The organism is Pseudoalteromonas rubra (assembly GCF_001482385.1).
In the GTDB taxonomy this organism is placed as follows: domain Bacteria; phylum Pseudomonadota; class Gammaproteobacteria; order Enterobacterales; family Alteromonadaceae; genus Pseudoalteromonas; species Pseudoalteromonas ardens.
Window position 1 is genome coordinate 3,164,641 of sequence record NZ_CP013611.1, and the last position, 57,671, is coordinate 3,222,311.

48 protein-coding genes, 4 rRNA genes and 3 pseudogenes (2 of these 55 only partly in view) are annotated in these 57,671 nt (G+C 48.4%); 27 read left to right on the plus strand and 28 right to left on the minus strand.

Translation table 11 applies throughout. The features are described 5' to 3' along the window. Positions 1-315, plus strand: partial view of a thiol:disulfide interchange protein DsbA/DsbL gene (locus tag AT705_RS13790; RefSeq protein ID WP_010387104.1) — the end only. 321 nt of this gene lie to the left of the window's left edge; the window shows 315 of its 636 coding nt (coding positions 322-636); its start codon lies off the left edge, out of view; it ends in the stop codon at positions 313-315. Between the two features lie 59 nt (positions 316-374). Here AT705_RS13790 and trmA read toward each other — a convergent pair whose 3' ends face one another. Next, positions 375-1,472 (minus strand): tRNA (uridine(54)-C5)-methyltransferase TrmA, encoded by a 1,098-nt coding sequence (gene trmA, locus AT705_RS13795; protein ID WP_058797008.1) that lies wholly within the window; start codon positions 1,470-1,472, stop codon positions 375-377. 159 nt (positions 1,473-1,631) lie between these two features. On the opposite strand from trmA, the gene AT705_RS13800 reads away from it, so the two are divergent. Together AT705_RS13800 and murI are read left to right on the plus strand one after the other, a co-directional pair. Next, positions 1,632-2,744 (plus strand): DUF5610 domain-containing protein, encoded by a 1,113-nt coding sequence (locus AT705_RS13800; RefSeq protein ID WP_058798004.1) that lies wholly within the window; start codon positions 1,632-1,634, stop codon positions 2,742-2,744. Between the two features lie 97 nt (positions 2,745-2,841). Beyond that, the gene (gene murI / locus AT705_RS13805) at positions 2,842-3,642 is read left to right on the plus strand and encodes a glutamate racemase (RefSeq protein WP_058797009.1); all 801 of its coding nucleotides are present in this window, start codon (positions 2,842-2,844) and stop codon (positions 3,640-3,642) included. Here the strand turns inward: murI and AT705_RS25575 are convergent. The 4 genes and pseudogenes from AT705_RS25575 to AT705_RS13810 form a co-directional block, all read right to left on the minus strand. Further along, positions 3,626-3,739, minus strand: a pseudogene (locus AT705_RS25575) (RNA-binding protein); the annotation flags it as partial. The gene murI and the pseudogene AT705_RS25575 overlap by 17 nt on opposite strands. Before the next feature lie 132 nt (positions 3,740-3,871). Continuing rightward, positions 3,872-3,985 (minus strand): annotated as a pseudogene (locus AT705_RS25580) (RNA-binding protein); the annotation flags it as partial. A 132-nt stretch (positions 3,986-4,117) separates the two neighbouring features. After that, a pseudogene (locus AT705_RS25715) lies at positions 4,118-4,219 on the minus strand (RNA-binding protein); the annotation flags it as partial. Positions 4,220-4,360: 141 nt separating this feature from the next. After that, positions 4,361-4,837, minus strand: coding sequence for an RNA recognition motif domain-containing protein (locus AT705_RS13810; protein ID WP_058797010.1), 477 nt, complete (start codon positions 4,835-4,837; stop codon positions 4,361-4,363). Between the two features lie 569 nt (positions 4,838-5,406). Between AT705_RS13810 and AT705_RS13815 the strand changes: the two genes are divergently transcribed. The 6 genes from AT705_RS13815 to AT705_RS13840 all read left to right on the plus strand — a co-directional run bounded on the left by AT705_RS13815 (position 5,407) and on the right by AT705_RS13840 (position 12,931). Beyond that, positions 5,407-6,939 (plus strand): 16S ribosomal RNA (locus tag AT705_RS13815). 269 nt (positions 6,940-7,208) lie between these two features. Continuing rightward, positions 7,209-10,088, plus strand: a 23S ribosomal RNA gene (locus AT705_RS13820). Between the two features lie 90 nt (positions 10,089-10,178). Continuing rightward, a 5S ribosomal RNA gene (gene rrf, locus AT705_RS13825) occupies positions 10,179-10,293 on the plus strand. A gap of 43 nt (positions 10,294-10,336) precedes the next feature. After that, a 5S ribosomal RNA gene (gene rrf / locus AT705_RS13830) occupies positions 10,337-10,451 on the plus strand. The 16S, 23S and 5S rRNA genes sit together here, the layout of an rRNA operon. A gap of 333 nt (positions 10,452-10,784) precedes the next feature. After that, positions 10,785-11,399, plus strand: coding sequence for a trimeric intracellular cation channel family protein (locus AT705_RS13835; RefSeq protein WP_058797011.1), 615 nt, complete (start codon positions 10,785-10,787; stop codon positions 11,397-11,399). Positions 11,400-11,413: 14 nt separating this feature from the next. After that, a complete protein-coding gene (locus AT705_RS13840; RefSeq protein ID WP_058797012.1) occupies positions 11,414-12,931 on the plus strand; it encodes a YifB family Mg chelatase-like AAA ATPase in 1,518 nt (505 codons plus the stop codon). Positions 12,932-12,939: 8 nt separating this feature from the next. On the opposite strand, the gene AT705_RS13845 is transcribed toward AT705_RS13840, so the two are convergent. The 3 genes from AT705_RS13845 to AT705_RS13855 all read right to left on the minus strand — a co-directional run bounded on the left by AT705_RS13845 (position 12,940) and on the right by AT705_RS13855 (position 17,606). Next, complete coding sequence (locus AT705_RS13845) at positions 12,940-13,644, minus strand: response regulator transcription factor (RefSeq protein ID WP_058797013.1); 705 nt, start codon at positions 13,642-13,644, stop codon at positions 12,940-12,942. 210 nt (positions 13,645-13,854) lie between these two features. After that, positions 13,855-16,308 carry an alpha/beta hydrolase family protein gene (locus tag AT705_RS13850; protein ID WP_058797014.1) on the minus strand — a complete coding sequence of 818 codons (2,454 nt, stop codon included), beginning with the start codon at positions 16,306-16,308 and terminating at the stop codon, positions 13,855-13,857. Between the two features lie 89 nt (positions 16,309-16,397). Then, the gene (locus AT705_RS13855) at positions 16,398-17,606 is read right to left on the minus strand and encodes an EAL domain-containing response regulator (protein WP_058797015.1); all 1,209 of its coding nucleotides are present in this window, start codon (positions 17,604-17,606) and stop codon (positions 16,398-16,400) included. A gap of 185 nt (positions 17,607-17,791) precedes the next feature. On the opposite strand from AT705_RS13855, the gene AT705_RS13860 reads away from it, so the two are divergent. Beyond that, positions 17,792-18,805, plus strand: coding sequence for a site-2 protease family protein (locus AT705_RS13860; protein WP_058797016.1), 1,014 nt, complete (start codon positions 17,792-17,794; stop codon positions 18,803-18,805). A 40-nt stretch (positions 18,806-18,845) separates the two neighbouring features. On the opposite strand, the gene AT705_RS13865 is transcribed toward AT705_RS13860, so the two are convergent. After that, a complete protein-coding gene (locus AT705_RS13865) occupies positions 18,846-20,159 on the minus strand; it encodes a short-chain fatty acid transporter (protein ID WP_058797017.1) in 1,314 nt (437 codons plus the stop codon). A gap of 239 nt (positions 20,160-20,398) precedes the next feature. Here AT705_RS13865 and AT705_RS13870 point away from each other — a divergent pair, with 239 nt between their 5' ends. Beyond that, positions 20,399-20,623: a hypothetical protein gene (locus AT705_RS13870; protein WP_010386680.1), complete on the plus strand. Its 225-nt coding sequence runs from the start codon at positions 20,399-20,401 to the stop codon at positions 20,621-20,623. Here the strand turns inward: AT705_RS13870 and AT705_RS13875 are convergent. Next, the gene (locus tag AT705_RS13875) at positions 20,615-21,520 is read right to left on the minus strand and encodes an AEC family transporter (protein WP_058797018.1); all 906 of its coding nucleotides are present in this window, start codon (positions 21,518-21,520) and stop codon (positions 20,615-20,617) included. The two genes, AT705_RS13870 and AT705_RS13875, sit on opposite strands and share 9 nt — an antisense overlap. A gap of 135 nt (positions 21,521-21,655) precedes the next feature. Between AT705_RS13875 and AT705_RS13880 the strand changes: the two genes are divergently transcribed. Beyond that, entirely contained in the window at positions 21,656-22,030 is a 375-nt protein-coding gene (locus tag AT705_RS13880) for a YacL family protein (RefSeq protein WP_049866088.1), read from the plus strand. 8 nt (positions 22,031-22,038) lie between these two features. Here the strand turns inward: AT705_RS13880 and AT705_RS13885 are convergent, their stop codons facing one another. Further along, a complete protein-coding gene (locus AT705_RS13885; RefSeq protein ID WP_058797019.1) occupies positions 22,039-22,743 on the minus strand; it encodes a 2OG-Fe(II) oxygenase in 705 nt (234 codons plus the stop codon). A gap of 29 nt (positions 22,744-22,772) precedes the next feature. On the opposite strand from AT705_RS13885, the gene AT705_RS13890 reads away from it, so the two are divergent. Next, on the plus strand, positions 22,773-23,162 hold the full coding sequence (locus AT705_RS13890) for an acyl-CoA thioesterase (RefSeq protein ID WP_058797020.1): 390 nt from the start codon (positions 22,773-22,775) through the stop codon (positions 23,160-23,162). Positions 23,163-23,183: 21 nt separating this feature from the next. Here AT705_RS13890 and AT705_RS13895 read toward each other — a convergent pair whose 3' ends face one another. Continuing rightward, a complete protein-coding gene (locus tag AT705_RS13895; protein WP_058797021.1) occupies positions 23,184-24,254 on the minus strand; it encodes a hypothetical protein in 1,071 nt (356 codons plus the stop codon). A 64-nt stretch (positions 24,255-24,318) separates the two neighbouring features. Then, entirely contained in the window at positions 24,319-27,138 is a 2,820-nt protein-coding gene (gene uvrA, locus AT705_RS13900) for an excinuclease ABC subunit UvrA (RefSeq protein WP_058797022.1), read from the minus strand. 124 nt (positions 27,139-27,262) lie between these two features. On the opposite strand from uvrA, the gene AT705_RS13905 reads away from it, so the two are divergent. From AT705_RS13905 to ssb, 3 genes are all read left to right on the plus strand, one after another. Next, positions 27,263-28,015, plus strand: coding sequence for a substrate-binding periplasmic protein (locus AT705_RS13905; protein ID WP_058797023.1), 753 nt, complete (start codon positions 27,263-27,265; stop codon positions 28,013-28,015). A gap of 97 nt (positions 28,016-28,112) precedes the next feature. After that, positions 28,113-29,480 (plus strand): MFS transporter, encoded by a 1,368-nt coding sequence (locus AT705_RS13910; protein ID WP_058797024.1) that lies wholly within the window; start codon positions 28,113-28,115, stop codon positions 29,478-29,480. A gap of 27 nt (positions 29,481-29,507) precedes the next feature. Continuing rightward, positions 29,508-30,203 (plus strand): single-stranded DNA-binding protein, encoded by a 696-nt coding sequence (gene ssb / locus AT705_RS13915; protein WP_058797025.1) that lies wholly within the window; start codon positions 29,508-29,510, stop codon positions 30,201-30,203. Between the two features lie 100 nt (positions 30,204-30,303). Here ssb and AT705_RS13920 read toward each other — a convergent pair whose 3' ends face one another. From AT705_RS13920 to AT705_RS13930, 3 genes are read right to left on the minus strand one after another with little or no spacing between them, the layout of a single operon-like run. Then, on the minus strand, positions 30,304-31,542 hold the full coding sequence (locus tag AT705_RS13920; RefSeq protein ID WP_058797026.1) for a serine hydrolase domain-containing protein: 1,239 nt from the start codon (positions 31,540-31,542) through the stop codon (positions 30,304-30,306). A gap of 22 nt (positions 31,543-31,564) precedes the next feature. Next, entirely contained in the window at positions 31,565-32,299 is a 735-nt protein-coding gene (locus AT705_RS13925; protein ID WP_058797027.1) for a hypothetical protein, read from the minus strand. Beyond that, positions 32,296-32,646 (minus strand): PadR family transcriptional regulator, encoded by a 351-nt coding sequence (locus AT705_RS13930; protein ID WP_058797028.1) that lies wholly within the window; start codon positions 32,644-32,646, stop codon positions 32,296-32,298. The genes AT705_RS13925 and AT705_RS13930 overlap by 4 nt, the downstream gene beginning before the upstream one ends. A gap of 344 nt (positions 32,647-32,990) precedes the next feature. On the opposite strand from AT705_RS13930, the gene AT705_RS13935 reads away from it, so the two are divergent. Then, positions 32,991-34,628, plus strand: coding sequence for an EAL domain-containing protein (locus AT705_RS13935; protein ID WP_058797029.1), 1,638 nt, complete (start codon positions 32,991-32,993; stop codon positions 34,626-34,628). Between the two features lie 22 nt (positions 34,629-34,650). Here the strand turns inward: AT705_RS13935 and AT705_RS13940 are convergent, their stop codons facing one another. Then, complete coding sequence (locus AT705_RS13940) at positions 34,651-35,553, minus strand: 1-aminocyclopropane-1-carboxylate deaminase/D-cysteine desulfhydrase (protein WP_058797030.1); 903 nt, start codon at positions 35,551-35,553, stop codon at positions 34,651-34,653. Between the two features lie 211 nt (positions 35,554-35,764). On the opposite strand from AT705_RS13940, the gene AT705_RS13945 reads away from it, so the two are divergent. The 9 genes from AT705_RS13945 (at position 35,765) to tldD (ending at position 48,617) form a co-directional block, all read left to right on the plus strand. Next, complete coding sequence (locus AT705_RS13945; RefSeq protein ID WP_058797031.1) at positions 35,765-37,795, plus strand: SUMF1/EgtB/PvdO family nonheme iron enzyme; 2,031 nt, start codon at positions 35,765-35,767, stop codon at positions 37,793-37,795. 140 nt (positions 37,796-37,935) lie between these two features. Continuing rightward, positions 37,936-38,979: a rod shape-determining protein gene (locus AT705_RS13950; protein ID WP_010386656.1), complete on the plus strand. Its 1,044-nt coding sequence runs from the start codon at positions 37,936-37,938 to the stop codon at positions 38,977-38,979. Beyond that, positions 38,979-39,818, plus strand: a complete 840-nt coding sequence (gene mreC, locus AT705_RS13955; RefSeq protein ID WP_010386655.1) for a rod shape-determining protein MreC — start codon at positions 38,979-38,981, stop codon at positions 39,816-39,818. The genes AT705_RS13950 and mreC overlap by 1 nt, the downstream gene beginning before the upstream one ends. Beyond that, on the plus strand, positions 39,815-40,291 hold the full coding sequence (gene mreD / locus AT705_RS13960) for a rod shape-determining protein MreD (protein ID WP_010386653.1): 477 nt from the start codon (positions 39,815-39,817) through the stop codon (positions 40,289-40,291). The genes mreC and mreD overlap by 4 nt, the downstream gene beginning before the upstream one ends. Continuing rightward, positions 40,291-40,869, plus strand: coding sequence for a Maf family protein (locus tag AT705_RS13965; RefSeq protein WP_058797032.1), 579 nt, complete (start codon positions 40,291-40,293; stop codon positions 40,867-40,869). The genes mreD and AT705_RS13965 overlap by 1 nt, the downstream gene beginning before the upstream one ends. Beyond that, positions 40,862-42,334: a ribonuclease G gene (rng, locus tag AT705_RS13970; RefSeq protein WP_058797033.1), complete on the plus strand. Its 1,473-nt coding sequence runs from the start codon at positions 40,862-40,864 to the stop codon at positions 42,332-42,334. Before AT705_RS13965 ends, rng begins: the two co-directional genes overlap by 8 nt. A gap of 46 nt (positions 42,335-42,380) precedes the next feature. Beyond that, positions 42,381-46,349, plus strand: coding sequence for a YhdP family protein (locus AT705_RS13975; RefSeq protein ID WP_167551990.1), 3,969 nt, complete (start codon positions 42,381-42,383; stop codon positions 46,347-46,349). Continuing rightward, positions 46,346-47,170 (plus strand): carbon-nitrogen hydrolase family protein, encoded by an 825-nt coding sequence (locus AT705_RS13980; RefSeq protein WP_058797035.1) that lies wholly within the window; start codon positions 46,346-46,348, stop codon positions 47,168-47,170. The genes AT705_RS13975 and AT705_RS13980 overlap by 4 nt, the downstream gene beginning before the upstream one ends. After that, positions 47,163-48,617: a metalloprotease TldD gene (gene tldD, locus AT705_RS13985; RefSeq protein ID WP_058797036.1), complete on the plus strand. Its 1,455-nt coding sequence runs from the start codon at positions 47,163-47,165 to the stop codon at positions 48,615-48,617. The genes AT705_RS13980 and tldD overlap by 8 nt, the downstream gene beginning before the upstream one ends. A gap of 62 nt (positions 48,618-48,679) precedes the next feature. Here tldD and yjgA read toward each other — a convergent pair whose 3' ends face one another. After that, a complete protein-coding gene (gene yjgA, locus AT705_RS13990; protein WP_058797037.1) occupies positions 48,680-49,201 on the minus strand; it encodes a ribosome biogenesis factor YjgA in 522 nt (173 codons plus the stop codon). Positions 49,202-49,381: 180 nt separating this feature from the next. On the opposite strand from yjgA, the gene pmbA reads away from it, so the two are divergent. Beyond that, on the plus strand, positions 49,382-50,728 hold the full coding sequence (gene pmbA, locus AT705_RS13995; protein WP_058797038.1) for a metalloprotease PmbA: 1,347 nt from the start codon (positions 49,382-49,384) through the stop codon (positions 50,726-50,728). 25 nt (positions 50,729-50,753) lie between these two features. Here pmbA and mgtE read toward each other — a convergent pair whose 3' ends face one another. From mgtE to kdsC, 10 genes are all read right to left on the minus strand, one after another. After that, positions 50,754-52,112 carry a magnesium transporter gene (mgtE, locus tag AT705_RS14000; RefSeq protein WP_058797039.1) on the minus strand — a complete coding sequence of 453 codons (1,359 nt, stop codon included), beginning with the start codon at positions 52,110-52,112 and terminating at the stop codon, positions 50,754-50,756. A 177-nt stretch (positions 52,113-52,289) separates the two neighbouring features. Then, positions 52,290-52,568, minus strand: a complete 279-nt coding sequence (locus AT705_RS14005; protein WP_049862875.1) for an HPr family phosphocarrier protein — start codon at positions 52,566-52,568, stop codon at positions 52,290-52,292. Continuing rightward, the gene (gene rapZ, locus AT705_RS14010; protein ID WP_010386634.1) at positions 52,565-53,410 is read right to left on the minus strand and encodes an RNase adapter RapZ; all 846 of its coding nucleotides are present in this window, start codon (positions 53,408-53,410) and stop codon (positions 52,565-52,567) included. The genes AT705_RS14005 and rapZ overlap by 4 nt, the downstream gene beginning before the upstream one ends. A 12-nt stretch (positions 53,411-53,422) precedes the next feature. Continuing rightward, entirely contained in the window at positions 53,423-53,878 is a 456-nt protein-coding gene (locus AT705_RS14015; RefSeq protein WP_058797040.1) for a PTS sugar transporter subunit IIA, read from the minus strand. A gap of 2 nt (positions 53,879-53,880) precedes the next feature. Then, positions 53,881-54,168, minus strand: coding sequence for a ribosome hibernation promoting factor (gene hpf / locus AT705_RS14020; RefSeq protein WP_010386630.1), 288 nt, complete (start codon positions 54,166-54,168; stop codon positions 53,881-53,883). A 25-nt stretch (positions 54,169-54,193) separates the two neighbouring features. Continuing rightward, positions 54,194-55,702 (minus strand): RNA polymerase factor sigma-54, encoded by a 1,509-nt coding sequence (locus AT705_RS14025; RefSeq protein ID WP_058797041.1) that lies wholly within the window; start codon positions 55,700-55,702, stop codon positions 54,194-54,196. 44 nt (positions 55,703-55,746) lie between these two features. Continuing rightward, positions 55,747-56,472 carry an LPS export ABC transporter ATP-binding protein gene (lptB, locus tag AT705_RS14030; protein ID WP_010386628.1) on the minus strand — a complete coding sequence of 242 codons (726 nt, stop codon included), beginning with the start codon at positions 56,470-56,472 and terminating at the stop codon, positions 55,747-55,749. After that, entirely contained in the window at positions 56,469-57,008 is a 540-nt protein-coding gene (gene lptA / locus AT705_RS14035; RefSeq protein WP_058797042.1) for a lipopolysaccharide transport periplasmic protein LptA, read from the minus strand. Before lptA ends, lptB begins: the two co-directional genes overlap by 4 nt. Then, entirely contained in the window at positions 56,998-57,552 is a 555-nt protein-coding gene (gene lptC / locus AT705_RS14040; protein WP_058797043.1) for an LPS export ABC transporter periplasmic protein LptC, read from the minus strand. The genes lptA and lptC overlap by 11 nt, the downstream gene beginning before the upstream one ends. Next, positions 57,549-57,671, minus strand: partial view of a 3-deoxy-manno-octulosonate-8-phosphatase KdsC gene (gene kdsC / locus AT705_RS14045; protein ID WP_058797044.1) — the 3' portion only. 429 nt of this gene lie beyond the right edge of the window; the window shows 123 of its 552 coding nt (coding positions 430-552); the start codon falls outside the window, past its right edge; it ends in the stop codon at positions 57,549-57,551. The genes lptC and kdsC overlap by 4 nt, the downstream gene beginning before the upstream one ends.

Consider the following 57,671-nt stretch of genomic DNA (forward strand, 5'->3'; position numbering starts at 1 on the left):
ATTGTATCGGCCATGTTTGCACATTTGCACGGCAAGCGCGGTAAGTTCAATGAAGTAGCGGACATCAAAGATCTGTTTGTTGCACAGGGCGTGTCTGCCGAGAAGTTTGACAAGCTGTATAAGAGTTTCTCAGTTCGCACAAAAGCGAAGAAAATGAAACGTGCGCAAGAGCAAATGCAGGACAAAGGTGCATTGAGTGGTGTACCGACGTTTATCGTCAATGGTAAATACAAACTGATCTTGTCGCGAGAGTCGGGTGTGACTTCACCGGATGACATTGCCGCATTGATTAATTATCTGGCAAAAAAATCTTAATTTGCCAGAATGAAAAAACCCGCGATGGACGCGGGTTTTTTTATGTCTTACATTCGCATTTACTTTCTGGTTAGAAAGACACCCGATTCAACATGGTGGGTGTAAGGGAATTGATCGAAGATAGCGATACGCGACACCTGATGCGTTTCACACAGCAATTCCAAATCACGTTCCAGCGTATCCGGGTTGCAGGAAATATAGATGATGTTGTCGTATTGGCTGACCAGTTTACAGGTTAATTCATCCATGCCTGCGCGCGGAGGATCTACCAGAATGGTCTGGCAGTTGTAACTGTGTAGATCTATCCCCTTGAGGCGAGAGAACTGTTTTTCGCCCTTCATCGCTGCTGTAAATTCTTCACTCGACATACGAATGATATCAAGGTTATCTACCTTATTGGCTGCGATATTGTATTGCGCTGAGTGTACAGAAGACTTAGAAATTTCTGTGGCCAATACCCGATTAAATTGACCCGCCAGGGCGATGGAAAAGTTGCCATTGCCACAATACAGTTCAAGTAAGTCGTTTTGCAGTGGTGCGCACAAGTCTTGTGCCCAGGCCAGCATCTTTTCGTTTACTGCAGCATTGGGTTGAGTAAAGCTGTTTTCGACTTGTTGATAGGTGTACTGCCTGTCATTAACAGTCAGCCGTTCAGTCACAAAGTCATCACCAAATACCACTTTTTGTTTTCTGGCTCGGCCGATAAAGTCGACTTTATAGCTCTGCTGTAGCTCGTGACGCAGCGCTTGCATAGCTTCTTGCCAGGCATCGTCCAGTGCTTTGTGATAAAGCAGGCTGATCAGTACTTCTCCACTGAGTGTGGTGAGATAGTCAATCTGAAACAGCTTACGGCGCAGGATCTCGTTGTGACGTAGTTTATTCATCATCACTTGCATCATTTCATTGACCAGAGGCGCACCTGGATCAAACTGATCCACTCGGATCTTCTCTTTGGTTTGTTGGTCGAACATGATGTGGAACAGATCGTCACCATCATGCCAGACTCTGAACTCACAACGCTGACGATAGTGGCTTTTGGGGGAGTAGTACACTTCCAGCTGTGGCGCATCGAAGCGGGCAAATTGCGCACTGATCCGCTGTTGTTTTTCTTTCAACTGTTGCTCGTAGGTCGAAGTGTCAATCGTGATCACCGCCATATTAAAACCACCATAGTTAATGCAAAGAGGCGCTATTTTAGGATGCGCTTTCGATTTGTCCAGCACAGAGCAAAACTTTTTGCTCTTTTATTGTACAATACACTTAAGCTTATGGCGTTTTGGCCGATAACCAACTATCAAGTAAAGCGGAGAGCAGACATGAAAATCGGACAGTTGAATCAGCTGTTGAATCCGGCGATGCAGCATAACGCGGGTAAAGCTAAATCGCTTATCCCTAATATGTCAATTAATACGGATAGTTACCACGGAAACAAATCCCAGGCAGCGGCAAAAATGCTCGATGATAAACTGGCGCAGGCGCTGGGCATTGAGAAAAAAGAAGAAAAAGACAAGCCGCTGTTTGATTTTGAGGAAATAGTTAAAAATGTGTTGGGGTTTGTACAGGGGGCTGTGAAGAAAGCCAAAGCCGCAGGGGAAGACGACGACACACTCAAGAGTATGCTTGATCAAGCACGCAAGGGCGTGCAGATGGGGATTGATGAAGCGTCCGAAGAGTTAAAAGGCACTGGTTTATTCAATGATGAAATTGAAGATGGGATAGAAAAGTCCCGAGAAGGTATTTTTAACGGTCTGGACGAATTTGAAAAAGAGTTGTTTGATCCTAAGCCTCAGCAAGTCTCTGTTAGTGCCGCTCAGTTTGCCAGCTTATCGAATCAGGCTGAATACGCCTTTACCACAGCAGAAGGCGATGAAGTGGTAATTTCATTCAGTGATGCGATGAGTCAGTCTAAGGCGGCCAGTTACGCGCGCAATGGCGATGGCGAAGGATTTGCTTATGGTGAGCAGAGCAGTCATGAACTTAACTTTTCTATCAGTGTGAATGGGGAGCTGAATGAAGATGAACAGGCTGCCATCAATGATATGATGAAAGATATTCGTGATGTCAGCGACACCTTTTTTGCTGGTGATTATGACGATGCCTTTGCCAAAGTGCAGGAGCTGGGCATTAACAGTGAACAAATCGTCAACTTCACCATGGACTTGCGCCAGACTAAAACCTCGGCAGCGATTGCTCAGTATCAGCAAAGTAATCCGATGAAAGATCTGGAAAAAGCATTACAGCCATTGGATCAGCGTTTGGAAGGGATCCATGATGAGGCGAAAGGACTGGGTATAGAAGCTCAGTTACCGGATATTATGGCGTGGATCAATGAGGGCCAGGCACGTCTGAATGAGTTTCTGGATTATGCTGAAGGCTTCTTCAGCGCCCTGGAATCACGTCAAGCTGAGAAGCAAGACCAGCAGGTATAATAGAGCGTCTGAACCCACTCGGCTTAAGCTGACACAAGTATTTATTTTAAACCCTGACCGTGGCACACTGCGCGCGAACTGTAATTAAGGAGCGCATGTGCCACACATTCTCGTTTTTGATTCTGGTATCGGCGGAACCAGCGTGCTTGAGCACATTCGTGCAGTACTGCCTCATGCGGATTATAGCTATGTGATGGACAACGTGCTGCTGCCTTATGGCTTACAGTCCCAGCAGACCATTCAGCAGCGTTTGGCTGCCCTGATAAAGTGGTTTGATCGCGAGTTGCATCCGGTCGATATCATAGTGATTGCATGCAATACCGCCTCAACTTATGCATTGGAATCCACGCGTCAGTTAACCTCTATCCCGATTGTTGGAGTTGTGCCTGCCATCAAGCCTGCAGCCATCGCCAGTCGTAGTCGACATATTGGCTTACTGGCGACGCCTGCAACGTCCGGAAATACATACACCCAACAACTCATTACGCAATTCGCGAACGAATGCCAGGTTGATTTGTATCAGTCGACTAAATTGGTTGAGCTGGCTGAGCAGTTTTATTGGTCTGGTGAGATTGATAGTGAGCAGCTTGCCGCTGAGATCAAACAACTTGAACTCGCCACAGGGCTGGATCACTTAGTCCTGGGGTGTACGCACTTTCCTATTATTGCGAAACCTTTGAGTGAGGTTATCTCTGAGTCGGTGACCCTGATTGATTCAGGTGCTGCAATTGCCAGGCGTGTTGCGTCCTTATTGGCGCAAGGGTGCACCATGGAAGAGCCAAGGGGGCCAGTTCAGTGCAATGGCGTTGAGTCAGGACTAACGAATTGGTACGCGACAGCAGCCCAGGCATATAACATTGATCGACCAGACGTCAGATTGATCAGTCTTGATCGTTAGTGGTCAGTGACGCTTGTTTTTGTTTCGCTTCTCTGACTTTTAACGTACGTTGCTGAAACTCAGATTCATTGAGTTCGTTGATGGCCTTGAGAGCATCGGGGCATGGTGGGGGCATTTCGATATAGCTTTGTACAAGTGCGAAAATACTGCAGGAATAAAAAAGGGGTGGTAACCAGATTGGCACCACCCCTGTTAGTGTGTACAACGAGCTATTGTAAAATGAGTGAGATCAGTCTTGATCGTTAGTGGTCAGTGACGCTTGTTTTTGTTTCGCTTCTCTGACTTTTAACGTACGTTGCTGAAACTCAGATCCATTGAGTTCGTTGATGGCTTTGAGAGCATCGGGGCATGGTGGGGGCATTTCGATATAGCTTTGTACAAGTGCGAAAATACTGCAGGAATAAAAAAGGGGTGGTAACCAGATTGGCACCACCCCTGTTAGTGTGTACAACGAGCTATTGTAAAATGAGTGAGATCAGTCTTGATCGTTAGTGGTCAGTGACGCTTGTTTTTGTTTCGCTTCTCTGACTTTTAACGTACGTTGCTGAAACTCAGATCCATTGAGTTCGTTGATGGCTAGAGCGTCGGGGCATGGTGGGGGCATTTCGATATAGCTTTGTATAAGTGCGAAAATACTGCAGGAATAAAAAAGGGGTGGTAACCAGATTGGCACCACCCCTGTTAGTGTGTACAACGAGCTATTGTAAAATGAGTGAGATCAGTCTTGATCGTTAGTGGTCAGTGACTCTTGTTTTTGTTTCGCTTCTCTGACTTTTAACGTACGTTGCTGAAACTCAGATTCATTGAGTTCGTTGATGGCCTTGAGAGCATCGGGCTGCGGCATTTCGACAAAACCAAACCCTCGGCGTTTACCTGTATTCTTATCTTTAAGCAAACGAACCGAAAAAACTTGTCCCTTTTCTTCGAACAAATCGCGGACAACTTGCTCATTTGCTCTGTAGGGTAAATTACCGACATAGAGTGTGGTTGTTTCTACCGAACCACTGATGCTACTACTACCAGTATTTCCTGTTGAGGAAGCAAATGCTGAAGCAATACCTCCAATTATGATGCCTAGCGCCAATAATAGGGCGGGATCTACTTGACTATTTAGCAGTACAAAATGACCGAGCGCGTAGCTCAGTATTGCCAGGAGAAGTACAGTAAATAGTGTCTTACGATCGAGAATATTCATAAGGATCTACCAAAAAACGTTGAATACACATTAATTTAACAAGAAAGGTTGCTATATTAACGACTTAATCAAATATCGCAATAATTAAATATAGAACTTGTTGAAAAGATTGCACCTTATCTGCGGAATTAGTCCGAGTATTGAGGGTTTAAAGATAAATGATCAAAAAGATCAAAAAAGGGGTTGCAATAGTTTTCGATTTCCCTATAATGCGCATCCACCGACACGGAGCACAACGCTGAAAAGCAACGAGTTAAGTGAAGGGAAAGCCAAACGGAAAGCTTAATTAAGAAAAATTAAATTTTCTAGTTGACTTTAAAAGTGAAGCGGTTAATATGGCGCTCCACTTCGCAGCGAGGCTGCGGTAACTAGCGAAGTTTAGTTACATCGTTCTTTAAAAATATGAAGCAATCATCTGTGTGGGCACTCGTACAGATTGAGTTCTAACAGCGAATTTCAGTTTACTGAATGACGCACAAAAATTTAGAGTCTCAATTTCTTATGAGTGACTAACATAGTCAATTTATACAGAATTCATTGAGCACGAAACTTAGGTTTCAAAAAACTTTTAATTGAAGAGTTTGATCATGGCTCAGATTGAACGCTGGCGGCAGGCCTAACACATGCAAGTCGAGCGGTAACATTTCTAGCTTGCTAGAAGATGACGAGCGGCGGACGGGTGAGTAATGCTTGGGAACATGCCTTTAGGTGGGGGACAACCATTGGAAACGATGGCTAATACCGCATAATGTCTACGGACCAAAGGGGGCTTCGGCTCTCGCCTTTAGATTGGCCCAAGTGGGATTAGCTAGTTGGTAAGGTAACGGCTTACCAAGGCGACGATCCCTAGCTGGTTTGAGAGGATGATCAGCCACACTGGAACTGAGACACGGTCCAGACTCCTACGGGAGGCAGCAGTGGGGAATATTGCACAATGGGCGCAAGCCTGATGCAGCCATGCCGCGTGTGTGAAGAAGGCCTTCGGGTTGTAAAGCACTTTCAGTCAGGAGGAAAGGTTAGTAGTTAATACCTGCTAGCTGTGACGTTACTGACAGAAGAAGCACCGGCTAACTCCGTGCCAGCAGCCGCGGTAATACGGAGGGTGCGAGCGTTAATCGGAATTACTGGGCGTAAAGCGTACGCAGGCGGTTTGTTAAGCGAGATGTGAAAGCCCCGGGCTTAACCTGGGAACTGCATTTCGAACTGGCAAACTAGAGTGTGATAGAGGGTGGTAGAATTTCAGGTGTAGCGGTGAAATGCGTAGAGATCTGAAGGAATACCGATGGCGAAGGCAGCCACCTGGGTCAACACTGACGCTCATGTACGAAAGCGTGGGGAGCAAACAGGATTAGATACCCTGGTAGTCCACGCCGTAAACGATGTCTACTAGGAGCTGGGGTCTTCGGACAACTTTTCCAAAGCTAACGCATTAAGTAGACCGCCTGGGGAGTACGGCCGCAAGGTTAAAACTCAAATGAATTGACGGGGGCCCGCACAAGCGGTGGAGCATGTGGTTTAATTCGATGCAACGCGAAGAACCTTACCTACACTTGACATACAGAGAACTTACCAGAGATGGTTTGGTGCCTTCGGGAACTCTGATACAGGTGCTGCATGGCTGTCGTCAGCTCGTGTTGTGAGATGTTGGGTTAAGTCCCGCAACGAGCGCAACCCTTATCCTTAGTTGCCAGCGATTCGGTCGGGAACTCTAAGGAGACTGCCGGTGATAAACCGGAGGAAGGTGGGGACGACGTCAAGTCATCATGGCCCTTACGTGTAGGGCTACACACGTGCTACAATGGCATATACAGAGTGCTGCGAACTAGCGATAGTAAGCGAATCACTTAAAGTATGTCGTAGTCCGGATTGGAGTCTGCAACTCGACTCCATGAAGTCGGAATCGCTAGTAATCGCGGATCAGAATGCCGCGGTGAATACGTTCCCGGGCCTTGTACACACCGCCCGTCACACCATGGGAGTGGGTTGCTCCAGAAGTGGATAGCTTAACCTTCGGGAGGGCGTTCACCACGGAGTGATTCATGACTGGGGTGAAGTCGTAACAAGGTAGCCCTAGGGGAACCTGGGGCTGGATCACCTCCTTATCGACTTAGAACTAATTTGTTCGAAGTGTCCACACAGATGATTGTTGCTTAGTAAGGTAACTTACTGAGTGATATTGCTCTTTAAAAATTTGGAAAGCTGATATTAAATTCTCGGAATGACAATGAAAGTTGTTGTTCTATAGAGTTTTCGAAAGAAAAATGCCGATAAATTCGAAAGAATTTATTAGCGTCTACTTTAGTATTACTTAACTTCTGGCGAAGTTAAAACTGTCTTTGACACTACAATTCAAAACTATTTTGGGTTGTATGGTTAAGTGACTAAGCGTACACGGTGGATGCCTTGGCAGTTGGAGGCGATGAAGGACGTACTAACTTGCGATAAGCCTAGTTGAGCCAGTAAGAGGCGCTTGAGACTAGGATTTCCGAATGGGGAAACCCGGCCCTTTGGGTCATCATGCAGTGAATACATAGCTGTATGAAGCGAACGCGGAGAACTGAAACATCTAAGTACCCGTAGGAAAAGAAATCAACCGAGATTCCGAAAGTAGCGGCGAGCGAAATCGGATTAGCCCTTAAGCTTTAATGTAGTTAGTGGAACATTCTGGAAAGTATGACGATACAGGGTGACAGTCCCGTACACGACAACTTATTTAAAGTGAAATCGAGTAGGTCGGAGCACGTGAAACTTTGACTGAATATGGGGGGACCATCCTCCAAGGCTAAATACTCCCAACTGACCGATAGTGAACCAGTACCGTGAGGGAAAGGCGAAAAGAACCCCTGTGAGGGGAGTGAAATAGAACCTGAAACCGTGTACGTACAAGCAGTAGGAGCCCCTCGAGGGTGACTGCGTACCTTTTGTATAATGGGTCAGCGACTTATATTCTGTAGCAAGGTTAACCATTTAGGGGAGCCGTAGCGAAAGCGAGTCTTAACTGGGCGCTTAAGTTGCAGGGTATAGACCCGAAACCCGGTGATCTAGCCATGGGCAGGTTGAAGGTCAGGTAACACTGACTGGAGGACCGAACCCACTAACGTTGAAAAGTTAGGGGATGACCTGTGGCTAGGAGTGAAAGGCTAATCAAACCGGGAGATAGCTGGTTCTCCCCGAAATCTATTTAGGTAGAGCCTCGGACGAATACTTACGGGGGTAGAGCACTGTTAAGGCTAGGGGGTCATCCCGACTTACCAACCCTTTGCAAACTCCGAATACCGTAAAGTACTATCCGGGAGACACACGGTGGGTGCTAACGTCCATCGTGGAGAGGGAAACAACCCAGACCGTCAGCTAAGGTCCCAAAGTGTATGTTAAGTGGGAAACGATGTGGGAAGGCTAAAACAGCTAGGAGGTTGGCTTAGAAGCAGCCATCCTTTAAAGAAAGCGTAATAGCTCACTAGTCGAGTCGGCCTGCGCGGAAGATGTAACGGGGCTAAACATACCACCGAAGCTACGGCTGCGAACTTAGTTCGCGGGGTAGGGGAGCGTTCTGTAAGTGGCTGAAGGTGTGCCGGGAGGCATGCTGGACATATCAGAAGTGCGAATGCTGACATGAGTAACGATAATGCGGGTGAAAAACCCGCACGCCGGAAGACCAAGGGTTCCTATCCCATGTTAATCAGGGTAGGGTGAGTCGACCCCTAAGGCGAGGCTGAAGAGCGTAGTCGATGGGAAACGGGTTAATATTCCCGTACTTGGTATAAATGCGATGGGGGGACGGAGCAGGCTAGGCAAGCATGGCGTTGGTTGTCCATGTGAAAGGCTGTAGGCTGGTGACTTAGGAAAATCCGGGTTGCTAAGGCTGAGAGTCGAGACGAGCCACTACGGTGGTGAAGTTGTTGATGCCCTACTTCCAGGAAAAGCCTCTAAGCTTCAGTTTATATCGAATCGTACCCTAAACCGACACAGGTGGTCAGGTAGAGAATACTAAGGCGCTTGAGAGAACTCGGGTGAAGGAACTAGGCAAAATTGTACCGTAACTTCGGGAGAAGGTACGCTCTTACTTGTGAAGACTTCGCGTCGTAAGCAGGCGAGAGCCGCAGTGACCAGGTGGCTGGGACTGTTTATTAAAAACACAGCACTGTGCAAAATCGTAAGATGACGTATACGGTGTGACACCTGCCCGGTGCCGGAAGGTTAATTGATGGGGTTAGCTTAGGCGAAGCTCTTGATCGAAGCCCCGGTAAACGGCGGCCGTAACTATAACGGTCCTAAGGTAGCGAAATTCCTTGTCGGGTAAGTTCCGACCTGCACGAATGGTGTAACCATGGCCACGCTGTCTCCACCCGAGACTCAGTGAAATTGAAATCGCAGTGAAGATGCTGTGTACCCGCGGCTAGACGGAAAGACCCCGTGAACCTTTACTACAGCTTGGCACTGAACATTGACCCTACATGTGTAGGATAGGTGGGAGGCTTTGAAACGCAGTCGCTAGATTGCGTGGAGCCGTCCTTGAAATACCACCCTTGTAGTGTTGATGTTCTAACTTAGGTCCCTAATCGGGATTGAGGACAGTGCCTGGTGGGTAGTTTGACTGGGGCGGTCTCCTCCCAAAGAGTAACGGAGGAGCACGAAGGTTGGCTAAGTACGGTCGGACATCGTACGGTTAGTGTAATGGTAGAAGCCAGCTTAACTGCGAGACAGACACGTCGAGCAGGTACGAAAGTAGGTCATAGTGATCCGGTGGTTCTGAATGGAAGGGCCATCGCTCAACGGATAAAAGGTACTCCGGGGATAACAGGCTGATACCGCCCAAGAGTTCATATCGACGGCGGTGTTTGGCACCTCGATGTCGGCTCATCACATCCTGGGGCTGAAGTCGGTCCCAAGGGTATGGCTGTTCGCCATTTAAAGTGGTACGCGAGCTGGGTTTAGAACGTCGTGAGACAGTTCGGTCCCTATCTGCCGTGGGCGTTTGAGAATTGAGAGGGGCTGCTCCTAGTACGAGAGGACCGGAGTGGACGAACCGCTGGTGTTCGGGTTGTCATGCCAATGGCATTGCCCGGTAGCTACGTTCGGAATCGATAACCGCTGAAAGCATCTAAGCGGGAAGCGAGCCTCGAGATGAGTTCTCACTTTAACTTAGAGTTAACTGAAGGGCCGTTGAAGACTACAACGTTGATAGGCGAGATGTGGAAGTGGTGTGAGCCATTGAGCTAACTCGTACTAATTACCCGTGAGGCTTAACCATACAACGCCAAAGTGGTTTTGTTTGTTAGAAGTTAAGAAATAAAGTAGACGATAAGAATTTAATACGCTTTTCCAGATTTTACAGAATTTGCTTGGTAACCATAGCATTTTGGAACCACCTGACTCCATGCCGAACTCAGTAGTGAAACGAAATAGCGCCGATGATAGTGTGGGGTTTCCCATGTGAAAGTAGGACATTGCCAAGCTACTAATTTAAAAAGAACTAAAATAAAAAATCGAAAAGATTTTCCTGGTGAAAATAGCGTTTTGGAACCACCTGACCCCATGCCGAACTCAGTAGTGAAACGAAACAGCGCCGATGATAGTGTGGGGTTTCCCATGTGAAAGTAGGTCATCGCCAGGTCCCAATTATATGAACCCGTTGCAGCAATGCAACGGGTTTTTTGTTATGTGTGATTTAGAAAGCTGTAGACAGAACCGTGTTGTCTATTCATCCATGAAGCTGGATTCTATCGCGCCTCTCTATAATTGCTCCTGCATTATTTTACTTCCTCACATCTATGTGACTCTTTGCGCTCATCTCTTCGAGCTACGAAGCATTGCTTCGGTTTCTCATCGCTCTTGCGTAAAGGTGCGTTAAAGCACGACTTTTCGCTATATTTCAGATTGGTTTGAGCTACTTAATTGGTCAAAACTGAGCTAGTATCCAAGCATGTCACTCATTTACTAGAAAATAATGTCTGAGCTTTATCACTGGTTTGATTTGTTAGGCGTAATGGTGTTTGCCATATCAGGTACCTTAATTGCTTATAGTAAGCATATGGATGGATTTGGTGTGGTTGTGTTGGCAACTGTTACCGGTATAGGGGGCGGGACTATAAGAGATGTGATCCTCGATGTTCCGGTCTTTTGGTTGCATGATTCAAGCTATTTTATCGCTATCTTTTCAGCGATAGCAGTTAGTATCTGGACGCTGAACAGACAAAAGAAGATCCCCACACTATATCTGCAAGTTGCAGATGCATTTGGGCTGACTTTCTTTGCTGTCATGGGGGTCCAAAAAGCGCTGGATATCGGTATGCCAGACACAACGGCTGTGATTATGGGCGTTTTGACAGGGTGCTTTGGTGGTGTGATCCGGGATGTACTGGCGAGAGAAATTCCGCTTTTACTGAAGGGAGAGTTATACGCAATCACCTGTATTTTGGGGGGGATAGTTTATACTCAACTCATAGACTTTAATTTATCAACAGAAGTTGTCATGTTGCTGGCGATGGCCACCACGTTGTTTGCCCGACTGGCAGCTATGCGTTGGGGTATTGTGTTGCACGTCTTTAATTACAAAGATTAACCATAGGACAAGGAATGTCATTAGCAAGAATACTCACTCGTGCTCAGGTAGGCATTGAGTCCCCTGTTGTCACGGTAGAAGTTCACCTGAGTAACGGCTTACCTAGCTTTAATATAGTGGGCCTGCCGGAAACGTCGGTCAAAGAATCTAAAGAGCGTGTGCGCTCAGCATTGCATAACTCAAATTTTATCTTTCCAGAACAACGTATCACTGTGAATTTAGCACCGGCTGATCTGCCTAAGCAAGGCGGCCGCTATGACCTGGCAATCGCAGTGGGTATCTTGGTTGCGTCAGGGCAGCTGAGCGAACAGGCCACACAAGGGTGCGAATTTTATGGCGAGCTTGCCCTCAACGGGGAGATAAGAGCTGTGACGGCCATCATCCCGGTTGTTATGGCTGCCAAACATGAACACCACACCTGTTATATCCCGGAAGAAAACTTGGGCATGGCGCAGCTTGTTGAGTATCGGCAGTGTGTTGCTGCGAATACACTACATGCCCTGTGGCTAGACCTGAGCGGCCAATCATCATTGCCTTTGACAGCGCATGCACCTATTTCTTCTGCTAATATGATCAGCAGCGCTCAGGTGGATATGAGTGATGTTAAAGGGCAAGCGATGGCCAAGCGTGCACTCGAAATTGCCGCCGCCGGAGGTCATAATATTTTGTTTCTTGGCCCTCCGGGCACAGGTAAATCCATGTTGGCACAGCGCATGCCGGGGATTATGCCGAATATGAGTATAGAGCAAGCGTTACAAACGGCTGCTGTCTATTCTTTAACGGGGAAGCAGCTTAGCCTGGAAAATTGGCGTAGCAGGCCGTTCCGTGCGCCTCATCATACCTGCTCAGCGGTTGCCCTAGTGGGTGGTTCATCCAACCCCCGTCCGGGTGAAATATCTTTGGCGCATAATGGGGTGCTCTTCTTAGACGAATTGCCTGAATATGAACGTAAGGTGCTGGACTCTCTCAGAGAGCCGATGGAAACGGGGCAGGTGACCATTTCGCGTGCTGCACAACAAGTTGATTTTCCCGCCTGTTTTCAGCTCATCGCTGCACTTAATCCGAGCCCTACTGGCTGCCATACTGATAAACGCGCATCGCCAGAGCAGGTATTGAGATATTTAAGTAAAATATCAGGCCCTTTTGTCGACCGGATAGACTTACAGATAGAATTGCCCAGGCTCAGCACACAGGAACTGCAATCCTCTAAACCGGAAGTGAGCAGTGAGGTGATACGTAGCAGAGTTGAGGCGGCGTTTAGCCTGGCTTTGGGTCGCCAGGGTAAAGCAAACGCCAGGCTCACGACCCGGGAAATTGAGCAGTATTGTAAGCTGGCCCCCGATGTTGCCCAGCTGCTTGCCAGAGCAACAGAGAAGTTGAACCTCTCGCCACGTTCTTATCATCGCATCATCAAGGTAGCCAGAACGATAGCAGACTTGTCACATCGTCCGGAAATAACGGTTCCTGACCTGAAAGAGGCACTCAGTTATCGGGCATTTGAGCGTTTATTGGGGCAGCTAACATACAGTTAAGTGCGTGGCTAGGTGGATAGCATGTAACCTTTGCCGCGAACCGTCACAATGCGTTTCTGCTCTTTTTCATCACCGAGCTTTTTGCGCAACCTGCCGATAAGTACATCAACAGTTCGGTCGCTCGGGCTCCAGTCTGGCTGGCCGATTTCTTCTGAAATTTTGGCTCTGGAAGTGGCTTTACCGGCGTTCGCAATCAGGCAAATAAGTACCTTGTGCTCCGCTTCTGTGAGTCTGGCTTCGTCGCCATGTGGATTAATGAGCGTACGGTTATCCGGGTGAAGTTTAAAATCTGCATATTCGATGAATTCTTCAGATTCGTCTTCCCCTTTGTTGCCTGCAATACGTTTATACAGGGCACGCATTCGAAGCTCCAGCTCAAGCAGATCAACAGGCTTACATACATAGTCATCCGCGCCCTGAGCTAAACCAGCAATGCGATCTGCTTGTGTATCGCGACTAGAGAGCATGATCACGCCGATATCGGTAAGAGTATTGAGTTCTTTGGCAAGATTGAGGCCGTCCGTTGCGGGTAATACAACATCTACAATGGCCATGTCGAAGGGGTTGCCTTCATTGATTTGATTATGAACGAGCTGCAATGCTTGTGCACCGGTGTTATCCAGCGTGAGCTGAAATTCAGTATTTGCAAAATGGTTTGCGATCCTTTTTGCCAGTAGATCGTCATCTTCCACCAGAAGCACGTTAATGTTCATAGCACCGTAACTTTATCAATAAATCACTTATATATTAGCACTGAGAAAACTGAGCTGAGAAGGGTAAGTTGATTATTTTCAAATAAAAAACAATGCAAATAAAACTTTAGTATGAACCTGAGAAGTGAATAAAAATGTACTAATTCTGAAATATCATACAGTTGAATGGCTTTTTCAAAAAAAGGCAGCACCTAAGTGCTGCCCATGATTTTATTTACCGTATAGGTGTTGCCACCATTGAGGTTGATCTTTCAGGTGTTTGTCAAAGTAGGCGAGCATAGTGTCCCACCACTGAAAACGTCGGTCGCGAGCAAATATCTGATGGTCCGCGCCCTTAATTTCAATCAGTTCAACATCCTGGCCGAGTAGTTTCAGTGCGGTATACATAGTGTGACTTTCCCCGACAGGTACATTGACATCGGCATCACCGTGTAACAGCAGCAGTGGAGTTGTTACTTTATCGGCATTAAAGACTGGGCTGTGCTGCGAGTATAATTTGGCATTATTCCAGGGGAAGCTGTGCTTTGACGCTTCACCCGAATAGAGGTAACCCCACCATCCTTGCCCCCAGTATGACGTAATATTAGAGATACCCGCATGAGAAATCGATGCACTGAACATATCAGTTTTCGTGGTCAGTAACATGGTCATGAAGCCGCCATAAGAAGCGCCCAGGTTACCCAAACGATTTTTATCAACATAGGGATATTCAGTCAGGAATGCTTTGGTGCCTCTGATAATGTCATCGGCAGTTTGCTCACCCCAGGCATTGACATGCTGAGCTGAGAAGCGTTGGCCAAAACCAGTCGCCCCTGTTGGTTGCAAGACATAAACCACATAGCCGTTTGCAGCCCACAGATTAAATGGGTAACGCCCTGTAAAAGCTCTGGAGACCGGTGAAGTGCCGCCATAATAGTAGATTAAGGCTGGATACTGTTTGGATTTATCCAGGTTGTGAGGCAGGTATACCCGGCCTTTGATTTCTGTGCCCTGACTATTGGTGAAGTTAAACTCTTCCAGTTTAGCAATCTCGCTGTTGCTATAAGCAAGTGGCGCAGAGTCCCACAAAGTGCGAGCGCGATTCTTATAGATGTTAACCTGTTTGAGTTGTTGTGGTGCTGAAGCTTGTGTACCGGCGACGAGTAATGCTGGTTTACGGTTATCAGCAATACTGAAGCGCTCAACCACGTCTAAGCCAGTTTTTAAACGTGTGTAGCGATCTTTGCTGACATCGTAGAGATACAGTTGCTGACGATCTTCATCTGTCACCTTCGCAATGACATCGCCGTTACTGAGTACGTTTATACTGCCGATCGCGGGGTTAAAGGCTTTACTTAGCGCTTTTGCCTGGGCGCCTTGCTGATCTAACCAGTACAACTGGCCATCGTAGTTATTGGTGAGCTGATCTTTTTCAACCGCTCTGCCGAGGCCATTTTTGAAATCTGGACCAGCCACAGCATAGATCCCCTTGGCTCCATATTTGGCTTCATTGAATGTGCGGTACTGACCCAGCACAGTTTCAGTGCCCTGTGTCAGGTTGAATTCAACCAGCTCGGTTAACATATGGGGTGGTGCGGCATAATCCTGTACTGCACGGCTGGTAAGAATACGATTGCTTTTGGCATTGTAGTCTTCAAGCGTATGGCTTTGTTTGCCTTCAGTGAGTGCCTGGATCATACCGCTTTTAATATCCAGCAAATAGATTTGTGTATTGGTACGTGCATAGGACCAGCGATCTTCCAGGCCCTGATAATGCTTCACCAAAGATGTGTCTTTAGCAGGCGATTTAGACCAGCTAAATATCAGGCTGGTATCATTAAAATAGGCAAACTCACTAGCGCCTTTAAGATCTTCTGCGATCACCTGGGATGTCAGGGTCGCGAGATCCAGCGTTTTCAGCTGGCCGTGCTGGCTGTAAACCAGCTGCTCGCCATCCTGACGCCAGGCCAAAGAACTGGCGTTAACCCCTTCAAGCGTGAAAATGACTTTATCATCGTCATTGAATACCGTGGTTAGAGTCAGCGCCTGATTACCGCGATTCGCCTGATAATGCTTTTGTGTCGTGACATAATGCTCAGCATCCGGTGAGACGGAAACGGCACTGACGACAGGGGCATCGAATAACTGTTTGGCAGACAGCGCTTTGGTTGTTTTGTCAGTAAACAACAGGCGATCGTGGTCTGTTTTGCCATTGAATGCCACAGAGACTTTTTTCCAGTCAGCGACTTGTTCAGCAACAATGATGACCTGATGATCGCCGGTGGGTAAATTGAGTGTTGAGGACATCTTGTCAGAATGGCGTTCACCATTGACGAAAATATGTGCCTTCTCTATGCCGTCCAGCACCAGTTCACCCTGCACGAAACGGTTGACTGAAAACTCCATTTTCATTGCCTGCAGTCCGCCCATAGTCAGTGCATTTAACTGAGACAGTGGCTGCCACTTGGCGTCAACACCCAGCATAGACACGGTTTTCTCTGAACCCGACAAGCTCGGGACCAGGTTAGCGATTATAGTTTGTTGATGTGCCGTATTATAGGGCTTAATTGTGCTGGCCTGACCCAGAGGGCCAATAAATTGAATATCCTGCTTGTTGATTGGAGCAGCACTGAGTGACGTACTCAATGCAGACAACAGCAGCACAGCGACCGATTTTAACTTCATAGTTTGCGCCTATTGTGGGTAAATTAGACGTATACTATAACATATACTGTATGCTTCTCATCCACACCTGAGACTAACTCACAACCTCTTTATGGGTTTGAATTTATCATTCTCTGCCATGAGTGGATCCAGCGAATAAACTCGGGTAAGGCTTTAGGCCGACTGATCAGATAGCCTTGCATCAGCAAGCTGTATTTATATTTCTCCAGATATTGTAATTCTTCAATGCGCTCGATGCCTTCAGCAACAATGTCCATTTGTTGATTTTGTGCAATATCAATCAGGCTGTCGACCAGTACCTGGGAGAAACGGTCACATTCTATATAGGTGATGAGCGAGCGGTCCAGTTTGATTTCAGTAAAAGGCAAGCTTTTTAGCTGCTGCAGGTTAGTAAACCCGGTTCCAAAGTCATCCAGTGAGAGGTCGAAGCCTCTTAACCTTAACCTGTTGATGGTTTCCAGTTGCAAGCTGCTGACAATGGGCTGGTTTTCGGTGATCTCTATGATCACTTCTTTGGGTTCCAGGCGGTTGAGTTCGAGGATCAGAGCCAGCTTGTCCGGACAGCCACTGTCATTGAGTTGCACAGGCGACAAGTTAAAAGCGAGTTTAAAGGGGTAATTGAGTTCGGCCCTGAGTTTTTGGAACTCTTTAGTGGCTTTTTCAAACAGCTGAAAAGTCACCAGGTTAATCAAGTCCAGATCCTGAGCCACCCCGATAAATCGATGGGGGAGAAGGGTTTCTCCATATTGCTGAGAAACAATGCGCGCTAACACTTCGACACTTTTGATCTTCTTGCTGCCACGATGGACTTTGGGCTGATAAAAGGGCGTGATTTCGTTATTACTGATCGCATACAGCAGTTGATCTTCTGTGACACAAGACTCTTCTGACTCATCGTTACCAATAAAACTATCCAGCTTCTTAAGCAGTCTGTCTACGTCATTGAGTTGTACAGGTTTAGAGATATTGCCTATCAAGTGGGTATTATGTTGTCTTGCCAGGTTTGCAGCCAAATCCATAACCCGGGTTTCCATCTCTGAGATAATGACAATCCCGCCGGGGTATCTCAGCTCACCGAGCTTGCGGATCAGTTCCATACCATCCATGTCAGGCATGTTGAGATCGGTAAAAACCGCATCGTAGTGCAAAGGGGTTTGCCGAACCAGCTCCAGCGCTTGGGCTGCACTGTCTACGGTGGTCACATAGTCTACTTCCAACTCAGCCAGTATGGCTTTCATGACTACCAAAATCGCCTGTGAATCGTCAACGACAAGAATGTGTTTAGCCTGATGTTGCATGACGCTATCCTTAGTTTGGAACCTAATTGTCAGTTTAGTACATGGGATATAGAACGCACATGACAGAGGTGTGGCTTGGAAAAAATAATTGGGTGCTGGAGGCCTGCGTACGCTCACTGGGCTAGGTACTTGTTGATAAAAAATGCGTATAATGGGCGCACTTTATGTTTTAACGACGAGTCAATATGACCCGCATTGAGTTTCCCTTAGCAGGCTATCAGATGTCTGTACTAGTGAATCGCCAGGAGATCCTTCAGGTATATCAGGATCAGCAGCGACTGGCACATGAATCCATCGACGCACAATTGGTCCAGGTCAATGTTGCTGGACACACACTTCAACTGGATCGCAGCCGACTAGCTGAGGGGATGCTGGCGGTGGCAGTCAACAACGAACCCTGGCAGTGGCTCGAGGTGCCAATCCAACATAATGACAATAAAGGAAGCTGGCTTGGGCTGGCGGCTTTGGGGTTTAAGTTGCTAAAAAGTGCCAATGTAGTTAAAGCAGCACTGGCAGGGGCCTCATTGGCTGGGTATGCTTGGCTGTTTTCCTGGCAGTTTGCGGTGATGTTATTAGCGTGTTTGGTGATCCATGAGTACGGTCATATTCGGGCTATGCGCTACTTTGGATTGAAAACCAAAGGGATTTATCTTATCCCGTTTGTAGGGGGGTTGGCTGTTAGTGAAGACAAACTGACTACCCGTTGGCAAAATGTCATTATCTCCTTGATGGGGCCCGCTTTTGGCTTACTTGCCTCACTGGTAGCAGTGGTTCTGTATTATGTGACTGAGCTGGAGATATTCGCTGGCGTGGCGGTGCTGAGTGCATTGCTTAACCTCTTTAATATGTTGCCCATTTTACCGCTCGATGGGGGACATGTACTGAAGAGTATCAGCTTTTCTATGCGCTCCTGGGTTGGCCTGCTGATCTGTCTGGCTGGGATTTTGCTGGGGGTGGTGATCAGCTATACCTTTGGTTTGATGCTACTGGTGTTTTTTCTGCTGATAGGCACACTCGATATTTTACTGGAGTGGCGGGGCCGCCATCAGGCTCATCTCATCCCGCTAGATCACTATGGCCAGATCGTCTCAACGGCGCTGTATGTTGTTGTCTGCGTCGGCTTAATTGGCGTGATGTGGCACTTTGCTGACGCGGATAGTGTATTGCTGAGTCTGCCTATTAAAGTACTGTCCAATTAATCTTTAGCCGGTCAGACTGCTGACCGGCAAGCATGACGGGCTAGGCCAGGGTCAGTATAAGTGCAATCACCACGCCACTGACCAGCAATTGAATCAAACAAAACCCCATAATATCTTTGGCTTTTAAGCCTGCAATGGCCAGTACCGGCAGCGCCCAGAAGGGCTGAATCAGGTTGGTCCAGGCATCGCCCCAGGCAACGGCCATAGCAACACGAGCAATGTCGGTCCCAAGCGCTTGTGCAGCCGGGATCACAATAGGCGCCTGCACAGCCCATTGCCCACCTCCTGAAGGAACAAAAATGTTTACCAGTCCGGCACTGAGAAAGCTCCATAAGGGCAGTGTTGTGCTGGTACTGATCTCGACAAAGCCACCAGAGATCTGCTGTGCGAGCCCGGTTTTGACCATAACAGCCATGATCCCTGCATAGAAAGGAAACTGGATCACAATACCCGCACCTCCCCTAATCGCCTCTTGTAAGCTGTTTAGCAGGTTAGCTGGGGTGCGATGTAACAAGATGGCCAGAAACAGGAATAATGCAATGACACTATTGAGGTTGAGCGTACCACCGGCGGCCAAAAAATAATAAAACAGATAGCCACACCCGAGTAGGCCTATTGTCGTGCCAATCATAGCGCTGTGTTCAAGGCGCTCTGCCGGAGTCAGTGAGGCGGGTGGGTTAGGTGGTTCCGGTTGTGTCAGTTTGCTGGGGTCCACCACGACCTGCGACTGAGCCGGCGGGAGCATAAAGCGATTAAGCAGGGGCATGATCACCAATAATCCCCCCAAAATAAGCAGGTTGAATGGGGCGAACAGCGTTTGGCTGGTGCCCAGAACGCCTATCTGAGCTTCGGCAAAATGGCCCGGTGTGGCAATGGTGAGTGGTACTGAACCGGCCAGTCCGCCATGCCAGACGATAAATCCGGAGTAGGCACTGGCCACCAATAAGCGATAATCTACAGCAATCTGGCGAGCAAGCGCTTTAGCAAATAAGGCGCCTACCACCAGGCCAAAACCCCAGTTTAACCAGCTTGCCAGCATCGCAACCAGGGTGACCAGCATAATGGCCTGTGCAGGCGTGCGTGCGAACGTGGCCAGTTTATTGAGCGCTATAATACAGGGGCGTGTGCTGGCTAACATATATCCGCATACTAAAATGAGCAGCATCTGCATGGCAAATTGCAGCAGGTTCCAAAATCCTTGCCCCCAGATCGTGATGGCCTCCAGTGGGGTCGCAGGTGTAAATATGCTGGCAAGGCCGAGCACCAGCAGGGTCAAAAGGCAAACAAAAATATAGGGGTCGGGTAAATATCGTTCAACCAGTCGACTGAGTGGCTGCGTGATACGGTTTAGCATGACAGGTTCCCATTGAGTGTGCGCAACAAACAGCGTTCCTATAAAAAGTGACTTAATTCACTAAAATTTAGTCAATTAAGCTATGCTAATAGCTGTGAGCGTCGCATTATTTTTTTATTTTATTGATTTATAAGTGTTTATAATTTTGGCACAAAACATGTAACAGTTAAATCATACGATTGAATTGTCTGCGCGTCACCATACAAATGCGCAGTTAAAACTAAAAAAGAGAGGTCTTTATGGCAGGACAGGGTTCAGGAGGCAATGTAATTGCCGCAATATGTAATGTCTTTTTTCCAGGTTTAGGACAATTAGTGCAGGGACGTTTACTTGCTGCACTTATCTTCGCAGTCGTCTGTGTTGGTGGATATGCACTATGGTGGCTGGTAGTGCCTGCAGTAGTGGCTGCCATTTTCCATTTGTGGTCGATCATTGATGCGGCTAAGTACCGCTCATCAGATTGATAAAACAGCCAGCCACAGGCTGAGTGAGATGACACTGAGTAGGGTCGATAGTACAACACCGCCAGCACTGACTGCTTGTTGAACGGATAGCTGGCGGGCAACCAGGTACGCGTTGACACCCAGTGGCGCGGCACTCATCAGCGTGACTACCTGGCGCTGTGTTGGCTCAAGTGCCAGTAGTGTTGCTGTCAGATAAACACACAGAGGCAGTATCAGCAGTTTGACGATGCTGACCATGAGTGCCGGATACCACACCGAGCGAAACCCGTACTGGACCAGACTGGCACCCAGCACAAACAGTGCACCTGCAATGGCTGGTTGGGCAAACCAGTCCATGCCTGACAGAAGCAAAGTCGGGATAGTCACTGGCAGCAAATTGGCGAGCAGTCCGAGGCTGATACTCAGTACAACAGGGTTCAAAAATAGTGGCTTGAGCCAGTCAATGCCGCCTTTCTCTTTTCCGGCCAAAATGAAAGTAAGAGAAAATAATACGGCACTGTGCAGTGGGATGATCATAAATACCATGGCCGCAGCCTGTTCACCCAGTGCTGCCAGAATAACAGGCAGACCGACAACCACCGTATTCGAGTAGGTACCGTTTAACGCGCTTAATGCGGCTTCTTCGGTCGCGAGGTTAAAACGTCGCCGCATCACGAGTAGCACCAAGCAGTACAGTGCAATGACGGGCAGGTAAAACGCCAGCAGTAACTTTGCAGAGGCAACCTGTGACAGGTCGGCGCGATACATACTTAAAAATAGCAGCATAGGGATGGCGAGATTAAATACATAGACGCGGATCCCATCCAATTGTGCAGCCGAGATAAATCGGATCCGCGCCGCCACAAACCCACAGGTGACGACGAAAATCAATGGAAACAGGATATCAATGAAAGTCACAGCGTACTCGTTGGTTGTGAAGGGCGTTATTGGTAATGCAGGGCGATATTATACGGGTTTATCGGCACTAAACAATGCAGCGTTGTGTGGTTCAGGTATACTAATAGTGTTGTATTAAATAACCTTGAAGTGACTATGGAGTATCAGTTTATTCGCGATCCGATAGCCGGATTTCGTGTCAAAATGTCAGCGGAACATGAGCTGGTAGGACGCTGGTTAAATGATGAACTTGCACACGACGCATTACCGGTCTTGCTGGCTCGCCTGAAAGAAATCAAAGCAACCCGGGATGAGTTTTGCCTGGAAGGACGCGAGGTGCGCCTGATAGTCTCCCATCAGGAAGCGCTGTTTGAAGCCCATGACTTATATCACGAGCAAACCGATGCTTTGTCTGCATTCAGCGATGATGCGCTCGCTTTGGAAGAGCATGGCCTGAGCGCAGGGTGTGGCTTCGAAGATTTCGAAGCCCTGTTACTGGATTGGCAGGATTTTATTCGCCGCCGCCGTTAGCCTGTGGCTTATTGAGGCGGCGCACCATATAGTTGCTCCGCCCGATTAAATAATACCCAGGATGTGAGAATATACTTGTCGTTAGAGCGTGGCATATTGCCCCGGTGCGTATGTGTAAAGTAGGCTGGCGCAATCACCATTGAGCCCTGTTTTGGCTTGATGCATTTGTCCTGATAATGGAACTCGGTTTCTCCGCCTTCTTCCACGTCATTGAGATAAAACATAAATAGCAGCACCCGGTGCAGAGCTTCGTTGTGCTGTAATTGCGGGTAAACTTCGCTGTGCCAGTAGGGATAACCGCCTTCATTCGTCGGGTAGCGTTGTGCCTGGATAGAGCCCAAACGAAATAGTTGTTGAGTTAGTATGGGGAGCTGAGGTTTACCTACTTCCTCAAAGTTATCAACGGTTAAATTGACAGGCTGGCCAGTCTTTGGATGAAATACACTGAGCCCGAAGGCGCCAATCATCATGAAAAAGTGCTCTTCAATATAATCGAACAGGTATTTCGACGTGGTTTGTTGAATATGTGTTAATTGCTGAGCATAATCCGGGTATTGATTTAAATACAGATCCTGACTGATTTTCTTACTGAGATCGACGCCACCTGAGGTGGTCCCTTGCGCCAGATGAGGGCTGTTATCAAAGGTCTGAATAAACTGCTGGCAAAACTCAGGACTCAGTGCATTCTCATAAATGCGAATAAAATCAGTCATGTTGATATCCAAAATTGGTTAGAATTATTATGCTGTCAGAAACTATTATGCCGCGTTTCAGTGAAACGGATGTCCTCGGACACATCAACAATACCGCACTCCCGGTATGGTTTGAAGCGGCGCGCACGCCTATTTTCAAAATTTTTACACCCGATCTTAATCCACATCAATGGAAGCTAATTGTTGCTAAGGTAGAAGTAACCTTTAAAGGCGAGCTATTTTATGGTCAGCCTGTCGAAGTCAAAACGGCGATTGAAAAGGTTGGTAATAGCTCCTTTGTGATCCTTCAGCAGGCCTGGCAGCATGACGAATGTTGTGCCGAAGGGCGCACTGTGATGGTGCGTTATGACTTTGCAGGTAAAACATCTCAGTCACTTAGTGACGAAGAGCAGGCTGCGCTAAGCGAGTATGCGTTATAGCGCGCCCGGTTGGCTATTCGCTTAGCGGCTTCGGAACTGATGCCCGATGGCCGCTGAAATGCAGGGTTTAACAGCAAATTCATAACGGGCAGGATCGCCCTCAAGTTTAGTAATTTCCAGCAGCTCGTAGTCGTTTAACTCGATGATCCGCGTACCTGGTGTAATTTCACACCGGGAACGGCTGTCCGATTCATACTCGTAGATAAAGTAAGTCAGTGCGTTTTGCAGATGGCGTTCATACTTGTCTGCATTCTGCTCAAATGCTGACAACTGGACTTTGAGTTCGTTCAGCTCTGCCTGTTGCTCCGCCAGTTTCGCTTGTTCTGTGTCATTGACTGCTGAGCCTGCTACGGCGTCAATTTCGGTGTATTTATGCGCATTGTCAGCGTCATCTTGCATCGCAATATTGAGCTGGATTGACTGACCGGTAAAGCCTTCTACGATATGGCGTAAAAAGCTATTCACGCCACGGGACATACCCGTTGAAGAAATAAACACCGCCATTTGGTAGAGTAAAAATAATCCAAAGAAAAAGCGCACGAGTCCGGTGGTGACAGGGTACTGATAGTCTGGGCTATGCCACCATTTATGGAGCCCAAACGGGCGCAGTAACATAAGTACAAATAAATAAACAGGTTGAATGAGTTGCAGTAGGATCAACAATAAAATGCTGGTGGTTACGAACCAGGTCGGGACGGACAACAGCATGCTAAAGTTGTGCGAGTAGGGTAGGTGATCCGCATTCACACCGGTGATGTCATTCACCATCCCTGCCGCCTGAGCCAGTGCATAGTTGGCAATAAACGCGTAGAACAGCAAAATTACGGCTTTGCCTGGCAGGCTTTCCCATAAGTGGATAAACCTGGGCCAGAACTCTCTGGTCATGGCTACCAGTGCTAGGACTGATGCGCCCAGATAAAGCGAACTGTCTTCGGGTAGTTCATTGAAGATGGCAAGCAAACACAGCACGGTTGCTGAAAAGTAACAGCGTTGTGCCACATTCAAGGTGTGCCAGAATACCAGCCATTTTTTTTGCAGTGCCGAAAAAGGGCCTATAACAGGTTGTATTGCGCTGGGAAGTGCCAGTTTCATTGTTGTTATTCCATTCCCTGACCGTGAAAGTGAGTAGGGAGCGTGGCTCCCCTTACTCGCTCCGTTATAGCATAGGCTTGAGATATCGACCAGTGTGAGAGGCTGCACAGTCAGCAACCTTTTCCGGGGTACCAGCAACCAGGATCTGACCACCGCCAGCGCCGCCTTCCGGGCCAAGATCGACGATCCAGTCGGCAGTTTTAATGACATCCAGGTTGTGTTCTATTACCACCACAGTATTACCATGGTCACGTAAACGGTGCAGTACGACCAGCAGCTGCTGAATATCATGGAAGTGCAGACCTGTGGTCGGTTCGTCAAGGATATAAAGGGTTTTACCTGTATCTCGCTTGGACAGCTCACGGGCAAGCTTGACCCGTTGTGCCTCACCGCCAGAAAGCGTGGTTGCTGCCTGGCCGAGTCGAATGTAGGACAGCCCCACATCCATCAATGTTTGTAATTTACGTTTGATGGCCGGGATCTTATCAAAGAACTCACGGGCATCTTCTACTGTCATTTCCAGCACTTCATGGATGTTCTTGCCTTTATACAGGACCTCTAAGGTTTCCCGGTTGTAGCGTTTGCCTGTACAGACATCACAGGGCACATAGACATCGGGTAAAAAGTGCATCTCGACTTTGATCACTCCGTCACCCTGGCAAGCTTCACAGCGACCCCCCTTTACATTGAAACTAAAGCGGCCAACTTTGTAACCCCGAGAGCGCGCTTCCTGAGTGCCTGCGAATAACTCCCGGATCGCCGTAAAGATCCCGGTGTAGGTGGCCGGATTGGAGCGTGGTGTGCGTCCGATCGGGCTTTGATCTATGTCGATCACCTTGTCGAAATGCTCCAGGCCTTCAATGGACTGGTAAGGCGAGGGTTCAGCAACCGTTGCCCCGTTAAGTTCTCTGTGTGCCAGTTTGAACAGGGTATCGTTGATCAGGGTGGACTTGCCAGAGCCTGATACGCCGGTAACACAGGTCATCAGGCCAAATGGGATCCTGAGATTCACGTTTTTTAGGTTATTCCCGCTGGCACCATTAAGTGCCAGCCATTGCTCACCAGTCTGATGGCGTTCAGCTGGCACGGCAATAGCTTGCTGACCACTGAGATACTGGCCAGTTAGTGATTTCGGGTTTGCCATGATGTCTTCGCGACTGCCCTCTGCAACCACATAACCACCGTGCACACCAGCACCAGGGCCGATATCGATAATGTGGTCGGCAGCACGAATGGCATCTTCATCATGTTCAACCACAATGACGGTATTACCCAGATCACGCAGGTGGGTGAGGGTGCTCAGCAATCGATCATTGTCTCTTTGGTGCAGTCCGATCGACGGCTCGTCAAGTACGTACATGACGCCCACTAGGCCCGCACCTATCTGACTTGCCAGTCGGATCCTTTGGGCTTCGCCACCGGAGAGCGTATCGGCACTGCGTTCCAGTGATAGATAGTTCAGGCCGACATTGATCAAAAAGGACAGACGATCACGGATCTCTTTGAGTACCTTTTCTGCGATCTTGGCCTTTTGGCCGCTGAGGGTCAGTGCATCAAAAAAGTCACAGGCTTCACCAATACTCATGGTCGTGACCGTCGGCAAATTGGTAGCACCAATGAAGACGTGGCGAGCCTCTTCTCTTAATCGGGAACCATTGCACTTAGGACAGGCTTGACTGGTTTGGTACTTAGCCAGCTCTTCGCGGACCGAGGCCGATTCCGTTTCCCGGTAACGGCGGTTCATATTGTTTAATACGCCTTCAAACTCATGGTTACGCGTGATTAAATCCCCGCGGTCATTGCGGTAGTTGAAGGCTATCTTGGTGCGTCCCGAACCTTCGAGCACCACCTTTTGGGCATCGCCAGGTAAGTCCTGAAACGGCGTTTCGAGATCAAAGTTATAGTGTTCAGCGACTGAGCTGAGCATCTGATAATAGTAAAAGCTGCGTTTATCCCAGCCTTTAATGGCGCCACCGGACAGACTTAGCTCGGGGTTTTGGACTACCCGGCTGGGGTCAAAGAACTGTCTGACCCCCAGTCCGTCACAGCTTTGACAGGCACCCGCAGGGTTATTGAAAGAGAACAAGCGAGGCTCCAGCTCGGTCATGGCATAGCCACACGTCGGGCAGGCAAAGTTAGCGGAAAACACCAGTTCTTCATCCAGGCTGTCGTCCATGGCAGCCACCACAGCAATGCCATCCGCCAGCTCCAGCGCCGTTTCAAAGGATTCGGCCAGCCTTTGCTCCAATCCCTCTTTGACCTTGAAGCGGTCAACGACCACCTCGATGGTATGCTTTTTGTGTAGTTCCAAGGTCGGCGGATCGGATAAGTCGCATACTTCACCATCAATGCGGGCACGAATAAAGCCCTGGCTGGCGAGTTGTTCAAGGAGTTTAACATGCTCCCCTTTACGATTTTTGACCACCGGGGCAAGCAGCATTAATTTGCTGCCTTCAGGGTGACCCAGTACGGTATCTACCATTTGACTGATGGTCTGCGCTTTCAGTGGCAAATCATGAGTTGGGCAGCGAGGTTCACCAACACGTGCGAACAACAAGCGCAGGTAATCGTAGATTTCGGTGATGGTACCTACTGTTGAACGAGGATTGTGAGAAGTAGACTTCTGCTCAATAGAAATGGCCGGCGAAAGTCCTTCGATGTGATCGACATCGGGTTTTTCCATGAGTGACAAGAACTGTCTGGCGTAAGCCGACAGGGATTCGACATAACGGCGTTGCCCTTCAGCATACAGGGTATCGAATGCCAATGATGATTTACCAGACCCCGATAGGCCTGTGATCACGATGAGCTTGTCGCGCGGTATTGTAAGAGAGATGTCTTTGAGGTTGTGCGTGCGTGCACCTCTAACTTCTATTTTATCCATGGTGGCCTTATTTGCTGTACAAACTTACAGTGTTTTTCTCAGAGTCCAAGAGTACCCTATCCAGCCTGTAAAATTAAGCTATCTTGGCTAAACTTACGATAAACCTTGAAACTGGGGATCACATTTGTACTGGTTCGCTCTAATCTGGGCGCTGTTTACGCCGTTCGTGGCCGGGTGTGAGCTGATTGTCCGGTTTGAAAATTACGCAGCACAATCGCGTTTAGACACCAAGTTGAAGTGGCATGGTCTGGATGTGGATTTTGCCATGGCACTGCTTGATGAGGCTGGCTGCGATTATCAGTTCATTAATGTGCCCTGGGGTCGGGCGTTGAAAATGCTGGCTGAAGGTGAGCTTGATATGATGCTCAGTGTCACTCGTACACCCGAGCGGGAGCAGTTTGCCTATTTTATTGGCCCGCAAAGAATGGAAACCATTGTGTTTGCAATGAATTATTTACGCCCTTACCCAGTGCAAACACTGTCCGATCTGTTTAAGCTCCCGGTGCCCGTTGCCATTCAGAAGGGAGCATTTTATGGTCATGTATTTAACGAGTTACTGTTGCGAGAACAGACAAAAGACGAGTCGCAACGCTTTATTTATGTGGCCGATAATCAACGCAAACTCAGCTTACTTAAACATGGCAGGATCGCGGGCTTTCTGGAAGAAAAATTCAACGTCCTGTATCAGTCGCAACATAACCCCGACTTTGCACACATCACGATGAGTTCGCTGGTGGTTAACCGAGAGCCCGTCTATTACGCGCTGAGCAGGCAGTCGGTCTCGGTTCAGGACTTACGGCAGCTGGCAAGTGCATTTGAACGACTACAACACTCAGGTCGGCTAGCGCGGATCCTGGCAAAGTATGGATTAGACTAAACGCCGGCTTTTCTCACTAAAATCTGATCTGGTCGTCAACACTTGGTCACTTTTTTGCTAGACTAGCGCCTGTTTTTGTCTTAGCCAAATAAGTGTCATGTCGAAACAATCACTTAACTCTCTTGAAAAACGTGCAGCCATTTCATTGGCAAGTGTCTTTGCCTTTCGGATGCTGGGGCTGTTTATGTTGATGCCTGTGCTGGCAATCTACGGTCAGTCGCTCACCGATGTGTCGCCACTGTGGATTGGCCTGGCAATTGGAGCTTACGGGCTGACACAGGCGCTGCTGCAAATACCTATGGGCTGGCTGTCTGATAAATTTGGCCGTAAACCTATTATTGTTGCCGGCTTAATCATGTTTGCCATCGGATCTGTGATTGCGGCGCTGGCTGAGTCAATTTATTGGGTAACCGCAGGCCGAGCCCTGCAAGGGATGGGTGCCATTGCAAGTGCTTTACTGGCCCTGGCTTCTGATCTGAGTCGCGATGAGCAAAGGCCAAAAGTCATGGCTGTGATTGGCATGTGTATCGGCATGAGCTTTGCTGTGGCAATGCTTTTAGGCCCAATGGTTGCCGCGGCGTTTGGCATTGCGGGGATCTTCTGGCTGACCGCCGCGTTGGCATTGCTGGGGATTGGGATCGTTTTGTTTATAGTGCCTGGCGCTGTAAATCGCGCACCAAAAGGAGATACCGTCGCCAGCATGGCGGATATTCGTAAACTGGTGCGCCATCCGCAGCTGGTCAGACTGGACCTTGGGGTGTTGCTGCTACACTTAACATTGACCACCTTGTTTGTTGCGCTTCCGGGCCAGCTTATTGCCGACGGCTTAGCCGCGCAAGATCACTGGCAATTGTATATTCCGGTTTTATTACTCGCGTTTGTTTTGATGGCCCCGCTGATGATAGTGGCTATCCGCAAACAAAAAGAGAAGCAGGTATTTTTAGCGTCGATTGTGCTGCTGGTGGTGAGCACACTGGCGCTGATCCCGGCGGCAAATTCGTTGATCGGCATTGCAGTAGCAATGACAGTGTATTTTATTGCTTTTAACTTTCTGGAGGCAACGATGCCTGCGTTGGTATCGCGCATTGCACCTGCCACTCAAAAAGGCTCGGCGATGGGGGTCTTTTCCTCCTCGCAGTTTTTTGGTGCATTTGCGGGTGGTGTGATGGGCGGCTACCTGGCCCAGCATTTTAATCCTCAAACTGTGTTTGCTGCGGCTGCGGCAATTGGGGTAATATGGCTATTTATTGCGTGGCGTATGCAAATCCCGGTGCGAAGTAAAACACTCAGTTTTGTTACTGAGGTTGATGAGCCTGAAAAAGCCGATGCTTTGGCGGATCAGCTGGTCGCATTACCCGGGGTCATCGAAGCGACCGTTGTCAGTGAAGAAAATCGTACCTACTTGAAAGTAAACGATAAAGAATTTGATTTAAACCAAGCAAAGCAAGCCCTGGGCTTGCGCTAGCTTGCAATAGTGTGAGGAGAGGGTGCCATGGCACGCGGTGTAAACAAAGTTATTTTGGTTGGTAATTTAGGCCAAGATCCTGAAGTACGTTATATGCCTAACGGAAACGGCGTAGCGAACATCAGTATTGCAACGACCGACAGTTGGAAAGACAAAAACACAGGTCAGATGCAAGAGCGCACTGAATGGCATCGTGTTGTGCTATTCGGTAAGCTGGCAGAGGTAGCAGGTGAGTACCTGCGTAAAGGCTCACAAGTCTATATTGAAGGTCGCTTACAGACGCGTAAGTGGACAGATCAAGGTGGTCAGGAACGTTACACCACAGAGATCGTTGTTGATATGGGTGGTCAGATGCAAATGTTGGGCGGCCGCGGTGAACAAAGTGGCGGCCAGTACCAGGGTGGTCAACAGGGCGGCCAAAACTATGGCCAGTCCAACTATGGCAATAATGCGAATCAGGGCGGTCAGTCTCAGTACGGACAACAGCAACAAGGTGGATTCGCGCCTCAGCAGTCTCAACAGCCTCAGCATAATCAACAGCAAAGCGGTGGGTTTGGCGGTGGTCAGTCAATGGGACAGCAACCGCAGCATAATGCGCCTGCTCAAGGTGGGTTTGCCCCTCAGCAAGGTAATGCAGGTGGCAGTGCCAGCAGCAATGCAAGTGGTAGCGCTAGTAACCCAATGGAACCGCCCATTGACTTTGATGACGATATTCCTTTCTGATCAAAGACTGAAATATCGTGTTGAAAAACAAATAAAAAAAGCCGCTAGTCAGCGGCTTTTTTTGGTTTATTGAAAAATCAATGAACCGTTATCTGTGACGCTAATCGATAAAGGCAGGCACAATCTGTTCAGCGACAATTTGTTGTGTGGCATGGTCCACGTGATGCGCCGTTATGGCAATAATTAGGTCTAATTCTTCTATTAAAATGATGTATATGCCTCCTCCGCCTTGTGCTGAGACACTCGAATATTTCTTATCCTTGTACTGAAGATCTGAACTCCACCAATAATAGCCATAACCCTGATTAGAGACATCTTTGCCATCTCCGAAAATCTCATCATCTCCCGTGGTGAAAAGTTTACTGGTGGATCTGGTCATAAAATCACGGTTGATTATTTGCTTGCCTTGCCATTTGCCCTTATTTGCTGCAAGTATGCCCATTTTAATCATGTCTCTGGATGTTAAACTTGACCGCCATATCGATTCGGGCAAGCCACTCGGTGCAGTTTTCCAGGCAAAATTCGTGATGTTTAATTGCCCCAATAATTCTGTCTTAATGAATGTTTCAATATTGCCGGGGACTACAGCCGCAAGTACCTGCATAATAAGCTGAGGACCAATATCGTAGTAAAAGCCTTTTGACTCAGGTGTTATGGGGGCGCTGTGTTCGAAAAGAAATTGAATTTCCTTTTGAGCTGTGACTAATTCAGGGCGTTCGAGCAAAGACTTACGGATTGCATCGCTGATCCTAAGACCTGTTGTCATGGTTAAAGCCTGGTGTAATGTAATATGGCTTGCACCATCAACAAATTTTTTGGTGTCCAGTTTGTTCAGGAAACCTGCCACGGGTTTGTCTAAATCATCCATGCTGAGGTAACCCAGTTGAATGGCACGGCCAAGCAACATGCCTGTGTAAGCTTTAGTAACGGATGATTGGGGGTGAGATAAATCTACGCGCCCCCTGAGGTAATATGACTCAAATACTAGCTTGCCTTTGTGGTGAATTAAGAGGCTGTCATAATTTCCATGCTGTCCTTTGGCAAGCTCATCAGCCAGTGCAAGAATAGTGGCTTTTTTACCGCCATCAATGCCCAGCTCACCAACGGCTAAGCCATCGTTTCTTGGGGCAGGCTTAACATCAATGAACGCTTGTGGCAGTACCGAGATGTCCCAAAATTCACGATTTATTTCAGGTTGTCTCCAGTGTTGTATGATTGCTTCCTTAGCGCTGGCTGTGGGTGCCGTTTTATGTATTGGCTTTAACTGTACTTCATTACTGATGCTTGCAAAGCTACAGACAATCAAAGGCAGTAGCAGAGTGTATTTCATGCGAGCCATAATTTCTCACTATAGTTCTATTTTATTGACGAAATTCAAGATGTTCTGCTTGTAACTGCTTTAATTTGCGATGGATCATATAGCTTACTGGGGGCAGCAGATATAAAAGGCAAAGCACACCCGTTGCAACAATGGGGCCTATTTGGTTTGCTTCTAAGTGATGATTTGCGATATGCATGATGCTCCATATGTAAGGAGTGAAAGCAAGTGAATAACCACATACAGCGAGTTTTATGATGGAAGCGTGTTGTTTTTTATATAAGTAGAGGAGCATTGCGATACTGAAGAATGAGATGAGGAAAGACTCGAAATGTATAAACATCCCCCATTCAGCCAGTAGTAAAATGTCCCAAAAATTATGCCAAAAGTGTGCACTAAATAGTGCCGTATGAATTTTCCCTTGTAACAGTTCATCCCAAAACGTGTCAGAAATAGAGGCGGGGTCGCTCAATATGGACAGCAAAACAATTAAACCTGCAGCCATAATGAACATGATAAGTGGTAAGTAAAAATTCAATCGCCCCAACAGTTCAACAGAAGCCAATTTCTTCTGTAGATAAATCATGCTTGTTTCAAGAGTCTGTTGCCAGTACCACAGATTTGCGCGCTTAATATTCTGCTTTGCCAATATATTAAACTCTTCTTCGAGGTCGCCAAGAACGCTTTCTAGTAGCTGATTAGGGAGCAACACAGAGAGGACTTTATTTGCCAATGCTGGCGGTTTGATATCAGGTTCTTTGTCAGAGTAGAGGCTCATAGCTCCCCCTCCTGGCATAAAGCATGTCGAACAGAGAGTCCTTGCCATAAAGTGTCCATGGCCTGTCTGGCACGTTTAAGTGCACTGTGGCCTTGTGCTGTCACTTTGAAATAGCGTTTTGCTCGTCCTCCTCGCTGCGCTGTGGCTTCACCCAGCCGTGATTCCACCATTCCTTTACGCTCTAATCGCTCCAATGTTGAATAAAGTGCGCCAATGGCGACATTGCGATTCACTTGTTCTGCCAATAGTTGTCTAATCGCTGCACCATACGCTTCATCGTCAAGCTGCAGTAATGCAAGCATCGTCATTTGTTCGAATTCACCTAAGAATTTATCTTTTTCAGACATAACAGGAAGTCTTTAAAATTTATTTTCCTTATTTTTACTACAAAATAGTAATTTCCTGCAAGTCATTATTACTACAATGTAGTTTTATAGTGGAACTCACGGCTATTGATGCCGTAGCTGAGGTGTGTTTGGGGCAAAGAGATAGCACGGAGAGGGGGAGTGGGGGGGAGTCAAGTCAGCAGAAGTTGGGTCTTGAAGCGCAGGTTAGTGGATGAAGGCAATATCGCTATATAGTGGGGTCTGGCATTGTTTATTCGCTCGCCGAGGAATCTGCTCCAGACAACTTGAGTTTTAGCCTGTCTTGAACAAAACTTGATACAGGGTTTACTGGCTTGTGTAGCAGCATGCGTCGATTAATAAAAGCTGACAAAGAAGTCTTTACCGGGTGGGGTGTACGCTCGGTGATTGTGGTTGTCTGGCTACTAGTCAATGGCGCGTTATGGCAATTCACTCATGCACAGATAGTTCAGCAAGCGGGCCAGTTACAAAGCCACTTCGCGCAATTAGACGCGACCGTGAGTAGTGATCGGGTCAGTGAGTTTTCTACCCTGGTACATCATTATGGGTTTGCAGATGAAGGACAGACATCCAGTCTCTGGCTTTGGGTGACAGAAAGCGTTAAATTTCAGTTTGCTGATACAGAGCTACTACTTTCTCCCGCACCTATTATGCAAGACTGTTTACCAGTTGTCTTGTTTATGAACTGTTTGATGTTGGTCGCGGGATATTTACTCTCCAGGTGGATGGGCAGTCTCTCTCGCGCAGAACTGTCTGCCGCACAAGCTCGGGCTATTACCTCTGAATTATCCCCAGATGCCCAGACTAAAGCAGTAGAAGCGAGCCGTAAGGTGTCTGTTTTCGCAATGCTGAAGTGGCGTCAAACCTTGCCAGAAGAGCTGGATCCGCAAAGTCATTTTAGTGTGACGCTGGCCCGCTGTTTCTCAAAGTACGAGCGCTGTTCATGTAAGTATTTATCCTCTGGTGCGTTGGTGATGACATTAGCACCCGTTGATAAAGTAGATGTTGATGCACTGGCTAGGCGGATCCATGAAGTGGTGTACCAGGCCTTACTCACATTTCGCCCTGATCTGTCGCGCAGTGCAGTGAAATGTGGCGTGTGTTTTTATACCAAAGGTGCAGATCAGGCAATGGTATATCAGGTCGTTCGTTCTGCGCTGAGTATTGCGCAAAGTAACGTCTGGCAACATGTTCATGTTATGCCATTGAATCATACTTTGAGCACCAGTTTGCGTCGGGCGGAAAGTGAGATTATGGATGACATCAAAGCCGGGCGATTTATGTTGTTCTTTCAGCCGTTATTTGGCTTTGCGCAACAAGATGTGATCCAAAGCGAAGCATTACTACGGGTGCGCCACCGATCACTGGGGTTGATGTCTGCGGGGCAATTTATTCATAAAATTCATCGGGCAGAGCATCTGATGCTGCTGGATAAGACCATTTTACGTCATGCACTCAACGCGCTCGTAAAAGAACCCGCTGGCTTTTCTGTGAGTGTAAACCTGCATGTCCTTAACTGGAGCAATGTGGAGTTCATTGACTGGTTGCGTGAACAAGTGATGACCTCGGGTCGGACAAGTGACATTGCTTTTGAGCTGGCACTTCAGGATTTTTACCAGCATGAAGAGTATTGTTGTCAGGTACTGACGGGCGTGTCTGAAGCTGGGTGTCGGTTTGTTCTGGACCATGTCAATGCGCCATTAAAACTTGAAGCTCTGCGCCGGTTTGGTCAAGTGACGGCACTCAAACTGGCATTTGAGCTCATTCATGAAGTGCACCATTCTGCGAAGCGGCGCAGTGTTGTGCGTCAAATTGTTGCTCAGGCCAAAGAACTCGGCGTGCCGGTTTATGCGGTGGGTGTAGAAACCAGAGAAGAATTTGAGTGTATTACAAAGCTGGGTGTGGATGGCGCGCAGGGTTATTACTTTAGCGCGCCATTGTTACAGCTGGAGCAAAGCCTGTAATATCTGCCCTGTGAGTAAGGGACTAGATGAGTTTACGGTAGCGCAGGCCGTCTAAGCCTTGCAGCCCGCCGCTGTGGATAGCGATAACGTGGCTGCCACGTGGAAAATACCCATGCGCAATGAGTTGCCACAAGGCATACATTAGCTTGCCGGTGTAGATAGGTTCCAGCGGTAGTGCATGTTGCTTGCGCATACGCAGACAAAATTGCCACAGCGAGGCTGAAAATTTTCCGTAACCGCCGTCATGATAGTCATGTAAAATCTGCCAGTTGGTGTGCTGTGCCGCATGCGGGTTTAACCTCTGTACTTCATTATTAAGGTACTGGGCCCCTTTTAATACACTGATCCCAAGCAACTGACAGTCGCTACTTAGCCCGTCAAGCATTCCTGCCAATGTGCCGCCGCTTCCGACCGCGCAGCATACAAAATTACTTTCAGGCAGGCTCTGAGCCAGTTCCTGACAACCTTGCAGGGCATATTGATTACTGCCCCCTTCGGGAACGATAAAAGTGTCTGGAAATCGGTGTTGCAACTGTGCCAGATAATCGGGGTCATTGCGTAATCTATATTCCTGACGAGAAACTGCATGCAGCGTTATGTCACAGGCATTGGCAAAGCGGATAGTCGGGTTGTTCTGGTCCAGTTGTGGGCCTCGGATAATGGCACTTCCCTGGATCCCAAATTGTTTACAGGCCATGGCTGTCGCATAAAGATGGTTGGAAAAGGGACCGGCAAAAGTGAGCAAGGCTGACTTTTGTGCTTGCTTCATTGCTTTGAGGTTATATTTGAGCTTGCGCCACTTGTTTCCCTGGATTGTTGGATGGAGCAGATCATCGCGTTTGATGTGCAGTGAAACACCCGCAGCGTCGAGTTCTGGCGCGCGGATCTGTTGTATTGGCGATTCAGGAAAATCAAGCTTATCCATCTCAGGTTCAGTCTGTGTCGTTTCGTGTCGAATAGCCGCTATTATTTCATGAAAATCTTGGTAGAACACTGGTAAGGAAGTGGCTAATAGTTGTAAACTCAGATATTAATTGTGCTAGGCTTGTGTTTTGCTTCTTAAGTACATAGCATTAAGCGCTAAATTATAAAAAATAACAAAGACCAAACAACTGCCGCTGTTGGGAATGGAATTTATGCAAATTGCTCCTTTATCTCTTTTTGTCTCTGCGACCCTTTTATCTTTAAGTGTGTCGGCGCAAGATACTGCAACTGTGACTGCCATTGAATCTGAGCGCACTGAAAAGCAAGCAGAATTAGATAACTATACTCAGGTACTCGATAAGCATCTGAGTGAAGAAACGCGCTTACAAGCACAGCTCGACCTGTTGCGACAGCGTTCGGCGGAGCTGGATAAAGAAAAGAATCAGGCGCTTGATGCAATGAATGATATCTATCGACGTCTGATTGATGATCCCTCACTGGATATCTCAGCGGCACAAAGCAGATATCAGCAGGCAGTAGCAGAGCACAAACAGAATAAAGAAGACATAGTGATGCAGTTGGCGGCGATCGCATCACATCGTAAAGACATAGAGCAAATCCGCGTTACCAAGCATACGCTCGTGAACACCATTGCTGGTTTGAATGACCAGTTGAGTACCGCCCGGATTGAACGTTTACGTAACGAGTTTAGCCGCGAAGGCACACTTGAAGTAGATCACACCATCAACTGTAAACGTACCGAAACCTTAGCGGCGTGTGAACAACGTGGTCAGCAATTGGGTCTGCAAAAAGCAACCAAGCACTTTATCGACCAAATTTTTGCAAATCTGACTGAGCAGCGCGTGGTAGAGCCAAAGCGTCACCTGGCAGGCGCTCAGGTGCAGGTAGTGAGCAGCCACGTGGTAGGCAGTGCATTCAGTGGTCAGGGGAATTATAGTGTTAACCTGAGCGTGACGATGCGCGGAGACGTCAATAATAGCCGTCTGTGTAGTTTGCTCAATCTGGATAATCGCTACTGCAGCGAATACGGTTCGCCGTTGGCGCTGGGTTATCAGGCCAGCTATCCGACTACGTACAGCGATGAACAGCTGACATTTTCAAATGAATTGTCAAAAAGTACGCCTGTGGTCACTGTCGCAACACGACCAGCTTCCTCGGATATCACAGCGGATCTCGCACCTCAACCACCCAAAAATCGTGAAGTAGAGCTGACCTTACGCTCTAATGTGTATGACGACGAAGTCTTTATTAACGGTGTCAGCTATGGTTCCACTAAACTTGTGGTGAACCTGCCCGCGGGTATGCATGACATTGAGGTACGCAAACTGGGGTATGAGCCATACAAGGCTAACCTGAATTTGCGACGAGCCCGGACCTTAAATGCCCGGCTGGTAAAAAAGCCTGAGTCGATTGCTGCACCGACACCAAAAAGTGAGCAAACTCAACCAGTACAACAAGTCGCGGTAGCACAACCTCAACCCGTTACAGTCGTGAATCCGGATAGGATCATTAACGAAACCGTGATCATTCCGGCTGGTAGCTTCAAAATGGGCGACCTGACAGGCAATGGCCTGGCGAATGAGCGCCCTGTGGTAGAAAAAGTGCTCAGCCATTCATATGTCATGCAGAGCAAAGAAGTTACAGTTGCCGAGTTTCGACGTTTTATTGATAGCTCTCAGTATGTTACTGAAGCTGAGAAAGGCAAGGGGTGTGCGCATTATAAAAATGGCGAACCTGTCTGGGAAATTGACTTCAGCTGGCGTTCGCCAGGTTATGAACAAGCGGATGACTTTCCGGTCGTGTGTGTCTCATATGAAGATGCCAAGGCTTACGCAAACTGGTTATCTGGCGATCAGGGAATGCAATACCGTTTGCCAAATGAAGTTGAATGGGAATATGCCGCGCGCGGTGATACTACCTCGGAATACCCCTGGGGTAATGAAATAGGCCGCAACCAGGCTAACTGTGGCTGGTGTGGCAGTGAATGGTCAAACAAAAGCCCTGCGCCGGTCGGTCAGTTTTCTGCTAATGCCTATGGGCTCTATGATACCGTGGGTAATGTCTGGGAGTGGACGCAAAAGCGTGCTTCGCAGGAGGACGTAACGGTACGTGGCGGCGCCTGGAACTTTGCGCCAAGCCTTGCACGTGTTTCTACGCGTTTGGCCCTGGCTCCTGATTTCCGGGCCAACTACATTGGATTTAGATTAGTAAGAGAACGCTAAGGCTGTTTAATGATGCCAATGAGGCGGCGTTATTCATGCCTGTGCAGCTGTGTTACAGACACAGAGTGAAATATTTCAACGCAGTGGCCTGAGCCACTGTATGGTTTGCAAAAAGAATTCTTTAAAGGTTACCCAGCCTCATGTTTAAAAAACTACGTGGACTATTTTCAAACGACCTGTCGATCGACTTAGGTACGGCCAATACCCTGATTTATGTGAAAGAAGAAGGGATCGTGTTGAACGAGCCTTCTGTTGTGGCGATCCGTCAGGAGCGTGCTGGTGGACCTAAGAGCGTCGCTTCTGTGGGCACAGCAGCAAAGCAAATGTTGGGGCGGACACCAGGCAATATTAAGGCCATCAGACCAATGAAAGACGGTGTGATAGCCGACTTTTACGTCACCGAAAAAATGCTCCAGCATTTTATCAAACAGGTGCACAACAATAACTTTATGCGTCCCAGCCCGCGTGTTTTGATTTGTGTGCCTTGTGGCGCAACACAAGTTGAAAAGCGTGCCATCCGCGAATCTGCGATGGGGGCCGGTGCCAGAGAAGTCTATCTGATAGAAGAGCCGATGGCTGCGGCAATTGGTGCAGGCCTGCCTGTGTCTGAGGCAACGGGTTCTATGGTCGTCGACATTGGTGGCGGTACCACAGAAGTGGCAATCATCTCTTTAAATGGTGTGGTTTATTCATCGTCTGTTCGTATTGGCGGTGACAAGTTTGACGAAGCCATTATCAACTATGTACGTCGTAACTTTGGTAGCCTGATTGGTGAAGCGACCGCTGAGCATATCAAACACGAAATTGGTTCAGCGTTTAAGAGTGAGGTGCCGGTTGAGATTGAAGTGCGTGGTCGTAACCTAGCTGAAGGTGTACCGCGTTCTTTTACATTGAACTCACACGAAATTCTGGAAGCGCTGCAAGAGCCGCTTATGGGTATTGTCAGTGCCGTGATGGTTGCGCTGGAACAATCTCCACCAGAACTGGCTTCTGATATCTCAGCGCATGGTATGGTGCTGACAGGTGGAGGTGCGCTGCTGAAAGACCTTGATCGCCTGTTGATGGAAGAAACAGGCATCCCGGTGGTCGTTGCAGAAGATCCATTGACTTGTGTCGCCCGCGGTGGTGGTAAAGCCCTGGAAATGATAGACATGCACGGTGGTGACGTATTTAGTTACGACTGATGAACCTGTTATTTGGACGGACCATTTCTCTACAACTGCGACTTACTGTCGCAGTTGTGCTAAGCGTACTGTTGATCCTTGGTGATAGATATACCTCAGGCGGTACTTTGGTTCGGACCAGTCTCAATACGCTGGTAAGTCCGCTGCTATACGTGGCGAATGTCCCCTATGAAGTATTTTCACTGGGCGCGAAAAGCCTGGATACTCGTGACCGGTTGTTTCAGGAAAATGAAGCCTTGCGAAAAAAGCAGTTGTTGCAAAGCGAACAGCTTCAACAGTATCAATTTTTACTACGTGAGAACCAGCAATTGCGTGCGTTACTGGGGGCGTCTTCCCGCCAGCAAAGAGAGCGTCTGATTGCAGAGGTCTTGTCGGTCCGGTCGAGTCGATATAGCCATCAGGTGGTGGTGAATCGAGGCGCCATAGATGGGGTGCTGGAAGGGCAGCCGGTGATTGATGAAATGGGCATCGTCGGACAACTGACCCAAGTGGGTAGTACCACATCACGCGTTTTACTTATGACGGACACAACCCATGCGACGCCCGTACGCATCCTGCGCAATGACGTACGCACTGTGGTCGAAGGCACTGGCAAGATCAATCTGGTGCAGTTACAGCATGTGCCACACAGTCTGGATATTCGTCTGGGAGATATTTTGGTTACATCGGGATTAGGCGGCACCTTTCCAGAGGGATATCCCGTAGCTGTGGTCACAGAAATTGATCGCGATGAAGGTCTGCCTTTCTCTAAAGTGTATGCTGAGCCCGTGGCACAGCTGGACCGTATTCGTTTGCTCGTGATCCTGGGTAAGATGGCCAAAGAGGAGCCTGAGGCATGAACCGAAGTTACTCCCTGGTCGCCCTAAGCCTGTTTATTGCCTTAATTATGGCGTTGATGCCGCTACCGTTTTCCATTGAACCATTCCGTCCTGATTGGGTCTTACTGGTATTAATGTACTGGTCTATTGCCTTGCCGCATCGCGTGAATATTGGCTGGGCTTGGTGTACCGGGCTGATAATGGATCTGGCAACGGGATCGCCGTTGGGCGTGAATTCACTGACCTATTCTATCTGTTTGTACATTACGACCAGTAACTTTCAGAAGATCAGAAACTTCTCAATTTGGCAGCAGGCGGTGCTCATTGGCTTGTTTTTAGCGCTGTATCACCTACTGCAGTTTTGGCTGAATCACTTCCTGCTAGACATTTATTTTAACCCCAGATATTTATGGCCAGCTTTGGTGGGTATGCTGTGCTGGCCCTGGGTTTTCCTGTTGTTACGTAAATATCGCAGGCATTTTAGGATCCGTTAATGACACCAACACTTTATCTGGCATCAGCATCACCACGCAGACGTGAATTGTTGACTCAGCTTGGTTATACCTTTTCACAATTTGCGGTGGATGCGGATGAAAGCCGCTTGCCCGGCGAAGCGCCGTTGGCTTATGCTGAGCGTCTGGCGCGCCTGAAAGCCACCAGTGGTGTGGCGATGGGCTATCAGGATGCGCCTGTACTGGGCAGCGATACAATCGTGGTACTTGAACAGCAGGCGCTGGGCAAACCCACAGATCAAAACGACTTTATTGCTATGATGAAGGCGTTATCCGGAAAAACGCATCAGGTGATGACGGCGATTGCCGTGGCGGATACAAAACGTGTGCTAAGCCAGACTGTGATAACAGATGTTACATTTAAACCCTTGAGTGATCAGGAAATTGAGCAATACTGGCACAGTGGTGAGCCGCAAGATAAGGCGGGGGGCTATGGCATTCAAGGACTGGGAGGACGATTCGTGACTCAGTTATCTGGTAGCTATTTTGCCGTTGTCGGCTTACCTTTATACGAAACGGATGAACTGATTAAAGCATTTATGGCGGGTGTAGATGAGTAGTGAGTTATTGATCAATGTGACCCCCAGCGAAAGCCGGGTTGCACTCATTGAAAACGGTGTACTGCAAGAAGTGCAGGTTGAGCGGGTTGGTAACCTGGGGATTGTCGGCAATATATACCTGGGTAAAATCAGTCGGGTTCTGCCGGGCATGCAGGCTGCGTTTGTTGACATAGGCCTTGAGAAAGCCGCATTTTTGCACGCTTCAGATATTGTAAACAGTGCGTCGATTGAAGAAGGGGTCGACGATCAGCCGATTAAGAAGGTTCAGGATATCCGGGAGCTGGTAAAACAAGGCCAGTTTATTATGGTGCAGGTGGTGAAAGATCCCATTGGTACTAAAGGTGCCCGATTGACCACAGACATCACCATTCCTTCGCGTTATCTGGTATTTATGCCGGATGCTACCCATGTGGGCGTCAGTCAGCGTATTGAAACCGAAGAAGAGCGCAGCCGTCTGAAAAAAATTGTTGCTCAGTACAATGATGAAAATGGTGGCTTTATCGTCCGTACGGCAGCCGAAGGTGCAGCAGAAGCGGAGCTTCAACACGATGCTGAATTCCTCAAAAAGCTGTGGCAAAAAATCATCAAACGCCGAAAGAAAACCAGCAAAGCCAGCATCCTTCATGAAGACCTCACTCTGGCGTTTCGTACCCTCAGAGACTATGTTGGTGAAGACATGGAGCGCATCCGGGTCGATTCCAAACTGACTTACCAGCAACTTAAGGACTTTACTGAGGAGTTTGTACCTCAGTTGTCACAAACGCTGGAATATTACCCCGGGGAGCGCCCAATCTTTGACCTGTTTGATGTTGAAATTGAAATTCAAAAAGCATTACATCGTAAGGTTGAATTGAAATCAGGCGGTTATTTGATTTTTGATCAGACTGAAGCTATGACCACGGTAGACGTGAATACGGGCGCATTCGTCGGTCACCGCAACCTGGAAGAAACGATTTTTAATACCAATGTTGAAGCCACATCGGCCATCGCGAGGCAACTTAGGTTACGTAACCTGGGCGGTATCATCATTATCGATTTCATCGATATGATTTCTGATGAGCACAAGCGCCGGGTATTGCATTCACTCGAAACAGCCCTGGCGAAAGATCGCGCCAAGGCCAATATCAATGGCTTATCTGCCCTTGGGCTGGTTGAGATGACCCGTAAGCGCACCCGTGAGAGTCTGGAACATATTTTGTGTGACGTGTGTCCGGCTTGTTCTGGCCGAGGTTCTCTTAAAACCGTTGAAACCGTTTGCTACGAAATTTTACGCGAAATTGTCCGCGTAAATCGCGCTTATGATGCCGATAAGTTCATGGTTTATGCGTCACCGGCGGTCAGTGAAGCGCTGGTCAACGACGAATACCATAACCTGGCCGAATTGGAGCTGTTTATTGGTAAGCAGGTCAGTATTCAGACTGAGAGCCTGTATAGCCAGGAGCAGTTTGATGTCGTCATGATGTAGTGACACGATGCAAGTTAAGGCGGTTTGTTTTTTTTGTGTACGAAAAATGTGGCAAGTGTTTGCTGTCACATTGGTGCTGCTTGCCGTCCTTGTTTCGGTGGTCAAATACAGCCTGCCTTACGCCAATGAATATAAACATGATATTGAAGCGCTGGTTAACCAGCAGCTCGGGGTTGAGTTAAACATTGGCAGCATTAGCGCCAGTTGGCAGGGCAATGGCCCGGCGCTGGTGTTGCGTGATGTCAGTTTTGAAGACAACGTCCGTTCTCCGATCTCTTTGCATATCGCAAAAACCAGTTTGCAGCTGAACCTGGTCGAGTCAGTCCGGCAGTGGCGACTGGTATCTAACTATTTTGTGCTGGATGGATTTGACGCCACCATTGATATTCAGGCCATGGCGCAAAGTATGGAGGGTGGCAGTGGTGAGTTTGAACAACAGGCGCTGATTGAAGAGCTGTTTTTGGGCGATACGGGTCATTTTGCAGTTCAGAATAGTCAGGTGACTTTACAGGTTGCAGACGACAAATCACACACCCTACTGGTGCCGGATCTGATCTGGCAAAACAGTACCGATGTGCACAATGGCGAAGGGCAGATCTCCTTTCCAGGTCTTGCCAAAGGCCAGCTAAACGCGCGTTTTCGTTTTCATGGTCAGCAGCTTAGTGCAATGGCCGGTGAAATTTTCATTGATGCACAGCAAGTTGAGCTGATGAGCTGGCTGCAGACGTATCTTGATCCGCAATACCAAACAGCCAGTTCGAGTGTGAATATGCAACTCTGGGCGCGACTGGAACAAGGCAAGTTCAACGATATTCTGGTCAACTGGTTACCGAGCAGTATCAGCTGGCAACAGGAGCAAACTCACAAGCAACTGGCCGTGCAAGGTGGTACTGTGCATTTGCAACCGGGGCAAAATGGCTGGACCTTAAGTAGCTCTGAGTTGCTGTTATCTCAAAATGAACAAAGCCCTAAACCGCTCAGTATTGAGGGACATTTTAGCAACAGTGAACGCACGCTGTGGATGCAGGGCCTGGATCTGGGGTATGTCACTCAGTTACTGTCGCTCACACATTTCGACTGGGCGAAGCAAGTAGAAGCTTTGTCTCCTGCTGGCCAGATAACCGCCGCCAGAGTGACAATGGGAAGTGATACACCCATATCGTTGTGGCTCGCGTTAGAGGAAGCTGGTTGGCGACAACTCGGAGGGATTCCGGGTTTCTCCGGGCTCAATGCCGAGCTAATGCTCACGCCAGAACGCGGTGTGCTCAGTCTTAGTGCACAAGATCAGGCTTTGTTGGTAGAAGAGCAGTTTATTGCCCCAATCGCCGTCAAAGAACTCAACGGAGACATTCACTTTTACCAGGATGACACGCATAAATGGCATGTGCAGTCGGATAACCTGTGGCTCAGCAATGAGGATTTAAGCGTTGCCTTGGAAATGCACTTACGCTTGCTTGAAGAGCCTGTGCTGGATTTATATGCCGATGTATTTGGCGGCGATGCCAGTATTGCGGGCCGCTATTTCCCGCTACAACTGATGAACGAAAACCTGGTCAATTACCTTAACAATGGGATCCAGGGTGGCCGACTCAGACACACTCAGGTTTTGTTGTCAGGGCCGTTGACACAATTTCCGTACCGCGGACATCATGGTCGTTTTGAAGTTCTGGCGCGGATTGATCAGGCTAAGTTTGCTTTCGCGCCGGATTGGGCTGCCCTGCACAATGGTGACGTGACATTGCACTTTGCTGATGAGCGAATGGATATCACAGTCAATAGCGGTGAGCTGTTGAACCAGACATTGAACAGTGGCGTAGTGGTCAGCCTGGCTGATCTCGAACAAACGAATTTGCTGACCGTCAATATCTTACACACAACAGAAGCCAGTACGCTGGCACCGTTTTTTAACGCCACACCAATTGCCGATCCGTTAGCGAATATTCTGCAAGTTGCTCAGGTTCAGGGTGATGTCACAGGCAATGTTGACCTGTTGATTGATCTAGCGTCGCTGGATGTTAATGTTCTGGGGGCGGTCGAATTCAAAGACAATGCGCTCTATCTTGAACAGCCAGGTATGGCGCTTGACAAGCTAAGCGGCACGCTGAAGTTTATTGATGATAACATTGAGCTGGAAAATACCCGAGCGTTGTGGCGAGGGATGCCGTTACTTTTCAGCTTGTCAGGGCAGGGCGACAGTGCCCGTTATCAGCTTGGGATTGAGACGCGTTTGAGTGCAGCCAGCGATAAGTTGCTGCCGCTCACACAAGGCTTGATGGACGACTTTATTACCGGCAATGCCTTATTGGCCGGGCAGGTCTTACTGGATTTCACTGAACAGGGCTTCAGTTATCAGGCAAACTTTAAATCCGACTTACAGGGTGCCAGTATTGAATTGCCAGCACCGGTTGGCAAGCCGGCAGACGAGCGTATGCAGTTAACGGCAAAGGTACGTGGCGACGACATCTCTAATTTGATCAGTGTCACACTCGGTGAACAGCTCTATTTTGATGGCATTTTAGACAATAGCAGTGGTTTGATTGAACGTGCTCAGCTTGTTTTTGCTGAGAATAATCGCGCATTAAGTCAGCCTGGTTTCAACGTGGCTATCACTCAACCTCAACTTACACTGGCACCCTGGCTGCCATTCATTGACCGCATTCTTGAACAGGTAGATCAGCCATCGGAGCAGCCGGGTATATTACCCGCCTTTGATGCGCTGCGCGCACAGATAGGCCAGTTAAATGCCTTTGACCTCGGTGTAAATGACTTTGAGTTAAGTCTTCGTCCGCAAACCAGTGGGCTCTTGGCACGGTTGAATGCCAGGGAATTAAGAGCGCAAGTGCAGTTTCCAAATGATAATGCAGTGCAACCAATCCAGATACAAGCGGACTATTTACGGCTCAACCCGCTTGAGACCACGGACGAGAGCACCACAACAGAAACGGCTACCATCGATGATTCAGACGCGGCCCCTGAGGCATCATTGCAGTGGCTAACGAACATTCCGGCGATAGAATTTAACTGCGATGATTGCCGTATAACCGAGTATCAGCTGGATAGGGTGAATCTGGCTTTGCAAGGCGATGGCGAAGCGCTGCAGATCACTCGCTTGCAGGTGGATAAAGGGGATCATGTGCTGCAAGGTACGGGTGGTTGGCATAATGGCCGCTCGCACTTTAATGGCACGCTGACCAGCAGCGACTTTGGTCAGTTAATGGAAGAGTTTGATATAACTTCCAGCGTCCAGGACTCCAGTGCAGACATTGAATTTGAACTGAGCTGGGCAGACGCACCTTATGAGTTTGATGTCGCTACACTGGATGGATCGGTAAAATGGCAATTGGGTGAAGGGCACCTGGCTGAGATCAGCGATCAGGGCACACGGGTGTTTTCTTTGCTGAGTTTGGATTCACTGGTTCGTAAACTCAAACTGGACTTTCGAGATGTGTTTGCCAAAGGGTTTTTCTACAACCGCATTGACGGCACTTTCCAGCTCGACAAAGGGGTTGTGTATACTGAGGATACCCAGCTGGATGGAGTGCCAGCCGACTTGTCAGTCAGAGGATATGCCGATCTAAATAGCAAAGCCATTGACTACGAGCTGTCAGTCGCTCCGCAGGTTACGTCGAGTTTACCTGTCATTGTGGGGTGGATGGTGAATCCAGTAACGGGTCTTGCGGCACTGGCCCTTGATAAAGTGATCCACTCGGCACGGGTGATCTCTGAGATTAAATTTAAAGTGACCGGCACGATGGAAGAACCTGTGGTGACCGAATTGGATCGCAAGAGCCGTGAGGTCGAGTTACCTAAGCCGCCGGGGTCACAGCCTGAGAAACCGGCGCAGCCCGTTGTCCCTCAAGGTGAGGAAGCCTCAGACACGCAAGCAGATATATCCAGACAAGGCGATCAGACGCCACAGCAAGACGCGTCAGCTACACAGAACGAAGCGCCTGTGGAAGCAGCGGCGGGTCCCGGTAATCCGAACTCAGAGGCGGGCCAAGAGGAACAACCATGAAAAGCGGCCATATCTATGTTGTGCAGATGTGTTCAGGAATACATCCTGAGGAGAATCTTAAGCAGTTAACAGCTTTACTCAGTCAGCAAACACTGATGCAACCTGCGCTGGTGTGTTTACCCGAATCATGGCTGGCGTTTTGCCAGACCCCTCAGCAAACCCTTGCACAAGCCCAAAGTAATGGCGACTGGATCACACAAATTCAACAGCTTTGCCGGGACTTTAATATCTGGCTGGCTGCGGGCACCATCGCCCTCACAGATGGCCAGGGTCGTTATTATGCAGCCAGTCTGCTGTTTAACAATGAAGGGGTCGAAGTTGCACGCTATAATAAGATCCATCTGTTTGATGCGGATGTCGCTGACAGCGCCGGACAATATCGGGAATCAACCCTGACTCGTCCCGGCGATGACATTGTCACGGTAGATAGCCCCTTTGGTCGTCTGGGCTTGAGCGTTTGCTATGATTTACGCTTTCCGGGTCTGTATCAAGCGATGCGTGAACAGGGCGCAGAGATATTATTGGTACCCAGTGCTTTCACAACCGTCACCGGGGCTGCACATTGGCAGCCTTTGTTACAGGCACGGGCGATTGAAACACAATGCTATGTGGTGGCAGCCGCGCAAGTAGGGGAGCATGAGAATGGTCGGCAAACCTATGGTCATAGCCTGGTGGTTTCCCCCTGGGGCGTGTGTCTTGACGAAGCGCCAACTCAGGTAGGTGTGATTCATGCCCGGCTTGATCTGACTGACCTACATGCCATCCGACAGAAAATGCCTGTAGCGGCACATAACCGATTTAAGAGCGATTTTTATGAGTAATTTTGGTAGCGAGCACGTCGAACAACATTTACTGACGGACAGTGACTTAACCCGGGAGCAATTGCAACAGACATTGGCATACATTCATCAACACAAAGTGGACTATGCCGATCTGTATTTCCAATCCAGTTATCATGAAACCTGGGTGCTGGAAGATGGCTCCGTTAAAGAGGGCAGTTATAATATTGAGCGGGGGGTTGGTGTTCGCGCCGTAAGTGGCGAGAAAACGGGGTTTAGTTACTCAGATGCCATTAATATGGAAGCACTGAACCAGGCTGCAATGGCTGCCAGAAGTATTGCCCAGCAAGGTGAGAATAAACAGGTTCAGGTGTTCAGTGATGTTAAAGCGGCGACCCAATTTGAGGCAACTCAGCCGCTATTGAGCATGAGTGATACCGATAAAGTCTCGTTATTGCGAGAAGTTGAAGCCGCGATCCGGGAATTAGCCCCTGAAGCGGAGCAAGTCGTCAGCTCTATGTCTGCGGTATACGAAGAAGTGTTAATCGCAGCCAGTGATGGCACTTTTGCAACGGATATTCGTCCTTTGGTGCGCTTAAATTGCTCGGTATTACTGGCGAAAAATGGCCGCCGTGAGCGTGGCAGTGCCGGTGGGGGAGCCCGTCTGGATTACAATTACTTCCGAGAGCTGGTCGACGGCAAACCGCGTTGGCAACATTATGTCACTAAAGCAGTTCACCAGGCCCGAGTAAATCTGGAAGCGGTTGATGCACCCGCAGGGGCGATGCCTGTTGTACTAGGGGCTGGCTGGCCGGGGGTATTACTCCATGAAGCGGTGGGACATGGTCTTGAAGGGGACTTTAACCGTAAAGGCGCGTCTGCATTTAGCGGGCGAGTCGGCGAACAAGTGGCTTCCAGCCTGTGCACTGTGGTGGATGACGGTACCATCGATAACCGTCGTGGTTCACTGAATATTGACGATGAAGGCACCCCGGCAGGTTACAACGTACTAATCGAAAAGGGGGTGCTAAAAGGCTATATGCAGGATAAGCTCAATGCCCGATTGATGGGCGTTGCACCCACTGGCAATGCCAGGCGTGAATCTTATGCACATCTGCCGATGCCAAGAATGACCAATACATATATGCTGCCAGGTGAGCATAGCCAAAGTGAGATCATTGCCTCGGTAAAGAAAGGGATCTTTGCGCCTAACTTTGGCGGCGGTCAGGTTGATATTACGTCGGGCAAATTTGTATTTTCAGCTTCAGAAGCTTACCTGATAGAAAATGGCAAAGTGACGCAGCCTATCAAAGGAGCCACCTTGATCGGCAATGGCCCGGATGTTATGCAAAAAGTATCTATGGTTGGTAACGACCTGGAGCTGGATACCGGTGTTGGGGTGTGTGGTAAGAATGGTCAGAGTGTGCCTGTTGGCGTTGGTCAGCCCAGTCTTAAAATTGATGAACTCACCGTGGGCGGTTCTGCCTAATACATAATCCCGCAGTATCACAGCCAAGTTGCGTGATACTGTGGGGCGTTCTATCACTCTGCTTATGGCAGGATCAGCTCTTTGAGTAATTGGAATAGCTCCTTAGAACCTTTTCCGGGCTTCTCTGCCAGATGCTCTTTTTTCGCCTGACGAACCAGTTGTCTGAGCTTCTGGCGTTCCAGCGTCGGGTGTGCTTCAAGCAGGGTATTGATCTTTTCATCCCCCTTGGCTATCAGTTCATCTCTGAGCTGTTCTACTTGGTTAAGCAGGACATCTGCCTGGTTGTTTCTGTTAAGTAACAGGTCCAGACCTTGCTGTAAGTCTTCTACATTGCTGGTGGTACGCAGTTGTTTGGCAATAAAGTTCAGATGACGGCGGTAGGCATCGTGTTTACCGCGCAGCTTGTCTGCCAGTTCCATCGCTGCAACCAGCTCAGGAGAGAGTGGCAGCTTTTCTCTTTGTTTTTTACCTAATTGCGCGATATCAACGCCTAGTTGATGGTATTGCTGTGCATCACGCTTTAATTCGCTTTTTGAGACGTAAATGATCTCTTCTTCTGGCTCTTGGGTAGGTTTTTTGGCCATTTTACCGCACTTACTTCAGTTATTGATGATCAGATTATATCAGAAGTCAGAAAAAGCAGTAATGGATACATGAATGCGCAACTTGCCCGGGGTGTCATACAGAATCTTTGCGTGAGTCACAGCGCATCGGCTCAGGCTGTGTTAGGATTATAGCAGTACTATGATTTGTGGAATAAAAACATGAGCCAGCAACAAGATCCCATTTGGACGCAAATTGATGAAGTAAAACAAGCCGTGTCTGATGTTTTGGACTATGCAAAGCAACTGGGGGCGACGTCTGCTGAGGCATCGATGAGCCGTACCTCAGGTTTGTCAGTCAGCACCCGCATGGGAGAAGTTGAAACGATTGAATTTAATCAGGATGGTGGCCTGGGGCTGAGTGTTTACGTTGGTCAGCACAAAGGCTCTGCTTCGACGGCCGATCTCGGTCCAAAAGCGTTACGCTCGGTGGTGGAAAAGGCGGTCGAAATAGCCAAGTTTACATCAGATGACCCCTGTAATGGTGTGGCCGATGCTGAATTAATGCCTGAGGTAGTGCCTGATTTAGACCTCTTCCATCCCTGGTCAATGACGCCTGAAGAAGGAGTGAAACGCTGCCTGGAAGCAGAGCAGGCGGCGTTGAATTACGACGAGCGGATTGTTAACTCTGACGGAGCAAGCGTTGCCAGCCATCAGGGCCTGCGAGTTTACGGCAACAGCCATGGTTTTTTGGCCGGGTTTCCACGTACCCGACACACCTTAAGCACTATGGTGATTGGCGAAGAAAATGGGGTGATGCAACGAGATAATGCTTATTCCATTACACGTGTGCATACGCAGTTGAGAGATGCCAAAGCGGTGGGCATAGAGGCTGCAGAATCGACGCTGGCTAAATTAAACAGTCGGAAGCTGGAAACCATGCGGGTACCGGTCGTATTTCGTGCTGACATTGCCAATAGCCTGTTTGGGCATCTGGTATCAGCCATTGGTGGTGGTGCTTTGTATCGCAAGTCGAGTTTTTTGCTGGATAGTTTGGGCACTGACGTTTTTTCGTCTTGTGTGTCGATCAAAGAGCAGCCACATTTGTTGCAGGCACTGGCATCAAGCCCGTTTGACGCAGAAGGCGTACGGACCACTGAGCGTGATATCATCAAAGGAGGTGTACTTGAGACCTATCTGTTGCCAAGCTACGCAGCCAGACGCCTGGGTATGCGCAGTACGGGCCATGCCGGTGGGATCCACAACTGGCTGGTACAGGCAACCGAGCCGGACCTGGCCGCGTTGCTGCGGACCATGGGGCGTGGCTTATTAGTGACTGAGCTAATGGGGCAGGGAGTTAATACAGTAACCGGTGACTACTCACGCGGCGCTGCCGGTTTCTGGGTAGAAAATGGAGAGATCCAATATCCGGTCAGTGAGATCACCATTGCCGGCAACCTTAAGGATATGTTTAAGTCAATTCAGGCCATTGGGGGAGATATTGAAACCCGCGGTGCTGTGCAAACTGGCTCGGTACTGATAGAGAATATGCAAATTGCAGGTCAGTAACCCATAGTTTGATGCGTTTGGCTGCTTAGACAAGCAGCCAGGTTGCAGTGCCGAGGAAGGCAAAAATGCCTACGATGTCGGTGACTGTGGTCAGTACAACACTGCCTGCCAGTGCTGGGTCGATATTCATTCTTTTTAGTATGAGCGGGATACTGGCGCCTGCTATACCCGCTGCAACCAGGTTCATAAACATCGCGAAGGCAATCACGCCCCCGAGTACAAAGTCCCATTGCCAAAGGGCTATTACACCCGCAATCAACAACGACCAGAGCAACCCATTCAAGGCACCAATGGCCAGCTCTTTACCCAGCAAGAAGCGCTGGTTAGTGGCGTTCACGTGCCCCAGCGCAATACCACGGATCACCAAAGTCAGGGTTTGACTGCCGGCCACTCCTCCCATGCTGGGGACTATGCCATTCAATACTGCGAGTATCGGTAAAATATCTAAGGTGCCTTCGAAAAAGCTGGCAACGAAAGCGGCCATCAGCGCTGTAAGCAGGTTGATCCCCAGCCAGATTGAACGGCGACGACTACTTTTCCAGACCGGCGCAAAGGTATCTTCTTCATCGTCGAGACCGGCCATACTCATCAGGCTGTGTTCGGCGTCCTCACGAATAACATCAACGATGTCATCGATGGTGATACGTCCCAGCAAATGTGCGTTGTCGTCTACGACCGGTGCAGAGATCCAGTTATGCCGTTCAAACAACTGAGCGACATCGCTTTCGTCCATTGAGATGGGAATGGTTTCACGTTCTTCATTCATCAACTCGTTAACCAGTTTGTCTGGCTGACTGGTTAACAGCACACTGATCGGCAGAGAGCCTAAAAAGCAATTGTCTTTGTCCACCACGTACAGGTCATCGGTACCGTCCGGGAGCTCCCCTTTGAGGCGCAGATAACGCAACACAACATCCAGTGACACATCCGGGCGGATCGTCACTGTATCTGTGTTCATCAATGCGCCTGCGGAATGCTCGACATAAGACAGAGCCTGGGTTGCTCGGGCTCTGTCTTGCGAGTCCATGGCACCAATAACATCCTGATAGACGGGATCTGGCAAACTTCTCAGGACTTCACCGAGATCATCATCATCCATGTCTTCCGTTGCCGCAGCGATCAGCTCGGGCTCCATTTTGGCGATGATGCTGAGTCTCACATCTTCAGACAGCTCTTCGAGTACGTCCCCCTGTATATCTGGGTCGACTAATTGCCATAGTAGGGTTCTTATTTTATGTGGGGAGGACTCCAGCAATAATGAGGTGTCGCAGGGCGGAATCTCGGCTAAGGTGCGCCTGACTTGAACAAACTGACCACTGTTAAGGGCATTCGTAACTTGTTGTAATAGCTCCAGTGTATAGTCTTGTTCAAAAGCTTCAGGCATAGGCATCCCAGGTTGGATAGTCGACAAGTAGGCTTGTCATGAGTATACGGCGCATTGATTATAGGCTTATGATAATTATAGCTGTTTTAATATCAATTGGTATATCTAAAAAAAGCCAAGGTAACCGTCAGGAAGCGGAGGTTTTGTGTCTGGAAAATAGGAGAAAGTGAAGAGGTGCTACTCTGATTCGTTAAACTTATCGGCAATAAGGCTACCAATGGCATGTAACGCACGCTCTGCATCCGGGCCTTCGCAGACAACTTTGATCTCTTTACCCTGACTACTTTCCAGCAGCAATAAAGCCAGCACACTGTCACCCTCTGCTTCTTTACTGCCCTGAAACAGGGTGATATTGGCATCGAACTGTGCGGAAAGTTCTGCCAGCACACTGGCTGCACGAGCATGTAGACCCAGTTTATTCTGGATCAGAAAGGTATCTTCAAAGCGTTGTGTCATTTTTCTTGTTCGCGGTGATGGATCTTCACATTACTGTGGGTACGGGCAAAACGCTCACCTAACGTTTGAGCAAGATACACGGAGCGGTGCTGTCCACCAGTACAGCCAATCGAAATGGTCAGGTAGCTGCGGTTATTGCGCTCAAGGTGTGGCAGCCAGGTTTGCACAAAGGTCTGGATCTGCCAGGTAAATTTTTGCACTAAGCTGTGGCTAGACAGGTAGTCAATAACAGGTTTATCTAAACCGGTTAGGGGCTTAAGTTCTGGTTCCCAGTGTGGGTTCGGCAAAAAGCGCGCATCAAACACGTAATCGGCTTCTTTTGGAATACCATGTTTAAAACCAAAGGACTCAAAGGTGATGATTAATTGCTTGTCTTTTTTACCGAGGATCTTTTCCCGGATACGCTCTGCCAGCTGGTGGATACTCATGTCTGTGGTATCAATGGTGATATTAGCGCGGCGGATAAGTGGGTCAAGCAGTTCTTTTTCTTTTTTAATTGCTTTGTCCAATGACAGATCTGCCAGCGACAGCGGATGTAGGCGGCGTGTTTCTGAAAAGCGACGGATCAGGATCTGATCTTCGCTGTCCAGATAGAATATATTGGGTTCTGCAAATCCGGGTAGGTATTCCAAAATATCGTCGAGCTCTTGCTGATCTTTTGGCAGGTTACGTACGTCAACGCTCACAGCAATTTTATCATAGCTGTCTGACACACTGCGCACTAATGCGGGCAGCAAGTTGACCGGGATATTATCGGCGCAGTAATAACCCAAGTCTTCCAGAACGCGCAGAGCGACCGATTTTCCTGAGCCAGAACGACCACTGACAATAATTAACTGCACAGAAACTCTCCGTTAGTTGTCAAACTCTTCAATTATCGAGAATAACTCCTGATCATTGTGAGCTTGTCTGATACGTTTACAAAACACCTTGTTCTTAAGTTTATCAGCGATCGTTGCTAAGGTCTGCAAATGTTGTTGATTTTCTCCCTCGGGTACGATGAGTGCCACAAAAATGTCGACGGGTTGATTGTCAATGGCATCAAAGGCAATGCCTTGCTGATTAACAAGCAGCATAGCAACCACTTTATCTATGCCTGACATGCGGCCATGGGGCAGTGCGATCCCTTTTCCTATCCCCGTACTCCCGAGTTTTTCGCGGCTCAATAGTGCATCAAGGATATCATGGGCATTACTGTCTGGAAGCTGGCTGTGAGCCAACTCACTGATGTACTCTAAAATACGTTTCTTACTATTAAAAAGGACCGCAGCTTTGCTGCAGTCCTGTGAAATCAATGAGCTTAGTTTCATGATTAGTGTCGAGTTAGCTTCTCTTTGTGCTTGATCACCTGGCGATCAAGCTTATCGATAAGTCCGTCTATTGCGGCATACATATCCCGGTGTTCGGTTGAGGCAAAAATTTCTCCCCCGTTCACATGTAATGTGGCTTCTGCTTTTTGGATGAGCTTTTCGACATCTAGGATAACATGCACATTATTGATGTGATCAAAGTGCCTTTCTAGCTTCGCAAACTTGTTTGTTACATAGTCTCTTAACGAATCGGTGATTTCTACATGTCGACCAGTTAAATTTAGTTGCATAAGCATTTTCCTTCTGTAGTTACGTCTAAATCAGGCTTTTACGCTGATTGGACGGTGGGATAGCCAAAGACTCTCGGTATTTGGCAATTGTACGTCTAGCCACTTTGATCCCTTGATCTGCCAATACATCCGCAATCTTGCTGTCACTCAATGGCTTAGCAGTGTTTTCCGCGGCAATTAGCTTTTTGATCAATGCTCTGATTGCAGTCGAAGAGCATTCTCCTCCGTTTTCAGTGCTGACATGGCTTGAGAAGAAATACTTCAACTCATAGATACCGCGTGGCGTGTGCATATACTTTTGCGTTGTTACACGTGAAATCGTGGACTCATGCATGTCGACCATTTCGGCCACATCATTCAGTACCATCGGCTTCATTGCCTCGGGGCCATGTTCAAAGAATGCCTGTTGTTGTTGCACAATGCAATTAGTAACTTTTAATAAAGTTTCATTGCGGCTTTCCAGGCTCTTGATGAACCATTTTGCCTCTTGCAGGTGTGAACGAATAAACTGACTGTCTGTGCTCGACTTGACTGAACGGGACATCGCAGCGTAGTGGTCATTCACTCTAATTTTTGGCATTGAATCGGGATTGAGTTCAACAACCCAGCGGCCTTTCACTTTTTTAACCGACACATCCGGGATCACATAGTCAGCTTCTTCCTGCACTATGCTGGCGGCGGGCTTTGGGTTTAGGCCGTGGATCAGGGTCATTACTTCTTTCAGATCCGCTTCTTTGAGTTTGGTTTTTTTCATCAAAGTGCGGTAATCCCGGCTGGCTAACAGCTCGATGTGCTCAGTCAGGATTTCTTTGGTCTGTGCAAGCCAGGGGGTGTTTGGGTCAAACTGGTTGAGCTGAATGCACAGGCATTCTTGCAGGCTGCGTGCCGCAATCCCTACAGGATCAAATAATTGGATCCGTTTCAGTACGGCTTCTACTTCATCCTGCTCAATCGGCTCTTCATCGTTGTCTTGATTTATGCTTTCGACGATGTCTTCACAGCTGATGGTCAATAGGCCTGCATCGTCAACCGCTTCTACAATTGCAAGGGCAATGGCTCTGTCTGTTGGACTAAAAGGCGTCAGTTCCAGCTGCCACATCAGGTACTCTTGCAATGTTTCAGTGGTTTTACCCTGGTAAATGGTTTCGTCTTCCGGCATTGGGCCTGAACTGCTTGCCGGGGCTGCACTGATGTACTCGTCCCAGGTTACGTCCATTGCCAAATCGTCGCTGACGGTGTCTTTGTTCAGTGCAGCATCGCTGTCTTGTTCGTAGTCGCTGACAGCCGCCTCTTCATAGCTGTCGTTGTCACTCGTTGTAGGTTGTTCCAAATCGGAATCCGACTTGGACTGAGTTTCATTGTCTTGTGATTCAGACTCACCTTCTTCCACTTCCAACAAAGGGTTGCTATCAAGCGCTTCTTGGATTTCTTGTTGGAGATCTAGCGTACTCAACTGTAACAGACGAATAGCCTGCTGCAGTTGTGGTGTCATTGTCAGTTGCTGCCCCATGCGCAGCTGTAGCGATTGCCTCATGTATCTCTAACAATCCTTTTTGTTATTTACTTCTAATTTTATAACTATAGCCTGAATTGCTCACCTAGGTAGACATCCCGCACAGTTTGATCGGCCAGAACATGTTCCGGGGTGCCTGCTGCTATCAGTTCACCATGTGACACTATATAAGCTTTCTCACAGACGTCCAGCGTTTCACGCACGTTGTGGTCGGTGATCAGTACGCCTATCCCACGGTTTTTCAGGTGCTCTATAATTTTCTTTATATCTAACACTGAAATGGGATCAACGCCAGCGAAAGGCTCATCTAATAAGATAAATTTTGGATCAGCCGCAAGGGCACGGGCAATTTCTACCCGGCGTCGTTCACCGCCCGATAGAGCCATACCTTGGCTGTCGCGAATATGCTGGATATTAAACTCATCTAACAGTTCATTGAGGATGACTTCTCGTTGTTCTTTATTCAGCTCTTTACGGGTTTCTAAAATGGCCATCAGGTTCTGATAGACGGTCAGCTTGCGAAAAATAGAGGACTCTTGTGGCAGGTAACCAATACCAAGTCTTGCCCGGCTGTGCATTGGTAATAAGGTAATGTCTTGTTCGTCAATGTGTATGCTGCCCTTATCGCTGGGCACCAAGCCGACAATCATATAAAAAGTGGTGGTTTTACCTGCGCCATTCGGGCCAAGGAGGCCAACAATACTGCCAGCTTCAACACTTAACTCAACGTTTTTAACAACCTGTCTGCCCTTATAACTTTTGGCCAGTGCGGTGGCGGTTAATTTACTCACGGATTACCCTTCTCTTGTGGTTGTTGGGGGTTCTCTTTTTCAGGTAACAGAATGGTTCTCACGCGGTTCTGCTCTTGTTCCCCGCGCTGTGCGCTGATCAGCTTCTTTTCCATATCATAAACGATGGTTTGCGCGCTGATTTTTTGTCCTGCCTGACTGATCTCAGCACCGCCTTTGATGGTGAGCATGCGATTTGCGACATCATAGCGCACTTCTTTGGCGCTGGCCTTCAATAACGTACCATCCGCTTGGTGTTCCTGAAATATGGCCGGACTGCCTGTTGCAACCAGCAGTTGCTTATTTTTACCCAGCTCTTCCCGGCGGTGTACTTCGAGGCGATCGGCCAGAATTTTTCGGTCACCGTGAATGATTTCGACGTTTTCTTCGAACACGCCAATATTGGTTTGCAACTGGGCCAGCTGTGTGCCCGAACTGATAATGACCTGATCAGCCGCTGTATTTTCTGCATAAGCTGCAGGATGAAATGCACTTAAAGTGCACAGTAAGATCAGGGAACAGGTTAATTTATTGCTCATAATAAATTGTTTCAGTGTGGTTGATGAGTTCAATGATTTCTGTGTTGAGATCGGCCACTAAGCCTTTCCCTGAAATCGTTAAGTTTGGGCCGGTAATTTCTACCGGGTGTTCAGAGCGCATGTGCTTTTCGTTAATATCGACTTGCACGTGATCGGCGTTGATGTGCTTTATCATGGCATCGGCCGTCAGGTTTGTTGCTTGTACTTTACCCTCCAAGATCAGGGTATTGTTACCATATAAGGTGGCTTCATTGGCTTTGAGTTGCCAGTTTTGTTGATCGTTGTGCAGTGTAAAGATAGGCGCAGTAAAGTGGCTAAACCCCAGCTCCTGATAGAGTTCCATTCTGTCTGCGGTAATCTGATAACTGAGCTGTCCATTTTCTGCGTAATTGGTTTGCTTCAGATCGATAGCGACATAATCTGGCTTGGCCAACACTTCTTCTGAGCGCGGCGCGACCTGGCTCGATTGTGTTAAATAGGGATACCACAGCCATAACATGGTGAGGCTGAATACAACGAGCAATAAGGCGCGAAGTACGGTCATACGCTACTGCCTTCATAACCCAATGATTTGCCTTGGCAGAGCAACAGTAAGTCAGTCAGCTCTCGAACAGCACCAAACCCGCCGGGTAACAGCGTTTTGTAATCGGCTGCGCGGACTAC

What these genes read in the sequence shown, in the direction of transcription:
- trmA (WP_058797008.1), bottom strand. Translation starts at nt 1,472, where the DNA reads ATGGCGGTGATCACGATTGACACTTCGACCTACGAGCAACAGTTGAAA.
- AT705_RS13800 (WP_058798004.1), top strand. Translation starts at nt 1,632, where the DNA reads ATGAAAATCGGACAGTTGAATCAGCTGTTGAATCCGGCGATGCAGCAT.
- AT705_RS13810 (WP_058797010.1), bottom strand. Translation starts at nt 4,837, where the DNA reads ATGAATATTCTCGATCGTAAGACACTATTTACTGTACTTCTCCTGGCA.
- AT705_RS13835 (WP_058797011.1), top strand. Translation starts at nt 10,785, where the DNA reads ATGTCTGAGCTTTATCACTGGTTTGATTTGTTAGGCGTAATGGTGTTT.
- AT705_RS13840 (WP_058797012.1), top strand. Translation starts at nt 11,414, where the DNA reads ATGTCATTAGCAAGAATACTCACTCGTGCTCAGGTAGGCATTGAGTCC.
- AT705_RS13845 (WP_058797013.1), bottom strand. Translation starts at nt 13,644, where the DNA reads ATGAACATTAACGTGCTTCTGGTGGAAGATGACGATCTACTGGCAAAA.
- AT705_RS13850 (WP_058797014.1), bottom strand. Translation starts at nt 16,308, where the DNA reads ATGAAGTTAAAATCGGTCGCTGTGCTGCTGTTGTCTGCATTGAGTACG.
- AT705_RS13855 (WP_058797015.1), bottom strand. Translation starts at nt 17,606, where the DNA reads ATGCAACATCAGGCTAAACACATTCTTGTCGTTGACGATTCACAGGCG.
- AT705_RS13860 (WP_058797016.1), top strand. Translation starts at nt 17,792, where the DNA reads ATGACCCGCATTGAGTTTCCCTTAGCAGGCTATCAGATGTCTGTACTA.
- AT705_RS13865 (WP_058797017.1), bottom strand. Translation starts at nt 20,159, where the DNA reads ATGCTAAACCGTATCACGCAGCCACTCAGTCGACTGGTTGAACGATAT.
- AT705_RS13870 (WP_010386680.1), top strand. Translation starts at nt 20,399, where the DNA reads ATGGCAGGACAGGGTTCAGGAGGCAATGTAATTGCCGCAATATGTAAT.
- AT705_RS13880 (WP_049866088.1), top strand. Translation starts at nt 21,656, where the DNA reads ATGGAGTATCAGTTTATTCGCGATCCGATAGCCGGATTTCGTGTCAAA.
- AT705_RS13885 (WP_058797019.1), bottom strand. Translation starts at nt 22,743, where the DNA reads ATGACTGATTTTATTCGCATTTATGAGAATGCACTGAGTCCTGAGTTT.
- AT705_RS13890 (WP_058797020.1), top strand. Translation starts at nt 22,773, where the DNA reads ATGCTGTCAGAAACTATTATGCCGCGTTTCAGTGAAACGGATGTCCTC.
- AT705_RS13895 (WP_058797021.1), bottom strand. Translation starts at nt 24,254, where the DNA reads ATGAAACTGGCACTTCCCAGCGCAATACAACCTGTTATAGGCCCTTTT.
- uvrA (WP_058797022.1), bottom strand. Translation starts at nt 27,138, where the DNA reads ATGGATAAAATAGAAGTTAGAGGTGCACGCACGCACAACCTCAAAGAC.
- AT705_RS13910 (WP_058797024.1), top strand. Translation starts at nt 28,113, where the DNA reads ATGTCGAAACAATCACTTAACTCTCTTGAAAAACGTGCAGCCATTTCA.
- ssb (WP_058797025.1), top strand. Translation starts at nt 29,508, where the DNA reads ATGGCACGCGGTGTAAACAAAGTTATTTTGGTTGGTAATTTAGGCCAA.
- AT705_RS13920 (WP_058797026.1), bottom strand. Translation starts at nt 31,542, where the DNA reads ATGGCTCGCATGAAATACACTCTGCTACTGCCTTTGATTGTCTGTAGC.
- AT705_RS13925 (WP_058797027.1), bottom strand. Translation starts at nt 32,299, where the DNA reads ATGAGCCTCTACTCTGACAAAGAACCTGATATCAAACCGCCAGCATTG.
- AT705_RS13930 (WP_058797028.1), bottom strand. Translation starts at nt 32,646, where the DNA reads ATGTCTGAAAAAGATAAATTCTTAGGTGAATTCGAACAAATGACGATG.
- AT705_RS13935 (WP_058797029.1), top strand. Translation starts at nt 32,991, where the DNA reads ATGCGTCGATTAATAAAAGCTGACAAAGAAGTCTTTACCGGGTGGGGT.
- AT705_RS13940 (WP_058797030.1), bottom strand. Translation starts at nt 35,553, where the DNA reads ATGGATAAGCTTGATTTTCCTGAATCGCCAATACAACAGATCCGCGCG.
- AT705_RS13945 (WP_058797031.1), top strand. Translation starts at nt 35,765, where the DNA reads ATGCAAATTGCTCCTTTATCTCTTTTTGTCTCTGCGACCCTTTTATCT.
- AT705_RS13950 (WP_010386656.1), top strand. Translation starts at nt 37,936, where the DNA reads ATGTTTAAAAAACTACGTGGACTATTTTCAAACGACCTGTCGATCGAC.
- mreC (WP_010386655.1), top strand. Translation starts at nt 38,979, where the DNA reads ATGAACCTGTTATTTGGACGGACCATTTCTCTACAACTGCGACTTACT.
- mreD (WP_010386653.1), top strand. Translation starts at nt 39,815, where the DNA reads ATGAACCGAAGTTACTCCCTGGTCGCCCTAAGCCTGTTTATTGCCTTA.
- AT705_RS13965 (WP_058797032.1), top strand. Translation starts at nt 40,291, where the DNA reads ATGACACCAACACTTTATCTGGCATCAGCATCACCACGCAGACGTGAA.
- rng (WP_058797033.1), top strand. Translation starts at nt 40,862, where the DNA reads ATGAGTAGTGAGTTATTGATCAATGTGACCCCCAGCGAAAGCCGGGTT.
- AT705_RS13975 (WP_167551990.1), top strand. Translation starts at nt 42,381, where the DNA reads ATGTGGCAAGTGTTTGCTGTCACATTGGTGCTGCTTGCCGTCCTTGTT.
- AT705_RS13980 (WP_058797035.1), top strand. Translation starts at nt 46,346, where the DNA reads ATGAAAAGCGGCCATATCTATGTTGTGCAGATGTGTTCAGGAATACAT.
- tldD (WP_058797036.1), top strand. Translation starts at nt 47,163, where the DNA reads ATGAGTAATTTTGGTAGCGAGCACGTCGAACAACATTTACTGACGGAC.
- yjgA (WP_058797037.1), bottom strand. Translation starts at nt 49,201, where the DNA reads ATGGCCAAAAAACCTACCCAAGAGCCAGAAGAAGAGATCATTTACGTC.
- pmbA (WP_058797038.1), top strand. Translation starts at nt 49,382, where the DNA reads ATGAGCCAGCAACAAGATCCCATTTGGACGCAAATTGATGAAGTAAAA.
- mgtE (WP_058797039.1), bottom strand. Translation starts at nt 52,112, where the DNA reads ATGCCTGAAGCTTTTGAACAAGACTATACACTGGAGCTATTACAACAA.
- AT705_RS14005 (WP_049862875.1), bottom strand. Translation starts at nt 52,568, where the DNA reads ATGACACAACGCTTTGAAGATACCTTTCTGATCCAGAATAAACTGGGT.
- AT705_RS14015 (WP_058797040.1), bottom strand. Translation starts at nt 53,878, where the DNA reads ATGAAACTAAGCTCATTGATTTCACAGGACTGCAGCAAAGCTGCGGTC.
- hpf (WP_010386630.1), bottom strand. Translation starts at nt 54,168, where the DNA reads ATGCAACTAAATTTAACTGGTCGACATGTAGAAATCACCGATTCGTTA.
- AT705_RS14025 (WP_058797041.1), bottom strand. Translation starts at nt 55,702, where the DNA reads ATGAGGCAATCGCTACAGCTGCGCATGGGGCAGCAACTGACAATGACA.
- lptA (WP_058797042.1), bottom strand. Translation starts at nt 57,008, where the DNA reads ATGAGCAATAAATTAACCTGTTCCCTGATCTTACTGTGCACTTTAAGT.
- lptC (WP_058797043.1), bottom strand. Translation starts at nt 57,552, where the DNA reads ATGACCGTACTTCGCGCCTTATTGCTCGTTGTATTCAGCCTCACCATG.